The 56218-nt window shown below is 58.8% G+C and carries 60 protein-coding genes, 2 tRNA genes and 2 rRNA genes (1 of these 64 cut by a window edge); 12 read left to right on the top strand and 52 right to left on the bottom strand.

Translation table 11 applies throughout. The features are described from left to right. From VM554_00510 to VM554_00485, 6 genes are all read right to left on the bottom strand, one after another. Positions 1–2933: ribosomal RNA gene (locus VM554_00510) — 23S ribosomal RNA — on the bottom strand; it reaches 18 nt to the left of the window's first position. A gap of 381 nt (positions 2934–3314) precedes the next feature. Then, positions 3315–3390 (bottom strand) — tRNA-Ala (locus tag VM554_00505). 23 nt (positions 3391–3413) lie between these two features. Then, positions 3414–3490: transfer RNA gene (locus tag VM554_00500), tRNA-Ile, on the bottom strand. Positions 3491–3793: 303 nt separating this feature from the next. Beyond that, positions 3794–5293 (bottom strand): 16S ribosomal RNA (locus tag VM554_00495). Together the 16S and 23S rRNA genes with 2 tRNA genes alongside form the textbook arrangement of a ribosomal RNA operon. A 988-nt stretch (positions 5294–6281) precedes the next feature. Beyond that, positions 6282–7742 carry a M48 family metallopeptidase gene (locus tag VM554_00490; protein ID HVJ06843.1) on the bottom strand — a complete coding sequence of 487 codons (1461 nt, stop codon included), beginning with the start codon at positions 7740–7742 and terminating at the stop codon, positions 6282–6284. A gap of 56 nt (positions 7743–7798) precedes the next feature. Beyond that, complete coding sequence (locus tag VM554_00485; protein HVJ06842.1) at positions 7799–8467, bottom strand: MarC family protein; 669 nt, start codon at positions 8465–8467, stop codon at positions 7799–7801. A 271-nt stretch (positions 8468–8738) separates the two neighbouring features. Here VM554_00485 and VM554_00480 point away from each other — a divergent pair, with 271 nt between their 5' ends. After that, positions 8739–9680 (top strand): branched-chain amino acid transaminase, encoded by a 942-nt coding sequence (locus VM554_00480; GenBank protein ID HVJ06841.1) that lies wholly within the window; start codon positions 8739–8741, stop codon positions 9678–9680. A gap of 84 nt (positions 9681–9764) precedes the next feature. On the opposite strand, the gene VM554_00475 is transcribed toward VM554_00480, so the two are convergent. The 3 genes from VM554_00475 to VM554_00465 all read right to left on the bottom strand — a co-directional run bounded on the left by VM554_00475 (position 9765) and on the right by VM554_00465 (position 14717). Beyond that, complete coding sequence (locus VM554_00475) at positions 9765–11174, bottom strand: NAD(P)/FAD-dependent oxidoreductase (protein ID HVJ06840.1); 1410 nt, start codon at positions 11172–11174, stop codon at positions 9765–9767. A 135-nt stretch (positions 11175–11309) separates the two neighbouring features. Then, the gene (locus VM554_00470) at positions 11310–14282 is read right to left on the bottom strand and encodes an IPT/TIG domain-containing protein (GenBank protein HVJ06839.1); all 2973 of its coding nucleotides are present in this window, start codon (positions 14280–14282) and stop codon (positions 11310–11312) included. Positions 14283–14516: 234 nt separating this feature from the next. Next, the gene (locus VM554_00465; protein HVJ06838.1) at positions 14517–14717 is read right to left on the bottom strand and encodes a hypothetical protein; all 201 of its coding nucleotides are present in this window, start codon (positions 14715–14717) and stop codon (positions 14517–14519) included. Between the two features lie 194 nt (positions 14718–14911). Between VM554_00465 and trxB the strand changes: the two genes are divergently transcribed. Beyond that, positions 14912–15847: a thioredoxin-disulfide reductase gene (trxB, locus tag VM554_00460; GenBank protein HVJ06837.1), complete on the top strand. Its 936-nt coding sequence runs from the start codon at positions 14912–14914 to the stop codon at positions 15845–15847. A 265-nt stretch (positions 15848–16112) separates the two neighbouring features. Here trxB and VM554_00455 read toward each other — a convergent pair whose 3' ends face one another. Further along, positions 16113–16385 carry a hypothetical protein gene (locus VM554_00455; protein HVJ06836.1) on the bottom strand — a complete coding sequence of 91 codons (273 nt, stop codon included), beginning with the start codon at positions 16383–16385 and terminating at the stop codon, positions 16113–16115. Positions 16386–16795: 410 nt separating this feature from the next. Here VM554_00455 and VM554_00450 point away from each other — a divergent pair, with 410 nt between their 5' ends. The 8 genes from VM554_00450 to VM554_00415 all read left to right on the top strand — a co-directional run bounded on the left by VM554_00450 (position 16796) and on the right by VM554_00415 (position 24339). Beyond that, complete coding sequence (locus VM554_00450; protein HVJ06835.1) at positions 16796–17566, top strand: YggS family pyridoxal phosphate-dependent enzyme; 771 nt, start codon at positions 16796–16798, stop codon at positions 17564–17566. Positions 17567–17604: 38 nt separating this feature from the next. After that, a complete protein-coding gene (locus tag VM554_00445) occupies positions 17605–17868 on the top strand; it encodes a DUF167 domain-containing protein (GenBank protein HVJ06834.1) in 264 nt (87 codons plus the stop codon). Between the two features lie 128 nt (positions 17869–17996). Further along, positions 17997–19430, top strand: a complete 1434-nt coding sequence (locus tag VM554_00440) for a sodium:solute symporter family protein (protein HVJ06833.1) — start codon at positions 17997–17999, stop codon at positions 19428–19430. Between the two features lie 45 nt (positions 19431–19475). Then, complete coding sequence (locus VM554_00435) at positions 19476–19772, top strand: DUF503 domain-containing protein (protein HVJ06832.1); 297 nt, start codon at positions 19476–19478, stop codon at positions 19770–19772. 107 nt (positions 19773–19879) lie between these two features. Next, positions 19880–20293: a 30S ribosome-binding factor RbfA gene (rbfA, locus tag VM554_00430; GenBank protein ID HVJ06831.1), complete on the top strand. Its 414-nt coding sequence runs from the start codon at positions 19880–19882 to the stop codon at positions 20291–20293. Positions 20294–20314: 21 nt separating this feature from the next. Further along, the gene (locus VM554_00425; GenBank protein ID HVJ06830.1) at positions 20315–21292 is read left to right on the top strand and encodes a bifunctional oligoribonuclease/PAP phosphatase NrnA; all 978 of its coding nucleotides are present in this window, start codon (positions 20315–20317) and stop codon (positions 21290–21292) included. 111 nt (positions 21293–21403) lie between these two features. After that, positions 21404–23212, top strand: a complete 1809-nt coding sequence (locus VM554_00420; GenBank protein HVJ06829.1) for a glycosyltransferase family 39 protein — start codon at positions 21404–21406, stop codon at positions 23210–23212. A 137-nt stretch (positions 23213–23349) separates the two neighbouring features. Further along, positions 23350–24339, top strand: coding sequence for a GNAT family N-acetyltransferase (locus VM554_00415; protein HVJ06828.1), 990 nt, complete (start codon positions 23350–23352; stop codon positions 24337–24339). Positions 24340–24386: 47 nt separating this feature from the next. On the opposite strand, the gene VM554_00410 is transcribed toward VM554_00415, so the two are convergent. The 9 genes from VM554_00410 to VM554_00370 form a co-directional block, all read right to left on the bottom strand. Further along, complete coding sequence (locus VM554_00410; protein ID HVJ06827.1) at positions 24387–24569, bottom strand: hypothetical protein; 183 nt, start codon at positions 24567–24569, stop codon at positions 24387–24389. Then, positions 24566–25039, bottom strand: coding sequence for a DUF6677 family protein (locus tag VM554_00405; GenBank protein ID HVJ06826.1), 474 nt, complete (start codon positions 25037–25039; stop codon positions 24566–24568). The genes VM554_00410 and VM554_00405 overlap by 4 nt, the downstream gene beginning before the upstream one ends. A gap of 82 nt (positions 25040–25121) precedes the next feature. Next, a complete protein-coding gene (locus VM554_00400) occupies positions 25122–26306 on the bottom strand; it encodes a M24 family metallopeptidase (GenBank protein HVJ06825.1) in 1185 nt (394 codons plus the stop codon). Between the two features lie 109 nt (positions 26307–26415). Next, complete coding sequence (locus VM554_00395; protein ID HVJ06824.1) at positions 26416–26859, bottom strand: CBS domain-containing protein; 444 nt, start codon at positions 26857–26859, stop codon at positions 26416–26418. A 104-nt stretch (positions 26860–26963) separates the two neighbouring features. Beyond that, complete coding sequence (locus VM554_00390) at positions 26964–27953, bottom strand: substrate-binding domain-containing protein (GenBank protein HVJ06823.1); 990 nt, start codon at positions 27951–27953, stop codon at positions 26964–26966. Positions 27954–28238: 285 nt separating this feature from the next. Continuing rightward, the gene (infB, locus tag VM554_00385) at positions 28239–31418 is read right to left on the bottom strand and encodes a translation initiation factor IF-2 (protein ID HVJ06822.1); all 3180 of its coding nucleotides are present in this window, start codon (positions 31416–31418) and stop codon (positions 28239–28241) included. A 130-nt stretch (positions 31419–31548) separates the two neighbouring features. Next, entirely contained in the window at positions 31549–33231 is a 1683-nt protein-coding gene (gene nusA, locus VM554_00380; GenBank protein ID HVJ06821.1) for a transcription termination factor NusA, read from the bottom strand. Between the two features lie 167 nt (positions 33232–33398). Then, on the bottom strand, positions 33399–33980 hold the full coding sequence (rimP, locus tag VM554_00375) for a ribosome maturation factor RimP (GenBank protein HVJ06820.1): 582 nt from the start codon (positions 33978–33980) through the stop codon (positions 33399–33401). Positions 33981–34146: 166 nt separating this feature from the next. After that, positions 34147–34785, bottom strand: coding sequence for a hypothetical protein (locus VM554_00370; GenBank protein ID HVJ06819.1), 639 nt, complete (start codon positions 34783–34785; stop codon positions 34147–34149). 201 nt (positions 34786–34986) lie between these two features. Here VM554_00370 and guaB point away from each other — a divergent pair, with 201 nt between their 5' ends. Together guaB and VM554_00360 are read left to right on the top strand one after the other, a co-directional pair. Continuing rightward, positions 34987–36516, top strand: coding sequence for an IMP dehydrogenase (gene guaB, locus VM554_00365; GenBank protein ID HVJ06818.1), 1530 nt, complete (start codon positions 34987–34989; stop codon positions 36514–36516). Further along, on the top strand, positions 36506–37009 hold the full coding sequence (locus VM554_00360; GenBank protein HVJ06817.1) for a VanZ family protein: 504 nt from the start codon (positions 36506–36508) through the stop codon (positions 37007–37009). Before guaB ends, VM554_00360 begins: the two co-directional genes overlap by 11 nt. Positions 37010–37088: 79 nt before the next feature. Here VM554_00360 and VM554_00355 read toward each other — a convergent pair whose 3' ends face one another. The 33 genes from VM554_00355 to VM554_00195 form a co-directional block, all read right to left on the bottom strand. After that, positions 37089–37721, bottom strand: coding sequence for an NAD(P)-dependent oxidoreductase (locus VM554_00355; protein HVJ06816.1), 633 nt, complete (start codon positions 37719–37721; stop codon positions 37089–37091). Between the two features lie 180 nt (positions 37722–37901). Beyond that, positions 37902–38378, bottom strand: a complete 477-nt coding sequence (rplQ, locus tag VM554_00350; protein HVJ06815.1) for a 50S ribosomal protein L17 — start codon at positions 38376–38378, stop codon at positions 37902–37904. 112 nt (positions 38379–38490) lie between these two features. Further along, positions 38491–39588, bottom strand: coding sequence for a DNA-directed RNA polymerase subunit alpha (locus VM554_00345; GenBank protein ID HVJ06814.1), 1098 nt, complete (start codon positions 39586–39588; stop codon positions 38491–38493). A gap of 163 nt (positions 39589–39751) precedes the next feature. Continuing rightward, positions 39752–40381 (bottom strand): 30S ribosomal protein S4, encoded by a 630-nt coding sequence (rpsD, locus tag VM554_00340; protein HVJ06813.1) that lies wholly within the window; start codon positions 40379–40381, stop codon positions 39752–39754. Between the two features lie 139 nt (positions 40382–40520). Continuing rightward, entirely contained in the window at positions 40521–40940 is a 420-nt protein-coding gene (gene rpsK / locus VM554_00335) for a 30S ribosomal protein S11 (GenBank protein ID HVJ06812.1), read from the bottom strand. Continuing rightward, entirely contained in the window at positions 40940–41326 is a 387-nt protein-coding gene (rpsM, locus tag VM554_00330) for a 30S ribosomal protein S13 (GenBank protein HVJ06811.1), read from the bottom strand. Before rpsM ends, rpsK begins: the two co-directional genes overlap by 1 nt. A 178-nt stretch (positions 41327–41504) precedes the next feature. Further along, entirely contained in the window at positions 41505–41618 is a 114-nt protein-coding gene (gene rpmJ, locus VM554_00325) for a 50S ribosomal protein L36 (protein ID HVJ06810.1), read from the bottom strand. An 84-nt stretch (positions 41619–41702) separates the two neighbouring features. Next, positions 41703–41921, bottom strand: a complete 219-nt coding sequence (infA, locus tag VM554_00320; protein ID HVJ06809.1) for a translation initiation factor IF-1 — start codon at positions 41919–41921, stop codon at positions 41703–41705. A 55-nt stretch (positions 41922–41976) separates the two neighbouring features. Further along, positions 41977–42729 carry a type I methionyl aminopeptidase gene (gene map / locus VM554_00315; protein ID HVJ06808.1) on the bottom strand — a complete coding sequence of 251 codons (753 nt, stop codon included), beginning with the start codon at positions 42727–42729 and terminating at the stop codon, positions 41977–41979. A 7-nt stretch (positions 42730–42736) separates the two neighbouring features. Continuing rightward, positions 42737–43453, bottom strand: coding sequence for an adenylate kinase (locus tag VM554_00310; protein ID HVJ06807.1), 717 nt, complete (start codon positions 43451–43453; stop codon positions 42737–42739). After that, positions 43453–44850: a preprotein translocase subunit SecY gene (gene secY, locus VM554_00305; protein ID HVJ06806.1), complete on the bottom strand. Its 1398-nt coding sequence runs from the start codon at positions 44848–44850 to the stop codon at positions 43453–43455. Before secY ends, VM554_00310 begins: the two co-directional genes overlap by 1 nt. Before the next feature lie 61 nt (positions 44851–44911). After that, the gene (gene rplO / locus VM554_00300) at positions 44912–45358 is read right to left on the bottom strand and encodes a 50S ribosomal protein L15 (GenBank protein HVJ06805.1); all 447 of its coding nucleotides are present in this window, start codon (positions 45356–45358) and stop codon (positions 44912–44914) included. Between the two features lie 119 nt (positions 45359–45477). Next, positions 45478–45672 carry a 50S ribosomal protein L30 gene (rpmD, locus tag VM554_00295; GenBank protein ID HVJ06804.1) on the bottom strand — a complete coding sequence of 65 codons (195 nt, stop codon included), beginning with the start codon at positions 45670–45672 and terminating at the stop codon, positions 45478–45480. 2 nt (positions 45673–45674) lie between these two features. After that, a complete protein-coding gene (rpsE, locus tag VM554_00290; GenBank protein ID HVJ06803.1) occupies positions 45675–46178 on the bottom strand; it encodes a 30S ribosomal protein S5 in 504 nt (167 codons plus the stop codon). Between the two features lie 65 nt (positions 46179–46243). Then, entirely contained in the window at positions 46244–46600 is a 357-nt protein-coding gene (rplR, locus tag VM554_00285; protein ID HVJ06802.1) for a 50S ribosomal protein L18, read from the bottom strand. Positions 46601–46708: 108 nt separating this feature from the next. Then, positions 46709–47248 carry a 50S ribosomal protein L6 gene (gene rplF / locus VM554_00280; protein ID HVJ06801.1) on the bottom strand — a complete coding sequence of 180 codons (540 nt, stop codon included), beginning with the start codon at positions 47246–47248 and terminating at the stop codon, positions 46709–46711. A 150-nt stretch (positions 47249–47398) separates the two neighbouring features. Then, entirely contained in the window at positions 47399–47797 is a 399-nt protein-coding gene (rpsH, locus tag VM554_00275; protein ID HVJ06800.1) for a 30S ribosomal protein S8, read from the bottom strand. A gap of 146 nt (positions 47798–47943) precedes the next feature. After that, on the bottom strand, positions 47944–48129 hold the full coding sequence (locus VM554_00270; GenBank protein HVJ06799.1) for a type Z 30S ribosomal protein S14: 186 nt from the start codon (positions 48127–48129) through the stop codon (positions 47944–47946). A gap of 22 nt (positions 48130–48151) precedes the next feature. Next, positions 48152–48706 (bottom strand): 50S ribosomal protein L5, encoded by a 555-nt coding sequence (gene rplE / locus VM554_00265; protein ID HVJ06798.1) that lies wholly within the window; start codon positions 48704–48706, stop codon positions 48152–48154. A 78-nt stretch (positions 48707–48784) separates the two neighbouring features. Next, on the bottom strand, positions 48785–49114 hold the full coding sequence (rplX, locus tag VM554_00260) for a 50S ribosomal protein L24 (GenBank protein ID HVJ06797.1): 330 nt from the start codon (positions 49112–49114) through the stop codon (positions 48785–48787). Positions 49115–49142: 28 nt separating this feature from the next. Further along, positions 49143–49514, bottom strand: a complete 372-nt coding sequence (gene rplN, locus VM554_00255; GenBank protein ID HVJ06796.1) for a 50S ribosomal protein L14 — start codon at positions 49512–49514, stop codon at positions 49143–49145. 54 nt (positions 49515–49568) lie between these two features. Continuing rightward, on the bottom strand, positions 49569–49892 hold the full coding sequence (gene rpsQ / locus VM554_00250) for a 30S ribosomal protein S17 (GenBank protein ID HVJ06795.1): 324 nt from the start codon (positions 49890–49892) through the stop codon (positions 49569–49571). A 3-nt stretch (positions 49893–49895) separates the two neighbouring features. Then, on the bottom strand, positions 49896–50174 hold the full coding sequence (gene rpmC / locus VM554_00245) for a 50S ribosomal protein L29 (GenBank protein HVJ06794.1): 279 nt from the start codon (positions 50172–50174) through the stop codon (positions 49896–49898). A 63-nt stretch (positions 50175–50237) separates the two neighbouring features. Then, positions 50238–50672, bottom strand: a complete 435-nt coding sequence (rplP, locus tag VM554_00240) for a 50S ribosomal protein L16 (protein ID HVJ06793.1) — start codon at positions 50670–50672, stop codon at positions 50238–50240. Between the two features lie 103 nt (positions 50673–50775). Beyond that, positions 50776–51444 (bottom strand): 30S ribosomal protein S3, encoded by a 669-nt coding sequence (gene rpsC / locus VM554_00235; protein ID HVJ06792.1) that lies wholly within the window; start codon positions 51442–51444, stop codon positions 50776–50778. A 9-nt stretch (positions 51445–51453) separates the two neighbouring features. After that, complete coding sequence (gene rplV, locus VM554_00230) at positions 51454–51987, bottom strand: 50S ribosomal protein L22 (GenBank protein HVJ06791.1); 534 nt, start codon at positions 51985–51987, stop codon at positions 51454–51456. A 56-nt stretch (positions 51988–52043) separates the two neighbouring features. Further along, positions 52044–52331, bottom strand: coding sequence for a 30S ribosomal protein S19 (gene rpsS / locus VM554_00225; GenBank protein ID HVJ06790.1), 288 nt, complete (start codon positions 52329–52331; stop codon positions 52044–52046). Between the two features lie 76 nt (positions 52332–52407). Then, complete coding sequence (gene rplB, locus VM554_00220) at positions 52408–53232, bottom strand: 50S ribosomal protein L2 (protein ID HVJ06789.1); 825 nt, start codon at positions 53230–53232, stop codon at positions 52408–52410. Positions 53233–53353: 121 nt separating this feature from the next. Then, on the bottom strand, positions 53354–53647 hold the full coding sequence (locus VM554_00215; GenBank protein HVJ06788.1) for a 50S ribosomal protein L23: 294 nt from the start codon (positions 53645–53647) through the stop codon (positions 53354–53356). Then, positions 53648–54328 carry a 50S ribosomal protein L4 gene (gene rplD, locus VM554_00210; protein HVJ06787.1) on the bottom strand — a complete coding sequence of 227 codons (681 nt, stop codon included), beginning with the start codon at positions 54326–54328 and terminating at the stop codon, positions 53648–53650. A 78-nt stretch (positions 54329–54406) separates the two neighbouring features. Further along, the gene (gene rplC, locus VM554_00205; GenBank protein HVJ06786.1) at positions 54407–55150 is read right to left on the bottom strand and encodes a 50S ribosomal protein L3; all 744 of its coding nucleotides are present in this window, start codon (positions 55148–55150) and stop codon (positions 54407–54409) included. 129 nt (positions 55151–55279) lie between these two features. After that, positions 55280–55597 (bottom strand): 30S ribosomal protein S10, encoded by a 318-nt coding sequence (gene rpsJ / locus VM554_00200; protein HVJ06785.1) that lies wholly within the window; start codon positions 55595–55597, stop codon positions 55280–55282. A 65-nt stretch (positions 55598–55662) separates the two neighbouring features. After that, positions 55663–56218: EF-Tu/IF-2/RF-3 family GTPase (locus tag VM554_00195; protein HVJ06784.1), on the bottom strand; the 556-nt coding region annotated here is incomplete at its 5' end.

The raw sequence follows: 56218 nt of genomic DNA, 5'->3' as shown, positions 1-56218 counted from the left end.
CGATTAGTACTGGTAAGCTACATGCATTACTGCACTTCAACCTCCAGCCTATCAACCAGGTGGTCTTCCTGGACCCTTCTTGACCCTTTTGGGTTGGGAGATCTCATCTTGGGGCGTGCTTCCCGCTTATATGCATTCAGCGGTTATCACAACCGAACTTCGCTACCCAGCCGTGCCCTTGGCAGGACAACTGGAACACAAGAGGTTCGTCCATCCCGGTCCTCTCGTACTAAGGACAGCCCCCCGCAAATCTCCTACGCCCACAGCAGATAGGGACCGAACTGTCTCGCGACGTTCTGAACCCAGCTCACGTACCGCTTTAATAGGCGAACAGCCTAACCCTTGGAACCTTCTACAGCTCCAGGATGCGATGAGCCGACATCGAGGTGCCAAACCGAAGCGTCGATATGAACTCTTGGCTTCGATCAGCCTGTTATCCCCGGCGTACCTTTTATCCGTTGAGCGATGGCCCTTCCATACAGAACCACCGGATCACTAAGGCCTGCTTTCGCATCTGCTCGACTTGTAGGTCTCACAGTTAACCACACTTATGCCTTTGCACTCGACGGCTGATTTCCAAACAGCCTGAGTGTAGCTTCGCGCGCCTCCGTTACAATTTAGGAGGCGACCGCCCCAGTCAAACTACCCGTCTTACTATGTCCCTCTCCCGGATCACGGGAGGAGGTTAGAATCACAGCACTCGCAGGGTGGTATCTCACCGTTGGCTCCACCAAGTCCGAGAACCTGGTATCAAAGCCTCCCACCTATCCTGCGCAGCAAGAACCATAATTCATAGTAAAAGTGTAGTAAAGGTGCACGGGGTCTTTCCGTCTAGCTGCGGGTAACCGGCATCTTCACCGGTACTACAAGTTCGCCGAGCAACTCGTTAAGACAGTCGTACGATCGTTACGCCATTCGTGCAGGTCGGAACTTACCCGACAAGGAATTTCGCTACCTTAGGACCGTTATAGTTACGGCCGCCGTTCACCGGGGCTTCAATTCAAAGCTTCGCCTTGCGGCTAACCTCTCCTTTTAACCTTCCGGCACCGGGCAGGCGTCAGCCCCTATACGTCGTTTTCGACTTAGCAGAGACCTGTGTTTTTGTTAAACAGTCGCCGTACGCGTTTCACTGCGGCCCCCTCGAGCTTGCACTCTACCGGGGCGCTCCTTCTCCCGAAGTTACGGAGCTAATTTGCCGAGTTCCTTAACAAGCTTTCACTCGAGCGCCTTTGGATATTCTCCTCGTCTACCTGTGTCGGTTTGTGGTACGGTTCCCATCCCCTCTCCTTAGAGGATTTTCTCGGCAGCGTGAACTCAGCAGCTTTCAGGCATACGCCCTACTGTTTTACGCCTCACTGTTAAGCCTGTCCGGATTTGCCTAGACAGACCAGCTTACGCGTATCAACCCTCATAGCCATAGGAGGGCCTGCTTATCCTTCTGCGTCTCCCCATCGTCAAACGATGGAATGGGAGCTCCGGAATATTAACCGGATGTCCATCGGCTACGCCTTTCGGCCTCACCTTAGGGACCGCCTAACCCTGAGCGGATTAACCTTCCTCAGGAAACCTTAGACTTTCGGCGTGAATGGTTCTCACATTCATTATCGCTACTTATGCCGGCAGGGTCTCTTCGCAACGCTCCACCAGTCTTCTCAGTCTGGCTTCATCGCTGTTGAGAATGCTCTCCTACCACGCACACCCGAAGGTGTGCATCCGCTGCTTCGGTATACAGTTTTAGCCCCGTTGTATTGTCGGCACCGGACCGCTTGACCAGTGAGCTATTACGCTTTCTTTAAAGGATGGCTGCTTCTAAGCCAACCTCCTGGCTGTCTGGGCGTTCCGACTTCCTTTCCCACTTAACTGTAATTTCGGGACCTTAGCAGGCGGTCTGGGCTGTTTCCCTCTCGACTATGAAGCTTAGCCCCCACAGTCTGACTGCCGTACTGGTTGTCACTGGCATTCGAAGTTTGGTTGGATTCAGTAAGCCGGAAAGCCCCCTAGTCCATCCAGATCTCTACCACCAATGCAAATCATACGACGCTAGCCCTAAAGCTATTTCGGAGAGAACGAGCTATCACGGAATTTGATTAGCCTTTCACCCCTACCCTCAGCTCATCCGAGCTTTTTTCAACAAACACCGGTTCGGTCCTCCAGTGGGTGTTACCCCACCTTCAACCTGGCCAAGGGTAGATCATCCCGCTTCGCGTCTATTCCTGCCAACTCAATCGCCCTATTCAGACTCGCTTTCGCTACGGCTCGCTCACGCTTAACCTTGCTGACAAGAATAACTAGCCGGCTCATTATGCAATAGGCACGCGGTCAGGCATTCCCTTGCGGGCATAGCCCTCCCACTGCTTGTAGGCACACGGTTTCAGGTACTTTGTACTCCCCTCACAGGGGTGCTTTTCACCTTTCCCTCACGGTACTGGTTCACTATCGGTCAGAAACGAGTATTTAGCCTTACGGGATGGTCCCCGTGGATTCAAGCAGGGTTTCACGTGCCCCGCCTTACTCAGGTATCCGCTTCGAGTCTGGATCATTTTCGTCTACGCGTCTGTCACGCTCTATGGATCCCCTTTCCAGAGGATTCGACTAACGACCAGATTGGTAACTCTACTGTTGCGGACCCTACAACCCCCGATACACCGAAATGCAACGGGTTTGGGCTATTCCGAGTTCGCTCGCCACTACTATCGGAATCGAGGTTTCTTTCTTTTCCTTCAGGTACTGAGATGGTTCACTTCCCTGAGTTCGCTCGTACCCGCCTATGTATTCAGCGGGCCGTACTATGGGTTTACCATAGTGGGTTTCCCCATTCGGAAATCTCCGGATCAACGCCTGTGTGCGGCTCCCCGAAGCTTATCGCAGCTTGCCACGTCCTTCTTCGCCTGTTTCTGCCAAGGCATCCACCGTGCGCCCTTAGTAGCTTGACCATAGAATTAACTCTTCGCAGGGAAGACCTCTAACTTGCAGAAGGCCTCCTGATTTGAGTCAACCTAATTTAAATCGCCGCTTGTGGAATCGTACTGGTCGAAACCAGTAGTCATCGCACTATCCTAAAGACACTCAACTAAACAACCTCTCGAGTCCCGCGATACGATCGCAGCCTCGAGGCATTGCTCAGCCTTGTAATGTATTTACCCAATCGATTTCGTTGTCAAACATCCAAGCGTCAGCATCGCTGACGACCACCCTGAGGTGGATTGAACCAGCAGAACAACCGTCCGAAGACGAACTGTTCCGCCCTGCTCAAAGTTCGAAGCCCCATCTTGCGACAGGCTTCCAACTTCAAGCAGATTCGAGAAGACCAAGGTTGGTGGAGCTGACCGGGATCGAACCGGTGACCCCCTGCTTGCAAAGCAGGTGCTCTCCCAGCTGAGCTACAGCCCCGTTCCTGAAGTGAACAGAAGTTGTGGTGGGCCTGGGTAGATTCGAACTACCGACCTCACCCTTATCAGGGGTGCGCTCTAACCAACTGAGCTACAGGCCCGGCATCGCTCGCACTCCTGCCCAGTAGCCCGCATCCCGCTACAACTGAGATACGCTACGCTGAGCCCGACTGCTCTCGTCTTGCTTACTCGAAAGTTTTCGAGGACCAGGTTGAACATGCAGAGCAGCTACGCCGCTCTTGACTATCGGTTTTGAAATCGGAAAAGCAGAGATGGCCTGATTCAAGCTCTCTCGAGTTCGGCTTGCGCCTTGCCCGAGAGGTACATGGCAACGTCCCGCTTACGCCACCCGAAGGCAGTCTGCTATCGCAGAAGTAAGTGAGTGCCATGACGTTCTCTCTTAGAAAGGAGGTGATCCAGCCGCAGGTTCTCCTACGGCTACCTTGTTACGACTTCACCCCAATCATGAATTACACCTTGGACGGCTGCCTCCTTGCGGTTAGCTCACCGGCTTCTAGTGCAACCCACTTTCGTGATGTGACGGGCGGTGTGTACAAGGCCCGGGAACGTATTCACCGCGGCGTTCTGATCCGCGATTACTAGCGATTCCAGCTTCATGTAGTCGAGTTGCAGACTACAATCCGAACTGAGGTCGGCTTTTTCCGATTAGCTCCCCCTCACGGGTTTGCGACGGTTTGTACCGACCATTGTAGCACGTGTGTAGCCCTGGACATAAAGGCCATGAGGACTTGACGTCATCCCCGCCTTCCTCCCCGTTATCCGAGGCGGTCTCGCCAGAGTGCCCAACTGAATGATGGCAACTGGTGATAAGGGTTGCGCTCGTTGCGGGACTTAACCCAACATCTCACGACACGAGCTGACGACAGCCATGCAGCACCTATATAGCAGCCCCTTGCGGGGAAGGAATATTTCTACTCCGGTCCACTACATTTCGAGCCCAGGTAAGGTTCTTCGCGTTGCGTCGAATTAAACCACATGCTCCACCGCTTGTGCGGGCCCCCGTCAATTCCTTTGAGTTTCAGCCTTGCGACCGTACTCCCCAGGCGGATCGCTTAACGCGTTAGCTTCGGCACGGCGGGATTGGGTACCCGCCACACCAAGCGATCATCGTTTAGGGCTAGGACTACCAGGGTATCTAATCCTGTTTGCTCCCCTAGCTTTCGTGCCTCAGCGTCAGTTATGGTCCAGTGAGCCGCTTTCGCCACAGGTGTTCCTCCCGATATCTACGCATTTCACCGCTACACCGGGAATTCCACTCACCTCTCCCATACTCAAGCCCGGCAGTTTCTCGTGCAGACTTCGAGTTGAGCCCGAAGATTTCACACAAGACTTACCAAACCGCCTACGCACCCTTTACGCCCAATAATTCCGAACAACGCTCGCCCCCCTCGTATTACCGCGGCTGCTGGCACGAAGTTAGCCGGGGCTTCTTCTTCCGGTACCGTCATAATCGTCCCGATCGAAAGGAGTTTACGTCCCAAGGGACTTCATCCTCCACGCGGCGTTGCTGCGTCAGGGTTTCCCCCATTGCGCAAAATTCCCCACTGCTGCCTCCCGTAGGAGTCTGGACCGTGTTTCAGTTCCAGTGTGTCCGTGCGCCCTCTCAGGCCGGATACAGATCACTGCCTTGGTGGGCCATTACCCCGCCAACTAGCTAATCTGCCGCGACCCCCTCCTAAAGCGAATTGCTCCTTTGACCCGTAGGTATTATGCGGTATTAGCTAAGGTTTCCCTCAGTTATCCCCCACTCCAGGGTAGGTTAGTCACGTGTTACTCACCCGTGCGCCACTTTACTCATGGATTGCTCCACTTTCTCGTTCGACTTGCATGTGTTAGGCACGCCGCCAGCGTTGATTCTGAGCCAGGATCAAACTCTCGTTTGAAACTGTTCGTCTTCTCCCTCGACGGAGGTCGAGAAGAGAAGAACCGCCTCGCAGAGCTCGAAAGTCTGCGAGACTTTAATACTGTGAGAATGATCAAACCAAAACTTCTCGTATTCTCACGACTGGCATGTTCAACCTGATTGTCAAAGATCCACGCCGGTGACCGCCTGAGCGGGCCGCTTGGATCGGGAACGCAGCCGATTGGCTACGCGTCCTCGAACTTGTTGCGCTGCATTTGCTCGCCGCTTTACGCCGCGAAGCATTTTTACGCGAACTTTCCAAGAGTATCGAAGATGATCGCTCTTGTCAAGCTAATTTCTAAACTTTCTTGGCGTTCGCCACAGTCCGTGGCGCGCTCGGCTTAGACTCGCCAAGCAGTTGACGTCAGACATTGCTCAAGCACTTTCTGTAACAACTCGAAAGCCTGGCACAGCAGCAGAGCTGCTAGTCTCATCAACGACTCGGTTCGCTTGGCCTTCCTTCACGGAAGGCTGATGCAGCACTAAAATTTGAAAGATCACTCGCGGAGCATACGCTCTCGCGCGGGCAACTAAGCCCTTGAGGAGTCTTACTCCTCAGTCCTGCAATGGATTGTTCGCTCTGGAAGGAAAACCTTCTGGGGCTGAAAAGCCCGTCGAACATACCTGCGTCGCTCAATCTCTATTTCGGTGCGACCTTCAACGGCCAGCACGCGACGCACATGAATCCCACTGCTCTAACGCTTCACAACAGTAACATGCGGCTCTCAATCTTGCAAACCGCTTGTCATCACAACTGCTCCGTTCGACTCCTCACTACCGAGCCGCTCGTCATCGCCGCGACAAGATGAATACTATCAACCAGGAGATGCGTCCGCAAGTATGAATAGCTGTTGAAAAACAGTCAATCCTGTTGAAAAGCTGCGAAGCCTGCGCCAGGCTTAGCGTTCAGGCCTCGCCTATAGTTACAAATACCTTGTGTTTTCGATCTACGGGCCTTCACCAGGCGGTCATTTAGCCTTGAAACTACGAAGAATGTGCTCATAAGTTGGGCGAAGAACCTGTGCATCTTCTCCTGGAGCGATAAATACCAGGGCCGTCAATACTCCACTCGAGTGCTGAATAGCCACCAGCCAATCATGCTCCGGCAGAGCCTGCCCATTGCGCACCAGCGCTGACTGTCCGGTAAGCTCCACGCTCTTTGCCGGACGCTTGTTGACCAGCACATCCTCCACATTGCCGCTCTGCGTCAATCCGGAGTTCTGCTGGATCATCTGCTGCACGAGCTGCGTAAAGGCACTTGCGAAGCTAGTTCCCTGCTGGATGGCGTACGACTCCACCACAACGCCGTAAACGACGCTCTGGTCCGTTGCTCCTCCGGCTGGCGCGATGGTGGCATTGGTGCCCGTGCCGGTCGCCGCCTGCCAATTGTCGGGATAGTCCAGCGTGTAATCGCGCGTATCGAGCGGCTTCCATCTCCCACTCGGAGTAAACTTCACCGATTGATTGGTCGATTGATTGGTCGATGCACTTGATCCGTTCCCGCCTGCTGCAGCAGAACCGCCGGAGACCTGGCTCGGTGCCTGATTCGGTGTCTTCGTCTTCCACGCCCCGCTCTTGATCTCCTCCGGCGTGTAGGCATGCATCGCGCTCACCTGATCATGAATGCGTTTGAATTCAGGGCTCGTCTTCACGTAGTTCGCTTTGGCCGGCAGGGTATCGATCTCGTCCTGAACATAGCCCACGCGATTGCCGGGATTCGGGTGATCGCTCAGCATTTGCGCTCCTCCGGCGCCATACTTTGCCTCGATGACCTCAAAGAACTGTGGCATGGCGCGGGGGTCGTAATCTGTGTCGTAGAGAATATCGGTCCCCATAAGATCGGCTTGCTTCTCCGCCTCGCGCGACATTCGCAGATAGCCAAGCCCCGCGACGGCCCCGATGCCTGTCTGCGCCAGCGAACCCGCGCTGCCCGGAAGAAATATGCCGGCAGCGACCTGCCCCAGCCCGTACCACATTCCCTGCTGCTGCTGCTTGGTCGCGTTGCAGGTTGCATGGCGCTGCACTACGTGCGAGATCTCGTGCGCCATCACGCCCGCCAGTTGCGCCTCGGTGGTCGCCGCCTGGATCGTCGCCAGATTTACGAAGATGGGTCCGCCGGGCAGGGCAAACGCGTTGATGTCGCTCTCGTTCACTACATGAAATTCGAACGGCCACCGGTAACCCGGCGCGTGAGCCACCAGTTTCGCGCCCAGTTGCTGAACGTACTCCGTAACCGGGCTCGAATTAGGCAGCACCGGCATGGTCTTGTACACCTCAGCCTTCGCCTTCTGCCCTTCGGTTATCTCCTGCTGGGGCGAAAATGCATTCTTGCAAGGCTGCGGAGTAAAGCGCGCCATCGCTGGCTTTCCACCCAGTCCATTCGCCAGCCCAATCCCCAGAACCACCAGCAAAACAAGAACCTTCCGCATCTTCCCTTTCTCCATGACCCGCTCCCTCGTTCCTACCTCATCCCCGCAGCTCAAACTCAGCTTCCACCGGGATGCGCAATCACTCCCAGATCCATCAATCCATTCACAAAAAACTGCACGGCAAGCGCAACCAGCAGCAAGCCCATAATGCGCACCAGAATTCGAATGCCGGTTTCTCCAAGGAGCCTGCGCACCCGATCTGCCCCGGACAGCACCCCATAGCTCGCCGCCGCGGTCACCGCAATCGACAGCAGAATCGCGGCCATCTGCCAGTTCGGCCACTTGCTGGGAGCCTGCCCCACCAGCACCATCACGCTGGAAATGGATCCCGGCCCGGCCAGCATCGGAATGCCTAGCGGTACGATGCCGGCATCCTCCTTGGCAGTCGCCTCCTCCGCTTCGCTGGACGACTCCTGGGTGGGCGAGCGTTTCGCCTCCAGCATGTCCACGCCAATCAAGAGCAGAATCAGCCCGCCCGCAATCTCAAACGCCGGCAACGTGATGCCAAACAGCACAAAAATCAGTTTTCCTGCGAGGGCAAATGAGGTCAGAACGACAAAGCACGTCACCGCCGCGCGATAGGCCATGCGTCTCCGGCGGTGCGGATCGGCGCCAGCGGTAATCGCCAAAAAGGTAGGAATAGCGGCGAACGGATCAACCAGGAAAAAAACGGAACTGAGCGCCAGCAGGGAAAAACGCACATACGGCGAGCTCAATTGGTGCATACCAAGTTCCATCGGACCGAGCATACGTATTGACCTTACCCTAAGGGTGCCCCCGCAAGCCACCATTCCCATCTGCAGAAGGGATTCCTTTTCGACACACCGGATAACTACCGCGCGCCTCGCCTCAATTTCAAGCCGCATCCAGAGAAATGAGCCCCGAAAATGTACAACATGGCTGGCCGTCCCCCGGCCCCCAAGGATGGCGGATGACATTCCCTTATCCTGCGCTGTAAGCTGATTCTGTCCCCCTTTTGAAAGGAGTCTCGCGTCGATGCCCATTCAGACCACCGCCAGTATTTGGCATAATGGCAACCTCATCCCATGGGAGAAGGCCACACTGCACGTTATGAGTCACGTGGTCCACTATGGCTCTGCAGTCTTCGAGGGTATCCGCTGCTATGCCCAGCCGCAGGGAGCAGCCATCTTCCGCCTGCCGGAGCACATGCAGCGCCTGCTCGACTCGGCAAAGATCTACCGCATGCCCCTGCCCTATTCGCTCGATCAACTCTGCAGCGCCACCGTCGATCTTTTGGAGAGCAATAACGTCGCACCCTGCTATATCCGCCCGATCGCGCTGCGCGGGTATGGCGAAATGGGCGTCGACCCCAAGGGCTGCCCCGTTGACGTCTACATCGCGAACTTCCCCTGGGGGAAATACGTTGCCGGAGATCACGGCGCCGACGTCTGCGTTTCCTCATGGAACCGCATTGCGCCCAATACGATTCCGGCCCTGGCGAAGGCGGGCGGAAACTATCTCAACTCGCAGCTCATCCACATGGAAGCCGTTGCCAATGGCTACCAGGAAGGGATTGCACTCGACGTCAACGGGTATGTGTCCGAAGGCTCCGGCGAGAACCTCTTCATCGTTCGCAACGGCGTGCTCTTTACTTCGCCGCTCGCGAACTCGCTGCTCTCCGGCATCACGCGCGACTCAGTCCTGACGCTGGCACGGCACTTTGGCATCCCGGTTGTCGAGCAGTCCATCCCTCGCGAGATGCTCTACATCGCCGACGAAGTGTTCTTCAGCGGAACCGCAGCCGAGGTAACACCGATTCGCTCCGTGGACCGCATCGAAGTTGGCGACGGCAAGATGGGCCCGATCACACAGCAGCTCTCCGAAGAGTTCTTTGGAGTGGCCAACGGGTTGCGCCCCGACCGCTTCGGATGGCTCACGCCGGTCAAGGTCAGCACCGACCAGCAGGTCTCTGTTTAACTCCAGCAGCATTCCTCCGCACGCACAAAGGGGCAGCCACCGGCTGCCCCTTTGTGCATGGATTGCACTATTTCCAACCCTTCCCTACGCCTGCTCAGAATGACCCGTCGCACCCGGAGAGTTAAGGTCGAGAGGTCCCGCTTCCGCCCGGGCCAGGTCACGCTGCGACTTCCAGCCGGGCAGGTTCTGGCTTCCGGTAATCAAGCGCGCTCCATGCGCAAACGTGAAATACGTATAGGCCCATTCGAGCAGCACCATGATCCGGTTCCGGAATCCGATGAGGAAGTAAATGTGAACCGTCAGCCACGTAAGCCATGCGGAGAAGCCCGACAGATGGCCCTTGAAAGGCCACTTCACATTGGCGATAGCAGCCATCCTTCCAATCGTCGCCATATCGCCCTTGTCGAAATAGCGGAAGGACGTGCGCGCCTTGCCTTCAAGATCCTGCCCTATCATCTTCGCTACGTGGTCTCCCATCTGCATCGCAGGCTGTGCCACGCCCGGCACTTGTTTCCCCTCCTGCTCAAAATGCGCCAGGTCGCCACAGACGAAGATCTCCGGATGCCCCTGCGGGTTCAAATACGAATCGACAAGGACGCATCCGCGCCGGTCCGTCGGCACGCCCAGCAGCTTGCCCAGCGGAGAAGCCTGCACGCCAGCAGCCCACAGAATCACCACCGCATCGATGCGCTCGTCTCCGACCATCACATATCCCGGCTGCACATCCGATACCTGCGCGCTGGTGCGCACCTCCACACCCAGATCCTGTAATTGCTTCACTGCACTTTGCGAGAGATCCTCCGGGTAGTTCCCCAGCACCCGCGGCGAGCCCTCCAGAATAATTACCCGCGCCTTTGCCGGATCGATGTGCCGGAAGTCATATCGCATATAGAGGCGTGCAATGTCGGAGATCGCGCCCGCCAACTCCACTCCCGTGGGACCGCCGCCGACGACCACAAAGTTCAATGGCGGGTGCGATCCGGTTTCGAGCATCTGCCGTTCCGCCAACTCGAAGGCCAGCAGCACGCGGCGGCGAATCTCCGTGGCATCCTCGATGGTCTTCAATCCCGGAGCACTCGTCTCCCAATCATCCCGGCCAAAGTACGAGTGAGTGGCGCCCGTGGCCACCATCAGGTAGTCATACTCGAGTACAGCGCCGCTCTCCATCGATACCCTGCGACGCTCCAGATCGAAGCCGATTGCCTCGTCCATCAGCACTTCAACATTCTGCTTCCCTCGCATCATTCCGCGAATCGGCTGGGCTATATTCGCGGGAGACAACACCGCGAGCGCCACCTGGTAGAGCAGAGGTTGAAAGGTGTGATGATTCCGGCGATCGACCAGAGTGATGTCCACCGGAAGATGGGCAAGCCCATTGGCAGCATGAATGCCGGCGAACCCTCCTCCCACGATCAGCACGCGAGGACGTGCAGACTTCGGGCGGCGATCCGTCGTCGCCGGCCCGCTCCTATTCGTTGAAAGCGCCTGTACCATCGATCTCCTCCAGCCCCGCTTTCTGCAAGGTCAATGACTAAAAGATGCTGGAAACAGGGAGACCGACGCTATTCTGACGCTCGTTCTTCATTTTTTGAGGCTCGCCCTTATTTTTTTAAGGACACCTTTCTCCGCTTACGGGTGCCTCTCAATCTCAAAATTGATCTCCGCCAGCAGCCCCGTGACGGCCGTAACCCTGAGCCGCGTGGCCACTCCATCCTGCGAAAGCGGAGTAAAGGTCACCAGCCCATCGCCACCGGAAACCGCTGAGGTCATCTGCCTATTCAGCACTGGAGCCATCCGGCAGCGATCATGCGGACCGCATGCTGGAGACCAGCGCGAGAGCGTCTGATAGAGGCTCACCACCGCGCCCGCCATAGGATGCCCCGCCGCATCCACCGCACGCAGCACAATCGGCGCGGGCGTATCTTCCACTCGCATCGTCTGCCCCGCGCCGCTCACCGCCAACAGCCCCGCATATTCCGGGTACACGCTGGATACCGTAAACGAGCCGCAGGACGCGCCGCCGTTGATGCAGGCTTGAATCTGGACGTTGGTCGCCGTGCCCAGTGGCCCCGCGGTCACGTGCGCCGAGGTCATGCCGTTGCTGCCCGTCACGCTGGAAGAGGTCTGCGCAGTGGCTCCCGCGCCGCTGCTCCATGAAACCGCCTGACCCGCCATCGGCACTCCGGCGTTGAGCACCAGCGCACGAGGCTGCCAGACAAACGTTGCGCCCCGGGCCAGATAGAGCTGGCTGTCCAGCGCGGCAACGGAGGGTGGCACTCCCCCAGTAAACTCAATGCGCACACTCGCGCCATTGCTGAGCGATGCCGTCACGCTGGAGGCACTCGTCGAGGTTGCCGTAATGTCCAGCCGCACCAACCCATCGCCACCCGCAATCACCGTACAGACCGGCTGGCCGCAGCCCAGCGTCGCCTGTCCAAACGCCATCGCATAGGTCACTGTCAGCCCCGGCACGGGATTCATGTTGGTGTCCATCGCCCGCACGACAAATGGCAGCGGCACATCCAGCGGTACGGTATACATCGGAGCCGTGACCAGGTTCAATGCGTCGCTGCCGGAGGCGTCGTAACTCAGACCGTCGCCAATCCTGGCAAAGCCCGCCGTCGCCGGATCGTACACCTCCACCAACACAGTGCCGGACACTCCCGCCGCCGCAGGAGGAGCAATCGCCGTAAGCTCCGTCGGAGAGACGCTCGTGATCGTGGCCGGAACACCTGCGATCCGCACAATATTCCCTTCGCGGAAACCCAGTCCGCGAATCGTGATGCTCCCTCCGCTGCGGCTGATCCGGCCAGGCGTTACCGTATCCGCATAGAGCACGCGGCCGCGATACAGATAGTCGGGTCTGCCATCTCCTCGTTCGTCCGCGATACCCAGCCGCAGGTCTCCATCACCCATCGTCGTCACGCCCACATAGCTGACTCCCGAATAGCCTCCCAGCGCCTGCACGGAATTGACCACCGAAGGAGAACCGGGGCTGTCGATCGCATTCCACACCCCCAGCACCAGGCGCGCCTTTTGTTGCGAGGATTGTCCCCGCTCATTGAGCGCCTGCGCCTCGACAGTGAAGTAGCGATTCCCCTTCACCGCCAGGCCAAACCATCCGCTGTGACCATAGCCCGTAAGCCGTCCCACCCACTCCCCGCTGCCGGGCAAAACTGCCGGAGCAGTCTCGCTCCCGTCCTTTCCACTGTGGGATTCCTGCGGAGCATCGGGAATCAGGATGTCCTGCTGCCGAGTCGCTCCCGCTCCCAGACTGCGAATCAACACCGCCGGCATCGTCCCCGCAGGGAGAGGCGCTCCCAGAGTCTGCGCACCCACCGATGTCGCGCGTTCATACAACGCGTTGATCGGTTCGAAGGTGAGCAGGTAATCCGCCTGGCTCTGCCCGGGAGGCAGCGGCATGGCGCTCAGATCGAAGAAGCCCTCCAGCGCCGCATCATCGCTGCCAAATCGGTCGAAGCGGTTGCCCTGTAGATCGACCCAGCCGGTAACCGGATTTCCCTGGTTTCCCTGGAAATACTCGCCTGTCACCGCCGAAACCGGATAGCGCGTATCCGGCAGATGGGTATCGGGGTTCAGCGGATACGCAACGACATTCACCCCCTGCATACCCTGTCCCGTCGGGAAGCGTATAGTCCCCTGGATCGAGACGGTAGTCGCCGCTGTCAGTTGCTTGGCCGGATTGCTCGAAAGATAGTTCGAAAGATTGTCGGGCGTCACTGGATAGATCCGGCTGATCGCGGCAATATCATCCGGCCGCAGGGCCATCCCGCGGAAGACACAAGGCACCTGCATGGGATCGCAGGGCGGCTCAATGGGATGCATCAATGGCCATCCCGCCAGGGATGCGGAAAAGTTGGTGGGATTGCCATACGGCACATCGTCATTCGCCTGCGACCAATCCAGCCCCAGAACTCGCCCAAAGCCGCGCACTACCGCCTGCGGCATGGTCTCCATCTGTGCCGCAGTGTGAGCGCAGCGCCCGTTCAACAGCAGGAACGCATGTTGAAACGTGCCATCGGTCGCGATCGCATCCACCTGCACCGTGACGCTGTTCATGGTGCAGGCCAGTGGATCGCTTGCCCCCGGACCGAGCAGTGCATCCAGCACCGTCCCATCCACGTCAAGGATCACCGCTAGCGGCTTGTCAAGAGCGGTGGGCAGAATGTCTGCCGGAGCTTGCGTCCAGCCGGAAGGCACAGGCCCCGGCGTCGAGGAGACGTTGGCGCTGCTCACATCCTCATCGAGCGACCCTGCCTCCGTTATACTCACCGCAGCCGTGACGACACTGTTCCACTGCGCGGCTGCCTGATTGACCAGGGCCTCCGCCGCGGCATGATCGACATCCGAGCTCAGCGGCCCCTGATCGAGGTAATAAGGCAGGCTGCCATTCTTCCAATGCAGTGGACGGCCCTTTGCTGCCGGGTCAAAATAGCTCTTCCCCGCAACCCAGCGCGGCCCTCCCGCCAATGCCGTGGCGGAATACCCCAGCAAAATCGTCAGTAACATCCATCGAGTGGCCTGCCTGCAAAGCCTGACCCCAAAGCTGTTAAGCCTTGCCTCGAAAACCGAATTGCGCATGGATCCTCCGCGAGGGCTCCGGCCTCTTGCCAAAGCTCCCCATGCGCGCGGTGGCTGCGTTTTTTGCAGATCCCCCTGAAAAGGACAAAGGAGCAGGACCACCACGCGCGCTCCTCTCCATTCCGCCATGGAAAGAAAACGCGCGTGTGCCATTCTGCGACACAAAACAGCGGAGCAATTCGAAATGGGAGTCAGGGTTTCAAAATTGCCAAAAAGGAACTCACTACGTCCTGCTTAAATCTCGGGGTAAAAATCGAAGAAGGCTTCAATGCTTTGCCGCAGTTGGGCCTCGATCTGCTCGCGCGAGCCTTCGAGGATGTGCATCGTGACCCGCGCCTCATTCCCGTTCTTCAACTTCACCGGCGCGTCACCCACCTCGGTGATCTCCTCTGCCGGAAGAAGCCGCATGCCATAAACCAATGTCAGATTTGCCATGCCGCTCATCTTATCCGCGAGCCACCGCGAACGAAAGACCATGCCTGGGAATCAGCCATCGAGCAGAGCCGCGACCGGCGATTCGCAACGTTTCCCGCCCTCAAGCATCTTCCAATCAGCAATCTTTTCGCGGAGGGCCCTGCAAAGGCGCGTGCCGTTCTGCCTCGCAGGCCAGTACAATCAAAGGAACTTCTATGTCCGAAACGATTCGTAATACTGTCATTCTCGGCTCCGGTTGTGCGGGACTCACGGCAGCCATTTATACCGCCCGCGCAAACCTGAAACCTCTCGTTCTGGAAGGCCATGAGCCCGGCGGTCAGCTCTCCATCACCACGCTGGTGGAGAATTTTCCCGGATGGCCCGAGGGAATCCAGGGCCCTCAGCTCATCGAAAACATGAAGCAGCAGGCCGCCCGCTTTGGTGCCGAGTTCAAGATGGCCCATCTCGTCTCGGTCGATCTCTCACGCCGCCCCTTCCATCTCAATCTGGGCAGCGAAGTAGTGCGAGCGCACACTCTGATCATCGCCAGTGGAGCCTCTGCCCGCTGGCTCGGCCTCCCATCGGAGCAGGCCCTGATCGGCCACGGCGTCAGCTCCTGCGCTACCTGCGATGGCTTCTTTTTCAATGGGAAAGAGATTGCCGTCATCGGCGGTGGAGACTCGGCAATGGAGGAAGCGCTCTTCCTGACGCGGTTTGCCTCAAAGGTCACGCTCATCCATCGCCGCGACCAGTTCCGCGCCTCCAAGATCATGTTGGAGCGCGCGATGGCGCATCCTACGATTGACTTCCTCACCAACACTGCGGTGCTGGAGGTCCTGGGCGTGGAGGAGAAGGAAGTGAGCGGATTGCGCCTCAGTAACACCGTCACCAAAGAGGAGAGCATCCTCCCTCTGAGCGGCGTCTTTCTCGGCATCGGACACAATCCCAACGCCGCAATGTTTGAAGGCCAGATCGACCTCGACTCCGACGGCTACATCGTCACCCACGATAACGTCTTCACTCGCGTCCCCGGCGTATTCGCCTGTGGCGACGTGCAGGACCGGCGTTACCGGCAGGCCATCACCGCCGCTGGCTCCGGCTGCATGGCTGCGCTCGAGGTGGAAAAATACCTCGAAGAACACGATCGCTAAAGTCTTCTCCGCTCCTGCCAATGCGGCAAAAGCAGGGCAACTCCCTCCTGGAGCATAGGTAACTACCCAGCAACTCCAGAAGGGAAATTGCCCTGCAAAGCGACAGGAATCCGCCGACGCGCATGGACCGAGACGCACAGGCGCAATTCCGCAAATTCGCAAACAGCGGTTTGCTTCAAAAAATGAGAAGAAAGTTTTGGAAAAATCGCGAGCTGATCCGCTCGCACCTGCATCGAGGGGCAGAAACCCCGCAGGGCCGAAGAAACTACAGAAGATGCTGCCGCTTGCTCGTCGTACCAGTTAACTGCACATTTGTTGCAAAAAGGTTTGCAACCTCACCATCCCGCCATGCCCTGCGTTCCACCGTATTCAGCACTTCCTTTACGGCCGGCGCATTGGGGCTGTGGATCGCATCCCACACGCCGTAAGCATAGGCCTGGCGCTGGTTTCGCACCATCAGCGCGATCACCAGCCCCACCGCGGCTGCGATCCACAGCCATGCTGGGACTTGATCCATCGTCCAAAATAGGCTATCCATACTGCAATTCCTTTCACATCCTGCATCACATCTTGCGAATGAACGACCGTTGTAACCTCGCGTTCAACTTCTACACACCTATATCGACCGTTATTCCAACAGAATCACAAAAATGCATGGATTATCGGAAGCCCATGAAATTGCAATTTCCGGGCCACGTCCAGCGTCCTCCATTTATCCTGAGAGTCTGGATCCAGAGTACGTGAAATGCACGGGAATCACGCCAATTCAGCAAATGGGAATCGGTCATGCTACCCTTCCTCAAAAAATCCGCTCTACAAAGGCCCTGAAATAGCCGGAATGCCAACTCCCCTGGAAATCGTTACGCAAGAGATTACGCCGAACCTGCCTGCACGGATAGGGATACTCTGCAGGAGCGTTCCACCATCTGAACAAAAGGTTGGCCTGCCGTGAATCACGAAGAAACCCTGACCTTCTCCCAAAGGCTCACGCGCATCGAGGAGCAGATCGATGCCGCCTGCCGCCGTGCAGGCAGGAGCCGCAACGAGGTTCAGTTGATGGCGGTCTCCAAGACGCATCCCGCCGAAGCGGTGCAGGAGGCGATTGCCGCCGGTATCACGCACTTTGGCGAAAACCGCGTGCAGGAGTTTGCCCAGAAGTCGCTGGCACTCGCCCAACTGGGGCTGGCCAGAACTCCCGGCAAGCCCGCGCCAGGCTCCTCCGTCTTTCACCTGATCGGCCATCTGCAGTCAAACAAATCCACCCGCGCGGTCGAGCTCTTTGACGCAGTGGATTCACTCGATTCCCTGCGCCTGGCCGAGAGATTGAACGAAGCCGCGCAGGCACGCGGCCGCACGCTGCCCGTGCTGCTGGAAATCAAGCTGAGCCCCGAGGAGGCCAAGACCGGTCTCGACCCGCAATCCCGCGAGTTGATGGAGTTGCTCGAGCGCATTCCCTCTTTGCCCGCACTCGACCTGCGCGGCCTGATGACCGTGCCTCCCTACAGCGAAGATCCCGAGGATGCGCGGCCCTACTTCCGCCAGCTTCGGGAACTGCGCGAGCACCTGGCACAGGCGCACCCCGCCCTCAGCTTCGACCAGCTCTCCATGGGCATGTCGGGGGATTTTGCGGTCGCCATTGAGGAGGGCTCGACCATGGTGCGCATCGGCACGGCGCTCTTCGGGCATCGGGAATACCCAGACCGCGAGTACGTCAGATGACGCCCGTCCGGGATTCACCGCAGGGAGCAACCGTCGCCGTGAAAGTTCATCCTCGCGCCAGGAAGACCGCCATCACCGGCATCTTTGGCGAAGGCGCGAGCGCCGCGCTCAAAGTCGCGCTCTCCGCGCCTCCACTCGAAGGACGCGCGAATGAAGCCCTCATCGAGTTTTTCGCGGAGCTATGCCAGGTTCCTCGCTCCGCCGTCTCCATCGTCTCCGGCGCGCAGTCCCGGAACAAAGTCCTTCGCGTCGCAGGCCGCAGCGCGGAGCAGATCCGCCAGTACCTGCCTGCGAATCTCTAGCCCGATCCGCACTGCATTCGTGCCTTGCAATCGAGAGACTGCCTGACGGAAGACACATCCTGACGCGCCTTTCCGGTACACTTCCCCATAGTCCATCCAGCAGCATCCAGCCTAATGAAGGGAAGCGCATGAACCTGTATGCCGCCGTCCTCGGCGCAATCGTTCTCACCCTGCTCACTGTCTCGCTGGTGCAGTTGCGCCACGTCAAGACCAAAGCGGATTACCTCGTCGCCGGGCGATCCCTGCCGGCATTTGTGCTGGTCTTCACGCTGCTCTCTTCCTGGATCGGCTCCGGCTCCCTGCTTGGCGGTGCGGAGAACGCCTACCGCCACGGCTTTGCGGCGCTATGGCAGGCGGGCGGAGGATGGGCCGGTCTGCTGCTGATCTACTTCATCGCCCCCCGCGCCAGAAAGTTCGCGCAGTTCACCATCCCCGATTTGCTGGAGGCCCGTTATAACCAGGCCGCGCGCGTGCTCGGAGTCATCGCGGTCCTCTTCGCCTACACCGCCATCACCAGCTACCAGCTCACCGGCGGCGGAGACATCCTGCACCTCGTCTTCCCCACCATCATCTCCGCTGATCTCGGCAAATACATCATCGCCGTCTTTGTCATCGTCTTTACCGCAATCGCGGGGATGGCCTCCGTTGCCTACATGGACGTAGTGATCGGCATGCTCGCCACCATCACGATGTGCGTGGCGCTGCCGGTACTGCTCCGCTCCGCGGGTGGATGGAGCCACGTGACCCACGCGCTGCCTGCGACGCACTTCCAGGTGCTTGGCGACTTCAGCCTGCTGCAGGCGCTCGAGCTCTTCCTGCCGACATGCCTGCTCATGCTTGGCAACCAGTCCATGTACCAGAAGTTTTTTTCCGCGAAGTCGGAGAAGGATGCGCGCAACGCCGTCGCAGGCTGGATCCTCGGCACCATTGTTCTGGAGACAGTGATCGTTGCCCTCGCCGTCGTCGGCTCTGTGCGCTTCCCGGCGGGAGAAGTATCGAAGCACCCACGCGAAATCATCGCCTACACGGCGCTGAACGGACTCCCGCCATTCCTCGGAGCCTTGCTGATGGGAGCGGTCTTTGCCAAGATCATCTCCACTGCCAACAACTATCTCTTCTCCCCGGCAACCAACCTGGTCAACGATGTCTTCGTCCGTTACCTTGCGCCCGAGGCGTCAAACAAACGTGTTCTCATCGTCTCCCGCCTGATGGTCGCCCTGCTTGGCGTCTGGGCTCTCTATCAGGCGCTGCACACTGATTCGGTGCTCAAGAAAACCCTCTACGCCTACACCATCTACTCGGCGGCACTTACGCCGGTGATCCTGGCGGCCTTCTATTCGCGCCGTGCCAATGGCGCAGGAGCAGTCAGCGCAATTGGTGCCGGCACATTCGTGACTTTCTTTTGGGATGTGCCGTTGGTTCAGCACCACCTGCCTTCGGTTCTCGCGCAACGCGACGCCATCTTCCCCGCCCTGGTCGCTTCTCTGCTGTGCCTTGTGGTCGTCAGCCTCGCCACCAAACCACCGAAGCCGGAGCAAGTCGCCCTCTTCTTCCCGGAGTAGAGTTATTTTTGAAGTTAGTAGAGTTATTTTGTAGACCGTCCGCAGATGCCGATTGCCGCTCTCACCATCGAGCTTCACATTGAGCACGCACAGTCGCTGAAGGACCGGCGGCAGGTAGTGCGGTCGCTCAAAGATAAGCTGAAGGCGGGCTTTAACATCTCCGTCGCAGAGTTGGACGAGGCCATCACCTGGCAATCTGCCACCCTCGGAGTTTGTGCCATCTCCGGTTCCCGCGACTACCTGACCGGACTGATGCAGCAGGTGGAGAACGCCGCCGTCCGCATCGCAAACGATCTGGGCGCTGAAATCAGGGACTCCTACTGGCATTTTGTTGACGAGTAGCGGATTGGTCTTTCAGGAAAACTCTCTTCCATCTTGCAATGCGTTCGCGCATTGCCCTCCAGAGCGCGCCTCTGGTATTCTAAGGGGTTTTCCTAAGGAATTTCACAATGCCAGAACCACGCGCGCGCCAATATCATCGGGACCGCGTTGCGGAAGCACTCCGCGAAGAAATCAGCGCCGTCATCGAGGGCGAACTCTCCGACCCGAGAATCAGCTTCTGTTACGTCAGCGAAGTCCTGCTGAATCCGGGAGGCAAATCTGCACGCGTTTATGTGGCGGTCGATGGCGGTATGAAGGAAGAGACCGAAACCATCGAAGCGCTGATGAATGCGCGCGGACACATCCGTCACCGTCTGCTCGAGCTGATGGGGGTACGCCACATACCGGATCTCAGCTTTCACATTGACCGCTCGGAAAAAATGAAGAACCGGATCGACCAGCTCCTGGGCCGCGAGAAAAAGAAGAAGACAAAATCAGAGCCGGCACAGGACTCCACCACCCCACTCAGAACGGAGCTATAAACGGCACTCAATCCCAAAGCAATGGAGCACTACCAGCCAATACGCGCAATCCTGGAGATCATCGAGCAGGGTCATCGCTTTCTCGTCACCTCCCATGCCCGGCCGGACGGCGACGCCATGGGTTCCATGCTGGCCTGTGGAGCGATCCTGCGCCAGCTTGGCAAGCATGCGGATGTCGTCTCCAGCGACCGTCCGCCTCTGCTTTACAGCGGACTTCCAGGCGCTGACGAGATGCGTTGCGCCAGCCGCATCGAAGGAGACTACGATGCCGTGATCGTCCTCGAATGCGACGGGCTGGAGCGCACCGGCCTTCAGGGGCTGGAGGGCTTGCGCATCATCAATATGGATCACCATGCCAGCGGCCGCGCTTATGGCGATGTGAACTGGATAAACCGCGAAGCCTGCGCCGTAGCGGAGATGGTCTACGAGTTGGCGCTTGCCGCCGGAGCCGTTATCACTCCGGACATTGCGACGTGTATCTACACCGCGGTTCTGACAGATACGGGAAGCTTCTGCTACGGCAACACGGACGAGCACACCTTTGAGCTGGCTCGGGAACTGGTCCTGTGCGGAGCCGATCCCAAGCAGGCCGCGCAGCAGATCTACTTCAGCAATCCCACCTCAAAGATGCTCCTGCTGGGCGCCGCCCTCTCCAATATCAAGCGCGAAGGACGCATCGCCTGGATGTGGGTCACGCATAACGACATGGTCCGCGCATGCGCGGCCGAAGAAGACTGCGAAGGAATTGTGAACTACGCCATCAGTATCGCCGGAGTCGACGTTGCCGCCTTCCTGCGCGAGCTTCCGGACCGCGGAGTACGCGTCAGCATGCGCAGCAAGGGCGATATGGACGCGGCGGAGATTGCCCAGCATTTTGGCGGAGGCGGGCACAAGAACGCCAGCGGCTGCACGCTGCCCGGCCCACTCCCCGCAGCGGCAGAGAGCATTGTGAAGCTGATGCGGAGCAAAGCCAACGCGACCGTCCATGATGTAGCCTGAGGCTTGTGGTCCCGAGAGTTATGGCTTGAACGTGGTTTCCATTTCATTCCAATGTCGCTTCAATCTGATAGCCTTGTCCCGTCGGCTCTCTGAAGGACTAGAGGCCGGCAAATGCGTATTTTCGAGATAGCATCGAACGTGGGATTTCCTCTCAACCTCAAGGCGCTGCAGGACCGCGACACCGGAGTGCCCGCACGCCTCCCCGAGCTGTCAACCGTCCTCGAGGCGTTAACTCTCTTTGTATTCGCTGCATTTTTCCTGTTTTACGGCATGGTGCCGATCTTCGGTGGCGATGGGATCGGCCTAGTCGGCGCGGACGAACCCCGTTACGCGCAGATCGCCCATGAGATGCTCACCAAGCTTGACCACGGGCATGGAGTTGCGGGGAAGCTGGAAGCCTGCATCACCCCAATCCTCTACGGCAAACCCTGGCTGGAGAAGCCCGCACTGTATTACTGGCGCGCGATGTTTGCCTTCCGCGAGTTTGGAGTCCATGACTGGTCGGCCCGTATCCCCTCGGCGAGCTTCGCCTTTGTTCTCATCACGCTGACCTATCTGCACATCCGGCGCTTCCGCCCGGGAGGCCAACTCGACGCAGCCTTGATCACGGCGTGCTGCGCCGGCATCATCGGTTTCGCCCGTGGCGCCTCCACGGATATGCAGCTCGCGGCCCCCTTCTGCATCGGCATGCTTGGCTGGTATGCCTGGTATGAGACCGACAGCAAGTTCTGGCTCTTCGATATCTACTTCTTCGTAGGCGCCGCAACGCTGGCCAAAGGGCCAGTGGCTCCCTTCATGGCGCTGATGATTCTGCTGGCCTTCGCCGCCCTGCGCAGGGAGTGGTCCCTGCTCCGCCGAACCATCTGGATTCCCGGAATCATCCTTTACCTCGCCATGGTGCTGCCCTGGTTCATCGCTGTCCAGCACCGCAACCCCAACTTCCTGCGTATCTTCTTCCTGGAACATAATCTGGAGCGCTTTGCTACCGGCAGGTATCAGCACGATCAGCCATTCTGGTTCTACATCCCGATCACGCTGCTGGCGCTTACTCCCTGGGCTGTGATTTCCATGGCTGCGCTGGTGGATGCCATTCGCGAATCTGTAGCGGAGTGGAAGGCGCGCCATTGCAAAGATCGCTACGTCGGTCATCCACGGGCCGGGGATGCCTTTCCGGAGTTTCTCGTCCTCTGGGCACTCATCCCGATCGTCTTTTTCTCCATGTCCCGTGCCAAGCTTCCGGGCTACATCCTTCCCGCGCTGCCACCGATTACGATTCTTACCGGCGACTACCTGAATCGCATCCGAAACCGCGGATTGCGCCCGTCTCTCCTGACGGCACACGCCGTGGTCACCGGCATTATGACGGCGCTTGTTCTGCTGCTGCCCTGGCAAATCTCACATTCGGGAGTGATGCCACCGGCCCGCGCAATCCTCGCCGCCGTGGCAACCGGCGCGGGATCGGCTGTGCTGATCCTGGCAGTGGTCGCACGCTTTGGAATCCGGCGCCTGCGTATCGCCACCATGGTTCCGATGGTCGTTATGCTGCTCTTCCTGTTTGGCATTGGGCCAGTCTTCGGCATCGGCAACTTCCCCCTCACCAAGAGGAATATCCACGCCATCGATGACAGCTACTCCGCCCGCCATCTCTCGCGGCTCCTGGAGCAGGTTGCTCCTTCCACAGAAACCGTGGCCGTCTACAGGGTGCGCCGCGATGTGGAGTATGGCGTCGCCTTCTATCGCAATCACGAGGTTGCGAACTATGAGGGGCCGGCGGGCGTGCCTGCTGAAGAGCACATCCTGATCGTAAGAGAGGCCTATGCGGCGGAGATCCTTCCTTACCTGGGAGGCCGCAGCTATACCCCCCTCTTCACCTATCCAGCGCAGAATCTGGTTGTTTACAAGATCGCCGCGAAACCTTAGGCGATCCTCGCTCCGCAATCGGCAGGTACTCCGGAGAGTTCCCCGATATACTTCCCGGGCCAGAGATGCCTCTGCCATGAGAAGATTCGGAAGCATACGTATCTTCCACGAAGATTCCGTCGTGGCCACAGGCACAAATGACATCGGCAATCCAGCTTGAAATCCTCGACCTGAGACACTTCTCGGCGAACACCTTACGCCCGGTGCTCGAAGAAGAGACCGCCCTATGGGGCGAGCGCCTCGACTGGGATTACCGTGCTTCGGCCAGGCTGCTGCTGCAATATCTCGACTCCCACGTTCTCCCCGGATTTGTCGCGGTGGAAAATGGCCGCGTCACAGGCTACGTGTTCTGTGTCTATGAAGCGAACAAGGCAGTGATCGGTGATGTCTTCGCGATGTCATTGGAATCGGGATCTGCGACAAAGGTTGAGATTCGACTCCTGGAACATATCATCGAGCTATTGCAGAGTTCGCCTGGCGTGTGCCGCATCGAATCGCAACTGCTCCTTCATGAGCACGGACTCCACCGGCAGATCTTCGAACAGAATGGGTTCACCGTCTTCCCTCGTCTCTTCATGGAGCAGGACCTTCACAGCCGATCCGTCACCCAGCTTCCCAAAGGATTCACCCTCCACGGCGGGCTGCCTGACGATCTCGAGATTCGATCCTGGACAGACGCCGACTTTGCCAGTGCTGGACGGCTCATCGTGGAGGCGTATGAAGGCCACTTGGATAGCCGCATCAACGATCAGTACTGTACGGTCGCGGGAGCCCTGCGCTTTCTGCATAACATCGTGCGCTTTCCCGGTTGCGGCATCTTCGATCCCACGGCTTCAAGAGTCATTGCCAGCAGGACGCGCAACGAACTCGTTGCCTTACTGCTCTGCTCCCGCGTTCGCAGCGACGTAGGACACGTAACGCAGGTCTGCGTTGCGAAGGAATATCGGAATCGCGGTCTGGCCAGCTTTCTGCTGGCATCCTGCGCCGCAGATCTGCGCGGCCGCGGCTTCCAGGCACTTACGCTCACGGTGACGGAAGCCAACGCGAACGCCGTCGCACTCTACCGCCAGCGCGGCTATGTCAGCAAACACAGATTCAGCGCGATGGTCTGGCTAAACGGCCAATAACTGGCTGCGTGGATCGAAGCAGCGGCTCCTGGCGGAGGCTGAACGTGCTATCGCCGGATGAAGTACATCAGCCAGCTTGCGGCCACCACCGCAGCCACAAACATGGCGAAGCAGTATAGCCCGTAGCGGACCATTGCCCTGGTTGTGGAGCGCTGCGTGATGCCAAAAACCACGGACGCAAACGACGCGAAGAGCAGCACAGCCGTGAAATGCGAAGGAGCAAAGGTCATGCCTTCCTCCCCACGCGGATGTTGTGCGCATCCACAGCCGCAATCACGTTCAGCAGGCCGGCAACTACGGTGAATTTCGTCCCGTAGTCCGCGGTCGCCACCTGCACCGCGCCATGGCCCAGGTCAAAGACCCGGCCGAGGATATAGAGTAGCCCGCCGCCCAGATCGCCCGCAAAGCCCAGCATGTCCAGAACGTCGCCCGCATTGGGCGCATAGAGCTTGCCCTGCATCAGCAGCCCCAGCACAAACATGCTGGTAATGGAAATGAAGAGGAGTGCGCCGCGGCCCCAGCGCTTTTGCAGCGCGTGTCCAGCCCCCGGCACCAGCCAGCCGGCAATTAATGGAAGATAGGCGAAGCCGGATTCCGTTCCCGCTTCCCCACGTCCTGCAACTTGAGCCTTTGCAACCATCACATTTGAATATACAGCACCGCGCCGCGCTTCATTGCCTGCGAGCCCTGTAACGGACACAGCAGCCCAAGGTAACCAACTCCGGGCCAAGCGGCTCCGGCGGAACACTCTCAGCTATCTTCTGCTTCAGGCGCTGCTGGAGCTAAATTCTCACCAGCTCAGTTTGCACGCGCCCCGTAGTCTCGGCCCTGCCTGGCCAGGTCATCATGTTCAGCTCGCTGCGCACGCCAAACTCCGGCAGATAGACTCCCGGCTCAACAGAAAAGCAGGTATGCGGCAGAATCAGGCGCTCATCGTGGGTCTCCAGATTATCCAGATGCGCCCCGTTGCCATGCAATTCGGTGGCAATATTGTGTCCGGTGCGATGCGTGAAATAGCGGTCAAATCCGGCTTTTCTGATGACGTCCCGCGCGGCATCGTCGGCCTGCCAGCCCGCAAGGGGCCTGCCAGCCGCAAACGCCCGCTTTACCAGGTCCACCGTCGCATCCCGGGCCTCGCGCACCGTTTGGAAGACCTGTTGCTCCCGCTCGCTCGGTTCGCGGCCCACAACGCCAGTCCATGTGATGTCATACCAGCACGAGTCGGGAACGGTGCGACGCGCCCAGATATCCACCAGCAGAAAATCGCCTTCGCGAATCTGGCGCGATGTCTCCGCTGTCGGATCGTAGTGGGAATCGGAGGAGTTCTCATTCACCGAGACATTCGGCCCGTTCTCCCACTCCAGGCCTGCTCTGCCCATGGCCTCCCGCAGCCACACGGCCAAGTCATATTCGGTCATCGATTGGGGCGAGCCTCCGCTGGCCGGGCGAAGCCGCCGTCCTATCTCGCGAAAGCCCTCGGCGAGAATCTCATCGAGCGCTCGTTGCGCCTCGTAGTGGGTTGCGATCTGCGCCTCGCTCAAAACTGCCTCAAACTGGCTGACGAGGTCCGCCGAGCTCACAATAATCTTGCGAAACTCCCGCAGCAGCTCAATCGTGCCCGCATCCACCATCGAGATATACATGATCGCGTTGCGTGGGGAATATTGCATCGCAAGACGGTCGTAGCCAGCCAGCATGATCTGTAACCCATCCTCAAGCTCCCGCCACGACGAGTACAGGCCCTTTTCCCCCGGCAGCGTATCCAGGCGGCCCCGCTCCACGCGATGCACCAGTTTGCGCGGCTCGCCTTCCGCGGGCACAAGGTAGTACCAGCGCCGCGTGACATGCATGCTCTCGCTCAACCCCAGAATCCGGTAGGCGATCGGATCACGGTGATGATGATCGTAAAAGAGCCAGCCATCCAGATGCTGCTCACGGAGTGCGGATTGAATCGCTTCGAGGTTCATTCTTTTGTGATTGTAGAGGAGTCGCGTTTGGAACAGCGCCATGCGGGATCGAAGCGTACCGCCAGGGGGCACGCCGCCAGAACCCGCACTTTGCTGCTTCCGGGAAAAACTAGCTGCTCCTGCCGGTAATGTAGGCTTCAAGATGGCGGATGGTTTCCTGTTGTGCCTGTAGCATCCAGTTCACCAGGTCACCGATGGAGACGACGCCGATGACGCGCTCCCCTTCCAGCACCGGAAGGTGGCGGATCCGGTTCTCCGTGATGATGCGCATGCAGTCGACCACGGTATGTTTGGGGGTCACGAAGATAACTGGGCTGCTCATGATCTCGTGGACTTCCGTGTCCTTCGAGCTTCTGCCCCGGATGACTACTTTGCGGGCATAGTCCCTTTCCGACAGGATACCGACGAGTTTGTCGCCTTCCATAACCAGCAGGGCACCCACGCCCTTCTCGGCCATGGCTACCACGGCGTCGTATACAGAGCTGGAAGGCGGCACGGACCAGACCTGCCCCTTCTGCTTCATGATTGGACCGATTGCGTCAGAGAACTCCATAGGCCGTCACCTCGGAATTCGGATAATATCCGCACGATCAACAGATGGTCAACATGCCCCGACGGCTGCGAAATGAGCCGCCGGGGCAAATCCGATCCATCGGCTTAGTGCGCCTGAGCGTCTGCCCTGGATTTCAGGAAAACATCCACGTTGCCCTTATCGACAAGGCTCGTGCCGGTATCCACGAAGGTTGGAACCGGGGAGAACGAATCGACAGAGTAGACCGTGGTCAGGGACTTCAGGGGATAGTGGTGGAGGTCATCGAGTTGCTTCAGCCCATAGAACGCCATGGTGAATGGCTTCTGCGCAATCGTTGCATCGATTACGCCGCTATTTACCAGGTTCAGCGTCTCCTCATCCACATCCATTGCCACCAGCACCCGATCCTTCGCATTGGCACGCTTCAACGCTTCGGCTACATCCTTACCCGCGGAGGCCTCGAGACAAACCAGCGCGTCAATCTTTCCCGCTCCCGTACGCGCCAGATACTCGGTCGTCTTGTCGAGTGCCGTACCGGAGTCGCCCTTGATATTGAAGGTTTCAATCACGTTGATTCCCGGATGCGTAGCAAACACGTCCTGGTAGCCCTTCAGGCGTTCATCGAGGTTGGGCTGGCCTGGCATGGTGAAGAAAACGACGTTGCCCTTCCCGCTGAGCTTTTGCACGATCCGCGCTCCACCCAGGCGGCCTGCCTGCAGATTGTTCGTTCCGATAAAGAACAGCCGATGGCTATTCGCTGCATCGGAGTCGATGGTAATCACCGGGATGCCTGCCTGTAGCGCCGCATCAATCTCAGGCGCCATCAGTCCGGCATCCGCGACCGACACCATGATGCCCGCAGGCTTCCGGGCCACAACCGCGCGGAACTCCTTCACCTCTGCCTGTGGATCAAAGGTGTCTGGCCCGCGCATCTCCGCCGTCACCCCATACTGGGCCGCCGCCTTGTCCAGACCAGCCGCAGCCGTCTGCCAATAGGGCAATTTCGTATTCACCGCAACCAGGTAGTAGCTCTCCGACTTGCTATGGCGCTCACACCCGGCAAGCATGGTTGCCAAAGTGATTGCAAAGATCCCAATCAAAAAACGCGATGCCAAGTTCCGCATAGTACACCTCACATAAGAAAAATCCTGCGCGGAACTTATTGGATTACAAGGCGAAATGGACCGCGCTAGGAAAGATGGATTTTACGCCCCTGCCGGAGAAATTACATCCGAGGCTAAAAACACAGTAAAAAGACGGGTGGAAAAGCATCGCGTATCTCCTTCACGGCAGCGCGCGCTGCGGTGATATGGAGCAGAAAATTGTCTGAACTGCGCCAAGAAGTTTGGGCGTGCGGAATAGCTCCGCACGCCCATTCTGCCTTTATTTTGCCGCTTCTCTTAAGCGGTCAGAACCGCCGCGATTCGCTCCGTCACGAAGGCTTCAATCGTATCGCCAACCTTCAGATCATTGAAGTTGGCAATGCCGATACCACACTCCATGCCGTTCGTCACTTCCTTCGCATCATCCTTGAAGCGCTTGAGCGAGGAGAGCTTGCCCTTGTAGACCTGCTCGCCATCGCGCAGGATGCGAATCTCCGCATCGCGCTTGATGACGCCATCCGTCACGCGGCAACCGGCAATCGTGCCCACCTTGGGGATCTTGAAGATATTGAGCACTTCCGCACGGCCCGAGTAGTTTTCCTTGATCGTCGGTTCCAGCAGTCCGAGCATCGCCTTCTTCATCTCGTCCTGCAGTTCGTAGATGATCGAGTGCAGACGGATCTCCACACCTTCCTGCTCGGCAAGCTCGGAGGCTTCCCGGCCTGGACGGACTCCGAAGCCGATCACGATAGCATTCGAAGCCGAAGCCAGAAGAATATCGCTCTCCGTGATCGCACCGACTCCGGTGTGGATCACCTTGATGCGAACCTTCTCGGTGGACATCTTCTGCAGCGAGTCGGCAAGCACTTCTACCGAACCGGTGACATCGCCCTTCAGGATGAGAGGCAGTTCCTTGACTCCCGCCTGCTTGATCTGCTCGGCAAGCCCCTCCAACGAAACCCGCGACGACTTGGCAAGCTGCGACTCGCGCTCCTTCATCTTGCGATACTGCGCGATACCCTTTGCCTTGTCGCGATCGGCAACAACCAGGAAGGTGTCGCCGGCATCCGGCATGCCCTCCAAGCCCAGCACCTCGACCGGAGTCGATGGCCCGGCCTCTTCTACGGCGCGCCCGCGATCGTCAAACATCGCACGCACCTTGCCGAATGTGTTGCCCATGATAAAGCTGTCGCCGGACTTCAGCGTGCCATTTTGCACCAGCACCGAGGCGACAACGCCGCGCCCGCGGTCCAGCTTGGCTTCGATGACGGTTCCCACAGCCTTGCGACTTGGAGTGGCCTTGAGCGCCTTCATATCCGCGACGAGGCAGATCATCTCCAAAAGCAGGTCCAGATTGATCCGCTTCTTCGCCGACACGTCCACAAATACCGTGTCGCCGCCCCAGGCCTCGGGTACCAGTCCGCGGTCGCCCAACTGCTGCTTCACGCGATCCGGATTCGCCTCCGGCTTATCGATCTTGTTTACGGCCACGATAATCGGCACATTCGCCGCCTTCGCGTGATCCACGGCTTCCAGCGTCTGCGGCATCACGCCGTCATCCGCCGCTACCACGATCACCACCAGGTCCGTGACCTTGGCGCCGCGTGCACGCATCCGAGTAAAGGCTTCGTGACCCGGCGTATCCAGAAAGACGATCTCTCTTCCGTGTGCCGGAGATCCTTCCTTGCTGAAGCGAACCTTGTACGCACCAATGTGCTGCGTAATGCCGCCCGCCTCACCGGCCGCTACATCCGTCTCGCGGATCGCGTCCAGCAACGAGGTCTTGCCGTGATCGACGTGGCCCATCACCGTGACTACAGGAGGACGAGGCACTTCCTGCTCATCGGGGTTCTCTGTCTCCAGAATCTCCTCGATCGCCTCGTTCGCCATCTCTTCTTCAAAGCTGATGACCTGTGCTTCGGCGCCGAACTGCCGCGCAATGTCCTTCACCAGTTCCGCATCGAGAGACTGGTTGACCGTGACGAAGACGCCGCGCATCAGCAACGATGCGATCAGATCCTTGCCACGCACATCCAGCTTCTCCGCAAGCTCCTTCACGCTGACGCCTTCCGTCACCGTGATGGTGCGCGTAATCGGCACCGGCTCCTGCGAATATCCGCCCATACGCGGCGGCGGAACAAAGCCCTTCATCGGGCCTTCTTTGCTCTTTTCGTAGCGCTTGTTGCCGCCACCGGGACGACGATTGGGGCCTGTCGGCCTCTGCGGCCGCGGCGCCTCTCCCGGAGGAGGCATCATCCCACCGGCTCCCGCGCCGGGGCGGGGACCAAAGCCGGGACGAGCACCAAAGCCCGGGCGACCACCCATTCCGGGGCGTGCGCCTGGAGGCCCGCCTGTCGGCGAGCTACGCGTAGGATGCATCGGACGACGGCCGGGGGCTCCACCGGGACCGCCCTGGTAACCAGGGCCACCTGTTGGACGCTGCCCGAACCCAGGGGCTCCACCGGGACGACCGCGATCAAAGATCGGACGGCCGCGCTGAATGCCACCCGGACCTGCAGCCTGCGGCGGATGAGCCGAGGGCGGCGGAGGTGGTGGCGGAGGCGGAGCCGTATAGACCGGACGTGGCCCTGTCTGCGGCATAATCACGCGACGTACGGGCGCTGCCGGAGCTGCCGGCTTGACTGGAGCAGCCTCGACCGGAGCTGGAGTTTCTTTTGCTGCGACCGCAGAAGTCTCAACCGGCGCGGGAGTCTTCGCAGTCTCGGCAGGGTGAGAAACGGCCTCCGCCGCAGGGGTGGCGGCTACAACAGGCTCAGCCTTGGCGGGCGGCGCAACCGCGGCAGGAGCAGCAGCCTCAACCACTGGGGGCGCTGGCGCCGCTACCGGCGACGGAGCCGCAGGAGTCGCAGGTTTTACCGCTACAGGCGCCGCAGGCACGGAGGAAGCGATCGCTGGCTTCCCTTCCGCTGCTGCCACCTTTCCGGCGGGAGGCGCGGCGACAACCGGGCCCATTGGGGGCTTGGCGGCAATCGCGGGAGCTGGGACGATGATGCGAGGTTCCTGCCGCGGCTGAGGAACGATCCTGCGCGGAGCAGGCCTGGATGCCTCGGGAGCAGGGGCAACCGGGGCCGGAGGCGCTGGCGGTCTGGGCGGTGCAGGCGTGGCCGCAACTACTGGAGTGCTGGGTGGCGGCACGGGAACTGGTGGACGACGATGCTCACGCTCGGCGGCAGCTTCTTCGTTGCGGCTCTGGATCGCCTTGAGCACATCGCCTGGCTTGGAAACACGCGACCAGTCAATCTTTGGCTTCGGCTCAGCCTCGGCGCGATGCTGGCCGGTGGGCACACTGCGCCCTCCGCGCTGGAAGTGGACGCGTACGCGCTCCGCCTCGTCCGCCTCAAGTGAGCTGGAGTGGGTCTTCTTTTCCGTAACGCCTACTTCCGTCAAAACATCCAGAATCGACCTACTCTTCACTTCCAGTTCTCTGGCTAAATCATTGATTCGAACTTTACTCATCCGCCCCTTTTGGGCACCTTCCCCATAGCTCTAGATGGTCATAACACCCTCTCGATGGTGGGTCTCGGTGCAATTCCTATTATCCTCTGAAATCGCGCAATATGCGCTGATGAAGATCGCGAACGCCATTTCAGGCGCCACCCTCTTCATCCCTGTTTGCCTTTGGATCCAAGGCATGCTTCTCTGCCGGGAGCTCCCTGGATGCCGAAACCTTCCGCGCAGGCAGCTCGCCTGCTGCCACATCTTCTTCCTTCAGTTCCCCTGGTATCTCAGCCGCCTCTGCCAGATCCTCTGGATCGGCAGCTACAAAATTGCTGATGATTTCGCCACCCGGATCGGCTGGAACGACACCCTCATCCCCGGCTTCCGCGCCAGACTCGGTCATCTCTTCGACCATAGCCGCGGCTACACCGTCGTCAATCGGGCCGGTGCTTTCCGCGGACGGCGCAACATCGTCATCCTGGCTTAACCCGGCGATGGTCTCGGACTCAATTGCGGCTCCCGCAACTTCAGCCTGCGCAGGCCGCTCTTCGCCTTCCTCGTATTCGCCGAAGTAGTGGCGCACCGCAACGCTGATCTTCTCCAGCGTCTTTTCGCCTATTCCGGGAACCTCTTCGAGCTCCTCAGGAGTCATATCCGCCAGCGCTTCGACGGTAGTAATTCCGTGTGCCACCAGCTTCTGAATAATTGCATCGCCCAGCTCGCTGACCTGCTCGATCGGAGTAGAAGGCCCGCCAGACATGGCCTGCATCTGTTGCTCGACCTCCTGCCGCTTCTCCTCTTCGCTCTTGATATCGATCTTCCAGCCCAGCAGCTTGGCCGCGAGACGCACATTCTGGCCCTTCTTGCCGATGGCCAGGGACAACTGCGTGTCGTCGACGATCACTTCAATCTGCTTCTCGCCCAGATCCGCAATGCTGACGCGGCTTACCTTGGCTGGCTGCAGAGCCTTCTCCGCGAAGGTCGTAATCTCCTCGCTGTACTCAATGATATCGATCTTCTCTCCGCGCAATTCGCGGATGATCGACTGCACACGCATGCCTTTCATGCCGACGCATGCGCCCACCGGGTCCACATCCTTGTCGCGCGACATGACTGCGATCTTGGTGCGCTCGCCAGCCTCGCGCGCAATGGCACGAATGACCACCGTGCCGTCGTAGATCTCCGGCACTTCACTCTGAAAGAGATTCTTGACCAGCTCCGGCGCTGCGCGGGAGACGATCACCTGGGGTCCCTTCGCGGCACGATCCACGCGCAGCAGCACCACGCGCACGCGCTCGCCAACCGCGAACTGCTCCAGCCGGGATTGCTCGCGGCGGGGCATTCTCGCCTCGGTCTTGCCGAGATCGAAGATGATGTCCTGCGGCTCAACGCGCTTCACCGTCGCAGTAAAGACCTCATTCAGCCGGTCGTTATATTCCAGGAAGACGGTATCGCGCTCGGCTTCGCGCACCTTCTGGAAGATGACCTGCTTGGCCATCTGAGCAGCGATGCGGCCCAGCACGTCCGTCGGCTTGTAGTAGCGGATTTCGCCGCCGACCTCGACCTCGGGCGCCAGGCTGCGCGCCTCTTCCAGCGCGATCTGATTCACGGGATCTTCGATCTGTTCCGGGGCTTCCACCACTGTCTTGTAAACGTAAGCCCGAATCTCGCCCGAATCCTTGTCCAACTCGGCCCGCATATTCTCCTGCGTCTTGTAGTACTTGCGAGTGGCCAGCGCAATTGCGTCTTCCACCGCTGTCACTACGATCTGCGGGTCAATGCCCTTCTCGTGACTCAATGCTTCAATGCTTTGATACAGCGCACTTGCCATAGTCTTCTCTCTGTCGCCCTGAACTCATATCCGGGTCTTGCTGCCCGGCACCTTGCGCCCCGGCTTCGGGCTTCTCAATGGAGAGCCGATGCCGAAGTCTGAACATGTCCGCAATCCCTGACCGGTTGCGTCCCGCTTTGTCGCCGTCCTGCCTGTCTAGTGAATGCCTAAATCTCGGGAACCAGATTGGCCTTCTCAACATTAGCCAAGGGGATCTCGACCGGCTCGGTGGCCGCCGCCTTCTTTCGCTTCCCCTTCAAAGGGGCAGGGTCCAGCCGTATCGAATCTGCGCCCACATCTGTGAGCCTGCCTTGCCAATGCCGGTTGCCTGCCACGGGCTCGAATGTCTGCAGCTTGACTACGCTTCCACGAAACCGCTCATAATCCGCGCGCCCATAGAGCCTGCGGTCCAGCCCCGGAGAAGAGACTTCCAGCGTGTAGCCGCTGCCTGGCCCCAACTCCTCGACATCCAGAACCGTTCCGAAATCCTGGCTGTAGTTCTGGCAATCTTCGTGGGTGACCCAGGCAAGCTGGTCGACATTGACTTCGCCAGCCGCAAACTTTCCCGGCAAATCCGTTTCCGTAGCCGCCGCTACATGCTTGGCGCGCTCTTCCGCATTCTTCTCGATAAAGACGCGCAGCACCCGTTGCTTACTGCCGCCGAGATACTCGACCTCCACGACCTCAAGGCCGTGCGAGGCCGCCACGCGGTCCGCTAATGCGCGAATTGTCGCAAGATCCAGTGCCATAGGTTGCACGCAGACACTGCCAGAAATCGCTGGCTGCGGCGGCTTTTACCGCAAAAGAAAAGTGGGCTCTCGCCCACTCATTTCTCCCGGCCACTGGTACGCCGCCAGGGACAAACTTGTCTGCTTCTGTAGAATACGTTGTTTCTCCAAGGAATTCAATCTCCCCTCACAGGCCACCGTCTTCGCCGGTCAGCACCAGCTCCCCCGTGCCCACATGCAGCAGCAGTTGATATTGCCCCTTGCCCTCTGCGACCATCGTGCGGCCCAGCATACCGTTCTGCTTGCCATGGAAGATGCCGTCGCTCAACTCACCCAGGCGCACCTCAGCCCTCACATGCTGATACGCCGCAGGATCCGCCACCCGCAGCGTAAGGACACCCGATCCCACGCGTAAGTCCTTGTTGCCCTTCACTCCGCCGACGGTCAGTCTCCCGGCATGCATCTTCGCCACAAGGGATGTCGCGGCTGGCACATAGATCGTCACCAGGCCAGCAGAGCGTCCCATGGGGAGCTGCAGATCGATCGTCGCATGGCTCCCGTTGACCTCCATGCGCTTCACCCACCGCTTTTGCGCCTCCGCCGGCCCAAGCTGGCGGGTCGTCACGGCAACTTCAAGCCGGACTTGGGATGGTTGCAGATTCCGCACGATTCGCACATCTCCCGCATTGACCGTGAAATCCAACGCCCCACCCGGGGCAAAATCTTTTGCGACGACAAACCGGTGAGGCTCACTGGCGCGCTGTCCCTGCATCGCTACGGCGTAGAAGCCGACGACGCAGAAGCACACTGCCAAGGTCAATCCCATTAGGTTCAACCCACGATGCCTCATGCCCAGGGTCCGGAAAACATAGCTTTCTGCAAGGGTTCGTCCATTTTCTTTTGGTCCGGTGCAACGGTTTTGGTGCGCTGGCGTTTGCCCTTGGGGATTGGCCCCTCTACAATGACAAAATGCCGGTTCAGTTTTATTCTCTCGCCCCACTGGGCTGGGGTGTCGTTAAAAAATCAAATGATTGAATTCCCTGTACCAGAAGCTCTCACCTTCGACGATGTTCTCCTCGTCCCCGCTTATAGCGACGTTGTGCCTGCTCAGGTGGACACGCAGACACAACTGACACGCGAAATCTCCCTGAATACCCCCTTGCTGAGCGCGGCCATGGACACGGTGACGGAATCCCGCCTTGCCATCGCCATGGCGCAACAGGGAGGGCTGGGAGTCGTCCACCGCAACATGACCATAGAGCAGCAGGCCGGGGAGATCGACAAGGTCAAGCGCTCCGAGAGCGGGATGATCGTCGATCCGGTGACCATCGCCCCTGAGCAACCCATCTCCGATGCCCTGGAAGTCATGCGGCGATTCAAGATCTCCGGTGTGCCGGTCACCAAGAATAAAAAGCTGGTCGGCATCCTTACCAACCGCGATCTGCGCTTTGAAACCCGCACCGACATTCCCATCGACGAAGTGATGACCAAGGAAAACCTCATCACTGTCCCCATCGGCACAACACTGGAAGATGCCGGGCTGATCCTGCACAAGCATCGCGTCGAAAAGCTGCTGGTCGTCAACGACCAGTACGAGCTCAAGGGACTGATTACCGTTAAGGATATTCAGAAGAAACTGAAGTATCCCAATGCCGCAAAAGATGAGCAGGGACGCCTGCGCGTTGGCGGCGCCCTGGGCGCAACCGGCGACTATCTGGAGCGCGCCGCGGAGCTCATCCGGTATCGCGTTGATGTCCTGGCCATTGATTCCGCCCACGGACACTCCTCTCGCGTGCTGGAAGCGGTTCGCACGGTGAAGAGGCGCTTCCCTCATGTCGCGCTCATCGCAGGCAACGTTGCCACGTATGAAGGGGCTCTGGCCTTAATTGATGCGGGTGCCGATGCAATCAAGGTCGGGATCGGTCCCGGCTCGATCTGCACCACGCGCATGGTCACCGGCGCCGGTATGCCGCAGATCACCGCCATCAGCGAGTGTTATCGCGCCTGCAAGCCACTCGGTGTCCCGGTCATCGCCGACGGTGGAATCAAGTACTCCGGCGACGTCACCAAGGCCATCGCCGCTGGAGCCAGCGTCATCATGATTGGTTCGCTGTTTGCCGGTGTCGACGAGAGCCCGGGCGAAACCATCCTCTACCAGGGACGTTCGTTCAAGGCCTATCGCGGCATGGGATCGCTGACCGCGATGGCGCAGGGTTCCGGCGAACGCTACTTCCAGGGCAAGGAAGACTTCGAGGACGCCGCCTCCCAGCGCCTTAGCGAAGGCGTTGTTAATCGTGAACGCAACACCCAGAACCGCCTGGCAAAGTATGTGCCGGAAGGCATCGAGGGCCGCGTACCATATCGCGGACCGCTGGAAAACATGGTCTACCAGCTCGTTGGCGGCCTTCGTTCCGGCATGGGCTATCTGGGATGCGGCACCATCAAGGACCTGCACGAGAAAGCTCGCTTTGTGCGCATCTCCAACGCTGGTCTGCGTGAGAGCCACGTCCACGATGTCATCATCACGCGGGAAGCTCCGAATTATCATGTCGAGTAGCCAATCGCGCGCAAATCGTCTGTTATCCGCCTGGATACCGGCGATTTGCGCCATCGCGGTGATCTGCTGGGAGTCAACCAGCCAGTTCTCCGCGACGAATACCAGTACCCCGCTGCGCCACCTGTGGGAGTTTCTGCTGGGTCCGGTAAGCAACCTGGCATGGGGAACGATTCATCACCACATCCGCAAGACAGGCCACCTGTTGGGGTATGGACTGTTGAGCGGATTCCTCTTTCGTGCATGGTTCCTGACGATTGACTTTAAGACAGCGCGAAGAATGCTGGCCTGGAAGGTCAGCGCCGCTCTGGCACTGGCCTGCACCTTCCTCATCGCCAGCGGGGATGAGATTCACCAGAAATTCCTTCCCTCCCGCTCCAGCTCCCCCAGGGATGTGGCCATCGATATGGCCGGAGCCCTCGCTATGCAACTGCTCACGGCGACGATCCTGCTACTCCCATCGCAGGCGCGACGTATTTTCGACACCGAAACTTAAGCCTGTCTTCCTGAACTCTCGCCGTCAGCCTGCGCAGGCGCTGCACCTGCGCCAGGAAGGTGCTCCCCTCCTAGAAAAATTAATAGGCTACCGTGAAGCGCTGGCCAACGTGCTTCGGATTCTCCAGTTCATCCACCAGCGCGACCGCGTAATCTTCGGCAGAGATGCGGCTCTCGCCTTTGCTATCCGTCAATAATTGATCTTTACCGATGCGAAATTTCCCTGTGCGCGTGCCCGGCTGAATCAGCGCAGCGGGGCTGAGCGAAGTCCAGTCCAGGCCAGACTCGCCCAGAACCTTCAGGACGTCACGATGCGCCAGAGCAACTCCTTTCCAGCCTGCGGGAAAGTCGGGCGTATCGACGAGCTGGACTCCAGGGACGACTTCGAGACTGCCTGCCCCGCCCACCGCGATCAGCCGCTTCACCCCAGCCTTCTTCAAACCGGCAATCAGGGATCGGTAATCCTGGGAGAGAACGTCTTGCGATGCGTTCAGCCCCGGAGAAATAGCGCTGATCGCAGCATCGCTCTCTTCGGCGGTCATGGCAACGCTCTCCGGATCTCTGACATCGCCCTGCTCCGCCTCAACACCCGGCATGGTAGGCACCTTGCTGATATTTCTGGCCACGGCCGTGACTCTATGACCGCGCGAAACCAGTTCCCGCAAAATCCGGCTGCCAATCATTCCTGTCGCTCCATATAGAACAACGTTCATAGAAACCTCCGAACCTTGGTGTTACTGTTTGCGGCCGTTTTCTCACGGCCATGCTTGCCCATTTAGGGGTATCACAGCATGCGGAAAACGCTCCAGCCCTGAATGTACAAATAGCGCACAAAAAACGCCGCATCTCAATTGAGATGCGGCGTTCGTTAAAGGCTGAGAGCTTGGCGCGCCTTAGGCTTTACCTTCACTGCCTTCGGCGGGAGGCTCGTTCTCACGCATTGCCTCTTCCATCTCCGCGCGGCGCTTGGTGCGGAGCTCCGCACGCTTCTGCCGCTTCTCGTCCAGAAGCTGCTCGGCGCCGAGCAATTCGATGTAGGCCTTCTCCGCTCCGTCGCCACGCTGGAAGCCGGTACGCACAATGCGCAGATAGCCTCCGTTGCGATCGCCGTAACGAGGCGCCACCGTTTCGAACAGACGAGTAACCGCTTCGCCCGTCATCAGGTAGGAGAGTGCCTGGCGGCGGGAATGGAGGTCACCCTTCTTGCCGAGAGTGATCAGTTTTTCAACATGGGGACGGGCTGCCTTCGCCTTGGTAAGCGTCGTCTCCACCCGGTCCTCGAGGAGAATGGACGTCACCAGGTTGCGCAGCAGCGCGCGGCGATGGCTGGTATTGCGTCCGAGTTTGTATCCTGCATTGCGATGGCGCATGGTCGAATCTCTCTATCTTGAGTTCTCAGTCATCCGTACTCAGTTGCCGGAGCCCGCATCATCTTTCGCGAGCGAAGCACCGGCCCCCGATTGCCAGGAACTCACTGCATTCTTAGAAGTTCTCTGGCTCGGTCTGCAGCGGAACATCCGCATCCAGACCCTCTTCATCTTCTTCATCGTCGAAGCGGTTGTAGCTTGCCGCCAGCGTCGCTGCCGGCAGTACGCTCGTCGGTCCGGGGACCGCGTTACCGCTCTCGTCAATCTTCATGCCAAGCGACAAGCCCATCTGCGCAAGGATCTCCTTGATTTCATTCAAGGACTTGCGCCCGAAGTTCTTGGTCTTCAGCATCTCGGCTTCGGTCTTCTGAACCAGTTCGCCGATCGTCTGGATGTTGGCGTTCTTCAGGCAATTGTAGCTGCGAACCGAGAGCTCCAGCTCTTCCACAGAGCGATTCAGATTCTCGTTGCGCAACTGCAGGCGGCCTTCGTCCGTCGCACCCGCCTCTTCTATCTCTTCCTCGAAGTTGATGAAGATACTCATATGGTCCTTCAACAGCTTCGCGGCCAAACCGACTGCATCGGCGGGGAGTACCGATCCATTGGTCCAGACTTCCAGCGTCAGCTTGTCAAAGTCGGTGATCTGACCCAGACGGGCTGCATCCACTGCGTAATTCACCTTGCGAACAGGCGAGTGAACCGAGTCGACCGGGATGAAACCAATCCCCAGATCCGAATCGAAGTTCTTGTCGGCGGAGATATAGCCACGGCCGCGCTTCAAGCGCATCTCCATGTCCAGCTTGCCGCCCTCGCTTACTGTCGCGATGTAGATATCCTTGTCCAGAATCTCAACATCACCATCGGCTTCGATCATGCCCGAAGTAATGACACCCGGCTGATCCGCGCGAAGATAGAGCGCCTTGGGACCCTCGCCGTTCAACTTGAACGGAATCTGCTTCAGGTTGAGGATGATGTCCGTCGCGTCCTCGACTACGCCGGTGATCGATTGGAACTCGTGCAGCACGCCCTCGATCTTCACCGCGGTTACAGCCGCGCCTTCAATCGACGACAACAGCGTGCGCCGCAGTGCGTTCCCAATGGTGGTACCGAAGCCGCGCTCAAAAGGTTGAGCGCTGAACTTCCCATACTTCTCAGTCAGCGTCTCGGCTTCTACTGCAAGACGCTTCGGTTTTTGAAATCCTCTCCAAAGCATATCGGTGTCTCTCTCCTGCACGGCAAGCGTCGCGAAGCATTCTGCAACGGCCGCGCCTGTTCTCCCTCGTGAATTTTGAAGTGCTCCGCGAAGATCCGCGGTCCTGCTCCGGACAGCTTGCGCTGTCCGGCATTCCTGCGGGCGGCACAAACCGCCCTCGTGCTTACTTGCTGTAAAGTTCGACGATCAGCTGCTCATTGACCGGCAGGTTGATATCTTCCCGCTTCGGCAGCGCAATAATCTTGCCAACCAGGTTCGCCGCATCCATGGTGATCCACTGCGGTGGCACCTGATGGCTAGCAAACTCCCGGGAATTCTCGAGCAGCGTCAGCTTCTTGCTGTTCTCGCGCACGCGGATCTCATCCCCCACCTTGACCTGGAAAGAAGGAATGTTCACCTTGCGCCCATTCACTTCCACGTGGCCATGGCGAACGATCTGGCGAGCCTGGCGGCGCGAAGTGGCAAGCCCCATGCGGAACGCGACGTTGTCCAGACGGCGCTCCAATTGCTGCAGGAGCAATTCGCCAGTTACGCCGGGCGAGGTGGAAGCCTTCTCGTAATACGCGCGGAACTGGCCTTCCAGCGCAAAGTAGATACGCTTTGCCTTCTGCTTCTCGCGCAGCTGCAAGCCGTAACCGACAATCTTCGCCTTACGGTCCTTGCCGTGCTGGCCGGGAGCGAAATTCCGCTTCTCGATCGCGCATTTATCCGAGAAACACCTGGTGCCCTTCAAAAAGAGCTTTGTGCCTTCGCGACGGCAAAGGCGGCATACTGGTCCGGTATAACGTGCCAATTTCTTTCTCCTGTTTCAGAGGACGATCGGTTTACGGAGTGGCACTCCTTCAATCCCGATCCTCGCTGTTGATCTTTGAGCCTTGCGCCCTCAGCACTGCTGAAGGCGCAGACTCCTGAATTACTCCCGCCCCGCCTGCTTAGACGCGGCGACGCTTTGGCGGACGGCAGCCGTTGTGCGGAATCGGCGTAACGTCGCGGATGGAGCGAACGTCAAGACCCGCCGCTGCCAATGCGCGGATGGCCGACTCACGACCCGATCCCGGACCGCTGACGCGAACATCTACCGAGCGAAGACCATGATCCCGCGCCTGGTTCGCCGCGTTCACCGCTGCCTGCTGCGCCGCGAACGGAGTGCCCTTACGCGACCCGCGGAAACCGAGCGAACCCGAACTCTTCCACGACAGCGTGTTGCCCTGGCCATCCGTGATAGTGACGATCGTATTGTTGAACGTGGCCTGAACATAGACCAATCCATAGGGCACGTTCTTGCGCTCGCGCTTCTTGAACTTCTTGTTCTTGCCGGGCTTGCCGGCTGCACTCTTCTCTGGCTTCGCCATTAGGTTTTCGCCGTCGCTTTCTTACGGTTCGTGACCGTACCCTTGCGCGGACCCTTGCGGGTGCGGGCATTGGTGTGTGTACGCTGACCGCGCGTCGGCAAGTTGCGACGATGGCGGAGCCCACGATAGGACTGAATATCGATGAGGCGCTTGATGTGCATGGAGATATCCTTGCGGAGATCGCCCTCTACGCCGCCCTCTTCTTCAATCGCCGTACGGATGCGGTTGACCTCGTCTTCGCCGAGATCCTGGATCTTCTTGACCGGGTCCACATTGGCCGCTGCCAGAATGCGCAGCGCACGCGGGTTGCCGATCCCGAAGATGTAGGTAAGCGCGATCCGAGCCTGCTTGTTGCGGGGCAGATCGACGCCAGCAATACGTGCCATGCTGATTCCTTCTGTTTACCGCAATCCATTGCCTGGTTGCGGCGGTTGGTGGCGCGCCGGACTTCCGGTTTGCCTGTGGAAACGAGCCTCGGGGTTCATCGCAAGCCTTCTTTCGGCTAACTAGCCCCTGCCTTTTGGGCGATCGGCGCGTCTTTCAATACACGCGAGCGTCCTGGCTTTAGCCCTGACGCTGCTTGTGCTTCGCGTTCTCGCAGATCACCCGCACCACACCCCGGCGATGGATGACCTTGCACTTGTCACAAATCTTCTTAACCGATGCCCGAACCTTCATTTACAACTCCTGACTCATTAACCGGCGATCAGACCGCTGGAATCGGATGCTGGCATCGATCCCAAAGCCCGATAACCGGACTCCTCATTTGTATCGATAGACGATTCGCCCACGCGTCAAATCGTATGGGCTCAGCTCCACCGCAACCCGGTCGCCCGGAAGAATACGAATAAAATTCTTCCGCATACGGCCCGACACATGCGCCAGAACCTGGTGCTTGTTCTCCAGCTCAACCTTGAACATGGCATTGGGCAGCGTCTCAACGACCACTGCCATTACCTCAATCGCGTCTTCCTTCGACAATCCGTGTCCTGATTCTGCCTGTGACCTTCGGTCCCAGACTCGGTTCCGTAATCTTTTACGACGTCAGCACTACCGCGCCCTTGGCCGTCACCGCGACCGTGTGCTCGAAATGAGCGCTCATACTTCCATCCTGCGTAACCGCTGTCCACCCGTCCTCCAGAACCTGGACGCCAGGCTTCCCTGCATTCACCATCGGCTCGATCGCAATCACCATGCCCTCGCGGAGCTTCAATCCCATCCCGCGGCGGCCATAGTTGGGAACCTGCGGATCTTCATGCATCCGCGTGCCAATGCCGTGCCCTACAAAATCGCGTACCACGCTGAACCCATCCGACTCGACGACTTCCTGCACCGCCGCGCCGACATCCCCCAAGGTTCCCCCGACCTTAACCGCCCGAATTCCGCTTTCCAGGGAAGCTTTCGTCACTTCCAGAAGCCGAAGCGTCTCAGGAGCGACCTTTTCCCCTACCGGGACCGTAATCGCCGAGTCGCCATAAAATCCGTCAATCACCAGGCCAAAATCCAGGGAGACGATGTCCCCCTCTTTCAGAACCTTCTTCGCCGAGGGAATCCCGTGGACTACCTCGTCATTCACCGATGCGCAAACAGAGCCCGGATACCCGTGATATCCCTTGAATGCGGGGACAGCACCTAACTCCAACGTCTTCCGTTCCGCCTCGACATCCAGATCCAGTGTCGTTACGCCAGGCTTCACCAGAGTTGCGAGATGCTGCAGAACCTGCCTGGTCGCCGCTCCCGCACGCCGCATCTTTTCAATCTCCTGCAGCGTCTTAATCATGATAGCCATCTGCGCATCAACTCCTTAACCGCTCTACGGCGGCCAATATCCCGGCGGCTACGTTCTCCACCGACTGTTCGCCCTCTACCTCTGCAAAACGTCCAAGAGCGCGGTAATGTTCAATCACTGGAGCGGTCTGCGCCTCGTACGTCCGCATCCGCTCTTCAAAGACCTTTTCGGTATCATCCGCGCGCTGCACAAGCGGCGCACCATCCAAATCGCACACCATATCCGACTTCGGCGGCTGGAAATAGATGTTATAGATACGGTGGCAGGTGGGACAGCTGCGCCGGCCAGTGATACGACGCAATAATTGAGTATAACCTACCCGAATGCTCACAGCAACGACCGGAAGTGGGCTGCTTGTCTCAGCCAGATGCTGGTCTAACCACTTGGCCTGCCCCAAAGTCCGGGGAAAACCATCAAGAACATACCCTTCACTGGTGTCCGGCTCGGCCAGTCGTGCCGCCACCATCCGATTGACCATGTCGTCGGAGACCAGGTCCCCACGCTCCATGATCTCCTTAGCAAGCTTGCCTATCTCGGTGCCACGCGCCACGTTCGAGCGAAGGATGTCGCCGGTAGAGATCTGAGGAATTCTCCAGACCTTCTTTAACTCCTGCGCCTGCGTCCCCTTGCCTACCCCCGGAGCCCCGAGCAAGAGGATCGGACCCGGTGTGACTCTCTGCGCAGCAGCCCTTGCCGCATCTTCTTCCGATATAGGCGAGCTCACTACCAGTTCCGCCTTCCCCTTATGCGGCCGCTCTTCGGAGAAAATCCTTCATAGTGGCGCATGATGAGCTGGGATTCTACCTGGTTGATCGTGTCCATGGCCACGCCGACTACAATCAGCAGCGAAGTTCCGCCGAAGTAGAAGTTAACGCCCAGCCCGTGGGTCACCCAGATGGGCAGTCTCTCAAAAAATGGGCCGACCAGCCATAAGTTGTTCAAGTGAATTCCGCTGATCAGGATTTGCGGAACCAGTGAAATCACGATCAGGTACAACGCGCCTACCAGGGTAATGCGCGTAAGGATGTCGTTGATATAGTCGGAGGTCCGCTTTCCAGGGCGAATACCCGGGATGAAGCCACCATACTTCCGCATGTTGTCGGCGATGTCATCCGGACGGAAGACAATCGAGATGTAGAAGTACGCGAAGAAGATAATCGCGACCATGTACAGCAGTTCGTACCACGGCTCTCCCGGACGCATGCCCTCAAAGACCCGCGAAAGAAAATTACTGTTGTGGACCCAGCTTACGTTGGCAAACAACAAGGGAGCGGAAAGAATGGAGCTGGCGAAAATCACCGGCATAACGCCGCCGGAGTTCACCTTCAGCGGAAGGTGGGTCGACTGACCGCCCATCATTCTGCGTCCAACGATGCGCTTGGCGTATTGAACCGGGATACGCCGCTCACTGCGCTCGACAAAGACGATAAACGCGACGATGGCGATCATGGCCGCCACCAGCAAAATCAGCGCCGGGACCGTCAACGCTCCCCATGCCTGGGTGCGCGCCTTATTAATCAGGTCAGCAATCCCCTGCGGGATCCCCACTACAATGCCGGCAAAGATCAGCAGGCTCATACCGTTGCCGATGCCGCGATCGGTGATCTGCTCGCCCAGCCACATGATGAATGCCGTACCCGTCGTAAGCGTAAGCACAGTCATGAGAATGAAGCCGATTCCGGGGTTCAGCACATAGGAGACTCCGCCCGCTCCGCTGTTCAGCGTGAGGGCGATGGCACCGGACTGAATCGCAGCCAGGATGACCGTTACGTACCGCGTCCACTGGGTGATCTTGCGACGCCCCAGCTCCCCTTCCTTTTGCAGCCGCGCCAGTGGTTCATAGACCACCGTGAGCAGTTGGAAAATGATGGAAGCAGTAATGTACGGCATGATGCCGAGGGCAAAGACTGTCAGTTTCCGAAGGTTACCGCCACTGAACAGATCGACCAGACCAAGGGCGCTGCCGCTCTGTTGATCGAAAAACTGGGCGAGCAGCTTGGTGTTGACACCCGGGGTGGGGATGTGGGCGCCCAGCCGATAGACGGCAAGCAGGCCAAGCGTAAACAGAACGCGTTTGCGCAGGTCGGGAATGCGGAAGATATTGGCGAGCTTCTCAAACATTTCTAAAACTTCCGATCAGGCGCCTATACCGGCGCCCTTCCATCTTACAGATTCGCCGCGTTTACGCGATCAGAATTGCCTTGCCGCCAGCCTTCTCGATCTTCTCCTGGGCAGCCTTGGAAAACTTGTGAGCATATACGGTAACCGCTGTCGTGAGCTCGCCGTTGGCCAGCACCTTGAGCAGTCCGTCGCGCTTCTTCAGGAAACCCAGCGCGACCAGCTTCTCCACCGTCAATTCCGGCTCGCCAATCTCTGCAATACGATCAAGGTTCAGCACGGTATATTCCGTGCGGAAGATGTTGGTGAATCCGCGTTTTGGCAGACGGCGGTGCAGCGGCATCTGGCCGCCCTCAAAACCGCGCATCAGGCTAGATCCCGAACGGGAGCCCTGCCCCTTATGACCCCGGGTAGAGGTCTTGCCCATGCCGGAGCCCATACCGCGGCCCACACGCTTGCGCCCGATATTTGCCTTCTTCGGCGCTCTTAAATTCGATAGATTCTTTGCCATCTTCCCCTCGCTCAACGCCAGCGGTTCCCCGACTGACTCGCGTTCTGCTACGCACCTTGTTCCGGCGCGGTTTCTATGGTTACGGCTTCGGACCGCTCGTGGCTGGCCCGCTCCAATCTCTACTGAACGATACGCACAAGGTGAGGGATTGCCTTCACCATGCCGCGGATCGATGGCGTATCTTCACGCTCTACGATCTGGTTCAGGCGGGTAAAGCCCAGGCCCTTTACGACCTTACGGTGCTTCTCCGGCGTCGAGTTCTGAGACCGGAAATACTCGATACGAATCATCGCTTTTGTCTGGTTCTCTGCCATTGTTATAGCTCCTGCACGCTCTTGCCGCGCATTGCTGCCACTTCCTGGCGGTCGCGGAGTTGCACCAGCGCATCAAAAGTTGCCTTGATGACGTTGTGCGGGTTGGCCGTTCCCAGGCTCTTGGTAAGGACGTTCTGGATACCCGCCGAGGTCATGACTGCGCGGACAGCTCCGCCGGCAATCACGCCCGTACCTTCCGGCGCCGGCTTCAGCAGAACATGGCCAGATCCATAGCGGCCCAGTACCTGGTGAGGAATTGTGGTCTCTGTCAGGTTGATGCGGACCAGATTCTTTTTGGCCGACTCGATTCCCTTGCGGATTGCCTGGGGAACTTCCTTAGCCTTGCCCGAACCATAGCCCACCACTCCGGCAGATGCGTCGCCCACTACCACCAGCGCCGCGAAAGACATGTTCTTGCCGCCCTTCACTACCTTGGTGACGCGGTTGATCGCCACAACCTGATCCTTCAGGTTGTACTGACCAGCATCGAGTTTCTTCTTCAGCATTCCCATTCGCTTCCTGATCCTTCTGCACGGCACCAGCTAGCCGCGCCTCTCCCGGAACTCAAATCTTAGAACTCAAGCCCTGCTTCACGCGCGGCATCTGCGAGCGCCTTGATACGGCCGTGATACAGATATCCGCCGCGATCAAAAACCACCTTCTTGATGCCCTTCTCCTGCGCCCGCTCGGCGATCAGCTTGCCAATTTCCTTCGCGGCCGCTACATTGCCACCCGTCTTCAGCTTGGCAGCCAGCGTTGAGGCTGAAGCCAGCGTTGCCCCCTGCGAGTCATCAATGATCTGGGCATAGATGTGGTTCAGCGAACGATAGACGTTCAGACGCGGGCGCTCAGTCGTGCCTTCCATCCTCTCGCGAATGCGAGCATGAACACGCTGGCGGATTACATTTCTCTGTCTCTGCGGAATCATATTCTTTCCTATCAGCGGAGCCGCACTGCGGTCTCCGTTCGGTTTCTTAAATCGTTCTCAGCGGTGACCGGTTCCTGCGAGCCACTCACCGCTGATTCCTATTTCCTGTTACTTGGCGCCCGTCTTGCCGACCTTCTTCTTCAGCTTCTCGTTGGTGTAACGCACGCCCTTGTTCTTGTAAGGATCCGGCTTGCGCAACGAGCGCATATCCGCCGCAACCTGTCCCACCTTCTGGCGGTCGATCCCGCTCACCGTGAGGTGAGTCTGCTTGGGGTCGATGGTTACTTCAATGCCGGTCGGCAGGGGAAATTCAATGGGGTGCGAGTAGCCCAGGGTAAATACCACGGTTCCCTTACCCTTCAGCTCGGCACGATAGCCGATACCGACGATATCAAGTTCCTTGGTCCAGCCCTTGGTGACACCTTCTACCGCATTGAACACCAGCGCGCGAGTCAGACCATGCAACGCCGCCTGCGAATCGTTCTCGCGAACCGCGTGCAGAGCACCATCGATCGTTTCCAGCGTGATACCCTTCGGCACCAGGGCTTCCAGCTTGCCCTTCGGACCCTCGACGAGAACAGTATTTCCCTGGAGCGTATACTTCACTCCCTTAGGTAACACAATCGGCTTCTTGCCAATACGCGACATATTCCAACCCTTTTGTGCTTGCGAGTCCCGCCTCCCCTGTCTCTCAGGAGCGACGTTCCACTGCAGCCTGCGCAATTTCTGCGCCAACTCGTAAACTTTTGCCCGCGCTCCAGAGCTAGCCTCGAAGGCTATGCCCATCGCGCGGAGCGATTACCAGACTTCGCAGAGAATCTCGCCGCCCACACCTTCGCGACGTGCCTGGCGTCCCGTCATTACGCCACGGGGAGTCGTCAGGATCGCGATGCCCAGGCCACCCTGCACGCGCTTGATTTCATCGCGTCCAACGTAAACCCGGCAACCAGGCCGGGAGATACGCGCCAGATCCCGGATCGCCGCTTCGTTATTGGCACCGTACTTCAGATAGACGCGCAGTACGGTGCGGCCATCTTCCTCGGCGGCCTTGTAGTTGGCGATGTAACCCTCTTCCTTCAGAATGCGGGCAATCTCCGTCTTCAGCTTGGAGGCTGGGACGTCCAGCTTCTGGTGACGCGCACGGATCGCATTGCGAAGACGCGCCAGGAAATCTGCTACAGGATCGGTAAGACTCATTCTATCTCCTTCATCCCCCGTTCGCTCTGCATCTCAGAGAACCTGCGGGAATGTTTGTGTGCTCAACTTGCGTTCAGCACGGATCCTAAATTTCGATACGCACTGCTCGATCCACTCTATCGGCAGGCGACAGCACCATGCGAGTGCTACCAGCTGGACTTGACCACGCCAGGAATCTCGCCCCGCAATGCAAGCGACCGGAAGCACAGGCGGCATACGCCGAACTTGCGCAGGTAAGCGCGCGGACGTCCGCACAGCTTGCAGCGATTGTGCTTGCGGCACTTGAACTTCGGCTTACGCGCGTCTTTCACTCTCTTTGCAGTAGTTGCCATTTCCCCTCTATTCCTCGATCCCTTACGCCGTCTGGCGGAAAGGCATGCCAAACGCCTTCAGCAGCGCGCGCGCTTCGTTGTCATCTTTGGCCGTCGTCACGATGGTGACGTTCATGCCCTTCAACTTCTCCACCTTCGAGTAGTCGATCTCGGCAAAAATAAGCTGATCGCGCATGCCAAGCGTGTAGTTGCCGCGCCCATCGAAACTCTTGGTCGAGACACCACGGAAGTCGCGAACACGCGGAAGCGCAACGGAGATCAACCTGTCCAGGAACTCGTACATCGTATCCTGACGCAGGGTAACCATCGCGCCGATCGGCATCCCCTCGCGAACCTTGAAGGCAGCGATAGATTTCTTGGCGCGCGTCGTCACCGGCTTCTGTCCAGCAATCGTCGCCAGATCCGCAACCAGAGGATCCATCAGCTTCACATTCTGCGTGGCCTCGCCGAGGCCCATGTTCAGGACAATCTTTTCGATCCGCGGCACTGCCATCGGATTCGAGAGCCCCAACTCTTTCTGCAGAGCTGGCTTGATTTCCTGGTGAAACTTCTCTCGTAACCTTGCTTTTCCTGCCATCGTATTCTCTCTTCTCTCACGGTCCCGGATTGGGCTGCTTCCCCGTCTACCGTTGCGTGATGCTTTGCGTCTTCACTGCTACTTTTTCTTGCCCGCCAGCGTCTGCCCGCACTTCTTGCAGACTCGCACCTTGGTATCGCCTTCAAACTTGTGGCCTACCCGTGTGGGGCCGCAGTTGGAGCAGACGAGCATCACATTGGAGATGTGCAGCGGAGCTTCCTGCTCCGCGATCCCACCCTTGATGTTCTTCTGCGGATTTGGCCGGACATTCTTCTTGACCATGCGCACGTGCTCGACCAGCACGCGGTTTGCCTCCGGCAGCACGCGCAGAACGCGGCCCCGCTTGCCCTTGTCGCTTCCAGTGACGACCTCGACGGTGTCATTGCGCTGTATGTTCAAACTCGCCATATGATTCCCTTAACTCCTGCTTCCGGGCCTACAGAACTTCCGGCGCAAGTGAAACGATCTTCAGAAATTTCTTTTCGCGCAGCTCGCGGGCCACTGGACCGAAGACGCGCGTCCCGACCGGCTCGCCGGCATCATTGATGAGAACCGCCGCATTGCTATCGAAGCGGATGTAAGTCCCATCCCGCCGGCGATACTCTTTGCGCGTCCGCACCACAACTGCCTTGACAACCTTGCCCTTCTTCACCTGGCCATCCGGCGAAGCTTCCTTGACCGCGGCGGTGATCACATCGCCCAGGCCCGCCTTTTTACCGCTCGATCCGCCCAGAGGCAGAATCATCTGCAGCTTGCGGGCGCCGCTGTTATCGGCCACTTCGAGCATGGATCTCATTTGCACTGCCATAGCTGATTCTCCTTAGCTGTCCGGCCTCGTATGCCGGACCCCACATGCCACCGATTAGACCGTTGGAACTGTCTCTTCCAGCTGCGCCAGAGAAGAACGGCGGACAATCTCTTCCAACTGCCAGCGCTTCAGCTTGCTCAGCGGACGGGTCTCGCGAATGCGAACCACATCGCCAACCCGCGCGGAGTTCTGCTCATCATGCGCGTAGAACTTCTTGTTCGTCTTCATCACGCGCTTGTACTTGGGATGAGCCTTGCGCATCTCGACCTCGACCACGATGGTCTTCTGCATCTTGGTCGAAACCACATTGCCGACCTTCTCATTGCGGCGTGACTGCGAATCGCCTGTCTGGGCGCTTGTTACCGTGGCTTCGCTCATTGTTTAGCGAGCCTCCTTCTTGGTCTTCTTCGTGGTCTTCTTCTGCGCCTTTGCGGGCAGGGAGGCCGTCGTTTTCGGGCTCGCGCCATGCAAGCCCAGTTCGCGCTCGCGCGCAATCGTCTTCAGGCGAGCGATGTCCGTCCTCAACTCGCGCAGCTTCTTGACGCCCTCGGTCTGTCCCAGTTTTGCCTGGAAGCGGAGGCGGAAAATCTGCTCAGCGGCCTGACGCTCCTGCTGCTGGATCTCCCCGTCACTCAGATTTTTGATCTTCTCGATTTCCATTCCCTTATCTCTCCAGCAGTCAGGACGTTCGTAGCCTGGGCCCGGCCTGGTGCTTCTATCCGCTTACTTGGCTGCGACCGTTACCTTGGCATCATGCCGCTGCACAAAACGCGTCTTCAAAGGCAGCTTGTGCGAGGCCAGGCGCATGGCTTCCTGCGCCATCTCCACGGAAACCCCTTCCATCTCAAACAGCACCTTGCCCGGACGGACGACCGCAACCCAGTGATCCGGAGCGCCCTTGCCCTTACCCATACGGGTTTCGGCGGGCTTCTTGGTGACCGGCTTATCCGGGAACAGGCGCAGCCAGATCTTGCCGCCGCGCTTGATGAAGCGCGTCATGGCAACACGGCTGGCCTCGATCTGCCGGTCTGTGATGTATCCGCACTCCATGACCTTCAGGCCGAAGTCACCGAACGACAACTCAGCCCCGCGCCACGCTTTCCCCTTCATGCGTCCGCGCTGCTGCTTGCGAAACTTGACCTTCTTTGGCATCAACATAGCGAAATCCTCGTTCGCTGGCGGCTTTTAGGCCGCCAGCATAATTCTCATTCCTGCCCAGTTCCCCACCCTGTCTTCTTCAAGTTCCAGGCCGGGCGAGCAGCTAAAACGCGGTAGTACCTACCTGCTGTGGCTGGCGACGCTTTTGCTCATAGATATCGCCCTTGTAGATCCAGCACTTCACGCCGATGATGCCGTAGGTGGTATGCGCTTCGGAAAATCCGTAATCGATGTCCGCACGCAGCGTGTGCAGCGGCAGGCGACCCTGGAGATACCATTCCGAGCGGGCGATTTCATTGCCGTTCAGACGTCCGGACACGCGAACCTTGATCCCCTTGCAGCCAAAGCGCAGCGCAGAGTCTACCGACTTGCGCATAGCGCGGCGGAAGCCAACGCGCTTCTCCAGTTGCAGGGCAATGTTCTCGCTTACCAGCTGCGCATCCAGCTCCGGCTTGTTCACTTCCAGAATGTCAATGAACACATCGCGGTTTGTACGCTTCTGCAGCTCGCCCTTCAGCTTCTCGATCTCGGCACCCTTTCTGCCGATCACGATACCGGGACGCGCTGTGCGAATGATCAGACGCAGCTTGTTTCCGGGGCGCTCCACTTCCACCGAACTGACGCCGGCAGCCTTGAGCTTTTCTTTCAGCTCGCGCTTCAGGTGCACGTCCTCGACGAGCAGCTTGTCGTAGTCGCGCTCCACAAACCAGCGCGACCTCCACGGCTTGTTGACGCCGAGCCGAAATCCGTAAGGATGGACTTTCTGTCCCATAAGCTTCCTCTACTTCGCAGCTTTCTTAGTTTTGGCTGCGCTCTTCGATGCTGTCTTCTTGGCTGCGGCCTTCTTCGCCGGAGCCTTCTTTGCCGCGGCTTTCTTCGTCGCTGCCTTAGTCTTGCCAGTCTTGTTGGTGGTCTCCGCAGCAGGCTCGGCGGTTTCCACCAGCCCACCCTGCTTGCGCTCTGCCACCGAAATCTCAATGTGCGAAAGACGCCGCTGATAACGGAACGCGCGGCCCATCGGAGCAGGGCGGATCCGCTTCATGCGAGGTCCGTCGTTGGCCACGGCCGTTTTCACATAGAGGTTGTCGACATCCACATCCAGGCCTTGTTCCTGGCTGAGGTAGTTGGCGTTCTGCAGCGCCGAGCGCAGAACCTTCTCCACCAGCGGAGCGACGCCCTTCTTGGTGAATGCCACCGTCTGCAGTGCCTCTTCCACCCTGCGGCCCTTGATCAGCTCCAGCACCAGGCGTGCCTTCTGCGGCGATACCCGCTGGAAGCGCGCTATAGCCCGGAATTCTCTAGTGTCCAATTGCATTGGCTTGCCTTCCCAAATCCTTCTCTAAAACTCTTCGCTCAAATTCGGCCGGAAAATTAGCGCGGCTTCGCCGTTGTTTCAGCCGCCTTCGCCGAGTGACCCTTGAAGGTGCGCGTCGGAGCGAACTCGCCCAGCTTGTGCCCAACCATGTTCTCCGTCACGTACACCGGAACAAACTTCCTGCCGTTGTGCACCGCAATCGTGTGACCCACCATGTCCGGGTGGATGGTCGAGCGCCGCGACCAGGTACGAAACACCTTTTTCTCGTTAGCCTGGTTCATCACTTCGATCTTGACCATCAAGTGCCCGTCGATGAAGGGACCCTTTTTTGTAGAACGTGCCATAACTCGATAGCTCCTGGCTTCCAGCTTCTAGCTTTCAGCTCTTCCTCTGGCGCAACCCGCGCCGTATCCCTGAACCTTACTTCTTAGCGCGGCTGACGATGAAGGTATCCGTGCGCTTGTTGTTGCGCGTCTTGTAACCCCTCGTCGGCTGTCCCCATGGGGTAACCGGATGACGACCACCTGAGGTCTTGCCCTCGCCACCACCGTGCGGGTGATCGACCGGATTCATCGTGACGCCGCGGTTGGTGGGACGGATTCCCTTCCACCGATTGCGGCCGGCCTTGCCGATCGACACATTCTCATGGTCGGTATTCCCTACCTGACCCACCGTCGCCATGCACTCCACCAGCACCTTGCGGGTCTCACCGGAAGGCAGCTTCAGCAGCGCATAATCGCCTTCCTTGGCGACCAACTGCGCCGATCCGCCTGCAGAGCGCACCATCTGCGCGCCCTTGCCGGGACGCAACTCCACGTTGTGTACCGTGGTGCCGGCGGGGATGTTCTTCAGCGGCAGCGCGTTGCCGACCAGGATGTCGGACTCCGGCCCGCTCACCACCGTCATGCCAACCTTGAGGCCGACCGGCTGGATGATGTAGCGCTTTTCGCCATCGGCATAGCTGATAAGCGCAATGCGCGAGGAGCGGTTGGGGTCGTACTCAATCGTCGCTACCCGGCCCGGAATTCCGAACTTGTCGCGCTTGAAATCGATCAGGCGGAGCTTCTGCTTGTGCCCGCCGCCGTGATGGCGAATCGTAAGGTCGCCGGAATTGCGCCGTCCACCGGTGCGCTGCTTGACCACGAGCAGCGGCTTGTGCGGCCGGTCCGTCGTCAGGTCATCATTGACCAGCGAGGTCTTGAAGCGCAGCGTTGGTGTGATCGGTCGGTATGTCTTGATCGGCATCGTCTTCTTCTCAGCTTTCAGCTTCTAGCTTCTAGCTCTTAGCTTTTCCTGTTTCGCGCCGCGCTCGAAATCTGCGGTACGGAACTTGATTTTCGTTCTGCAACCGGAAACGGAAACCCGCTTACAGGTTGTTGACGTAATCCGGCATCTTCTCGCCGGACTTCAGGCGCACATACGCCTTCTTCCAGTCCGGGCGATAGCCGGAGAACTTGCCACGCCGGCGTTCTTTTCCCGCGAAGTTCGCGGTGCGCACACCGGAAACCTTCACCTTGAAGAGCGCTTCTACCGCCTGCTTCACTTCCGTCTTGGTCGCGTTGGCAGCCACTTCGAAGACCAGAGTTCCTTCGGTCTCCTTGACGCCCAATCCCTTTTCAGTGATGAGCGGCTTGCGAATTACCGTATACAGGGTTGGCATTTAGGCCACCTCCGCCTGAGCTGCCGCGAGCTTCCGCTTCGAAACAGTCTTCTTCAGAACTTCCTGCAGCTGCTCGATTGCGGTCCGCGAGAAGATCGCGCGCTCGTTACGCAGCAGGTCGTAGGGATGGACTTCGTTGCCCAGCATCAGCTCGACTCCGGCCAGATTCCGCGCCCCGAGGATCACCGAGCGGCCAAGTGTCTGGCCGTTCTCTACCAGCAGAACGGTACGCTTCGCGTCCAGCTTGTTCAGAGCCTCGCGGTACAGCTTTGCTTTGGGCTCCTTCAGCTCGAGGCTCTCCACAATCGTGAGCTTGCCGTCGGCCAGCTTTGCCGCCAATGCCGAGCGCAGCGCACCCAACAGCTTCTTGCGCGGAAAGGCATATTCGTACGAACGCGGCTGAGGTCCATGAACCGTTCCACCATGCCTCCACAGCGGAGAACGAACCGAACCGATACGCGCGCGGCCTGTTCCCTTCTGCTTCCAGAGCTTCTTGCCGGAGCCGGCAACCAGCTTTCGATTCTTGGTCGCCGCCGTACCCTGGCGCAATGCGGCGCGATAGTGCTTGACCGCTTCCCAGAGCAGAGCCTCGTTTACCTGGCTCGGCGCAAAGACTTCATCGGCCAGCTCTATCGAGCCAACCTTCTGTCCGCCGAGATCGAGTACGTCAATGTTTGCCATCGTCTTCTCTTTCAAGCCGGGCCGCGCTTACCACCCGCGTTTGCCCAGGCTCAATTCCATGCCGTCAAGCGGCAGATGCTACTTCTTCTTGCTGGAAGCCTTCTTCGAAGCCTTCAGAGGATCAACCGTTCCCGAACCGCCGAAGCCGCGACGCTCACGCGGCGGAGCCTTTGACTTCGAGATCAGTACGTATCCGTCGCGCGGACCCGGGACCGCACCTTCCACCATCAACAGATTCTCTTCGAGATCGATCCCGCGAATCCGGAGATTGCGAACCGTGACCCTATCCACCCCGTAGTGGCCCGGCATACGCTGCCCCGGAAAGACTCGCGACGGAAAGGACGAGGCGCCAATGGAGCCCTGCACCTGGAACATATGACCGTGAGCCTTGGGACCGCCGCCGAATCCGTGACGACGAACGACGCCCGAAAAACCGCGCCCCTTGCTTGTCCCGATTACGTCCACATACTTCTCATCCGAGAAGATGTCGACCAAAACCTTATCGCCCGCCTGAATTGCCTTTGCAGCCGCCTCACCATCCTGCGCGGGAGCGGAGGCCTCAAATGCGACTTCGCGTACCAGCTTGACCGGAGGCACATTGCTCTTTGCAAAGTGGCCAGCCATCGGCTTGTTCACCTTCGAGCTCTTCACGAACTCGACCAGGCCGATCTGCGCCGCATCATAGCCATCCCTGGCTAAGGTCTTCAGTTGCGTGATCACGCACGGACCCGCCTGCAGTACGGTGATCGGGTGAACCTCACCCTTCTCATCGAATACCTGGGTCATGCCGATCTTCTTACCTAGAATTCCTGTAACTGCCATCGTCTCTCCTCCTCATCATGCGCCGGATGACTTTTAAGAATCGCTTCGATCCTTCCACATCCGCTGCGCACTGCCGGGGTACTCAGGTTAGGGCAGCAGCCTTTCAGCTATCTGCCGGGAACAACAAAGCTATTTCTCGAAAGCCTTGATCTCAACATCCACGCCGGCCGGAAGATCCAGCTTCATCAGCGCATCCACCGTCTGCTGCGTCGGCTCGAGAATATCGATGAGGCGCTTATGCGTGCGGATCTCAAACGCTTCCCGCGACTTCTTATCCACGTGCGGGGAACGCAGCACGCAATACTTATTCTTCACTGTCGGCAACGGAATAGGTCCTGCGACCTGAGCACCCGTGCGCTTCGCCGTGTCGACGATTTCGCCGGTAGAGGTATCGAGCACTCGATAGTCGTAAGCCTTGAGCCGGATTCGAATTCTTTGTCCTACCATCGTTGTGTTCTTTCATTCCAGGGGAGCCCTTTCAGGCTCTCCTGGATGGATATTTGTATTTCCGTTTACTTAATAATCTCGGCGATGGTACCGGCGCCGACCGTGCGCCCGCCTTCGCGGATAGCAAAGCGCAGACCCTTCTCCATGGCCACCGGGGTATGCAGCTCAATCTCCAACTGCACATTGTCGCCCGGCATCACCATCTCCGTGCCTTCCGGAAGCTTCGCCGTGCCCGTCACATCCGTCGTGCGGAAGTAGAACTGAGGACGATAGCCATTAAAGAATGGAGTATGACGTCCACCCTCTTCCTTCGACAGCACGTACACTTCGCCCTTGAACTTGGTGTGTGGCGTAATCGAACCCGGCTTGGCCAGAACCATGCCGCGCTCCACGTCTTCCTTCGCAATACCGCGCAGCAGAAGTCCCGCGTTGTCGCCCGCCATGCCCTCGTCCAGCTGCTTCTTGAACATCTCCACGCCGGTCACTACCGTCTTGCGCGTCTCGCGGAAGCCCACAATCTCCGCTTCCTCGCCCACCTTCACCTTGCCACGCTCGATGCGGCCCGTCACCACCGTGCCACGACCCGAGATCGAGAAAATATCCTCAATCGGCATCAGGAAC

Source organism: Acidisarcina sp., assembly GCA_035539175.1.
Classification (GTDB): domain Bacteria; phylum Acidobacteriota; class Terriglobia; order Terriglobales; family Acidobacteriaceae; genus JANXZS01.
The sequence above is the reverse complement of the archived record's forward strand: the minus strand, read 5'-3'. Positions and strand labels throughout refer to the sequence as shown.

Coding starts and splice junctions, on each gene's coding strand:
- rimP (HVJ06820.1), bottom strand. CDS start 33,980: ATGGCACTGGATCTTGCGACAATTCGCGCATTAGCGGACCGCGTGGCG.
- nusA (HVJ06821.1), bottom strand. CDS start 33,231: ATGGCAAGTGCGCTGTATCAAAGCATTGAAGCATTGAGTCACGAGAAG.
- VM554_00410 (HVJ06827.1), bottom strand. CDS start 24,569: ATGACCTTTGCTCCTTCGCATTTCACGGCTGTGCTGCTCTTCGCGTCG.
- VM554_00425 (HVJ06830.1), top strand. CDS start 20,315: ATGGAGCACTACCAGCCAATACGCGCAATCCTGGAGATCATCGAGCAG.
- rplN (HVJ06796.1), bottom strand. CDS start 49,514: ATGGCAGTGCAAATGAGATCCATGCTCGAAGTGGCCGATAACAGCGGC.
- rpsK (HVJ06812.1), bottom strand. CDS start 40,940: ATGGCGAAGCCAGAGAAGAGTGCAGCCGGCAAGCCCGGCAAGAACAAG.
- VM554_00475 (HVJ06840.1), bottom strand. CDS start 11,174: ATGGTACAGGCGCTTTCAACGAATAGGAGCGGGCCGGCGACGACGGAT.
- rpsE (HVJ06803.1), bottom strand. CDS start 46,178: ATGCTGAAGAAGAAACTCGATGCTGGTCAGTACAACCTGAAGGATCAG.
- VM554_00420 (HVJ06829.1), top strand. CDS start 21,404: ATGCGTATTTTCGAGATAGCATCGAACGTGGGATTTCCTCTCAACCTC.
- rplR (HVJ06802.1), bottom strand. CDS start 46,600: ATGATTCCGCAGAGACAGAGAAATGTAATCCGCCAGCGTGTTCATGCT.
- rplV (HVJ06791.1), bottom strand. CDS start 51,987: ATGCAATTGGACACTAGAGAATTCCGGGCTATAGCGCGCTTCCAGCGG.
- VM554_00480 (HVJ06841.1), top strand. CDS start 8,739: ATGCCCATTCAGACCACCGCCAGTATTTGGCATAATGGCAACCTCATC.
- rpsC (HVJ06792.1), bottom strand. CDS start 51,444: ATGGGACAGAAAGTCCATCCTTACGGATTTCGGCTCGGCGTCAACAAG.
- rpsQ (HVJ06795.1), bottom strand. CDS start 49,892: ATGAGCGAAGCCACGGTAACAAGCGCCCAGACAGGCGATTCGCAGTCA.
- VM554_00415 (HVJ06828.1), top strand. CDS start 23,350: ATGACATCGGCAATCCAGCTTGAAATCCTCGACCTGAGACACTTCTCG.
- rbfA (HVJ06831.1), top strand. CDS start 19,880: ATGCCAGAACCACGCGCGCGCCAATATCATCGGGACCGCGTTGCGGAA.
- VM554_00370 (HVJ06819.1), bottom strand. CDS start 34,785: ATGGGATTGACCTTGGCAGTGTGCTTCTGCGTCGTCGGCTTCTACGCC.
- map (HVJ06808.1), bottom strand. CDS start 42,729: ATGGCTATCATGATTAAGACGCTGCAGGAGATTGAAAAGATGCGGCGT.
- VM554_00470 (HVJ06839.1), bottom strand. CDS start 14,282: ATGCGCAATTCGGTTTTCGAGGCAAGGCTTAACAGCTTTGGGGTCAGG.
- rplQ (HVJ06815.1), bottom strand. CDS start 38,378: ATGCGCCATCGCAATGCAGGATACAAACTCGGACGCAATACCAGCCAT.
- infB (HVJ06822.1), bottom strand. CDS start 31,418: ATGAGTAAAGTTCGAATCAATGATTTAGCCAGAGAACTGGAAGTGAAG.
- rpsM (HVJ06811.1), bottom strand. CDS start 41,326: ATGGCACGTATTGCTGGCGTCGATCTGCCCCGCAACAAGCAGGCTCGG.
- VM554_00455 (HVJ06836.1), bottom strand. CDS start 16,385: ATGGATAGCCTATTTTGGACGATGGATCAAGTCCCAGCATGGCTGTGG.
- VM554_00215 (HVJ06788.1), bottom strand. CDS start 53,647: ATGCCAACCCTGTATACGGTAATTCGCAAGCCGCTCATCACTGAAAAG.
- rplF (HVJ06801.1), bottom strand. CDS start 47,248: ATGTCGCGTATTGGCAAGAAGCCGATTGTGTTACCTAAGGGAGTGAAG.
- rplX (HVJ06797.1), bottom strand. CDS start 49,114: ATGGCGAGTTTGAACATACAGCGCAATGACACCGTCGAGGTCGTCACT.
- rplB (HVJ06789.1), bottom strand. CDS start 53,232: ATGCCGATCAAGACATACCGACCGATCACACCAACGCTGCGCTTCAAG.
- VM554_00435 (HVJ06832.1), top strand. CDS start 19,476: ATGCCGATTGCCGCTCTCACCATCGAGCTTCACATTGAGCACGCACAG.
- VM554_00360 (HVJ06817.1), top strand. CDS start 36,506: ATGTCGAGTAGCCAATCGCGCGCAAATCGTCTGTTATCCGCCTGGATA.
- rplD (HVJ06787.1), bottom strand. CDS start 54,328: ATGGCAAACATTGACGTACTCGATCTCGGCGGACAGAAGGTTGGCTCG.
- VM554_00465 (HVJ06838.1), bottom strand. CDS start 14,717: ATGGCAAATCTGACATTGGTTTATGGCATGCGGCTTCTTCCGGCAGAG.
- rplE (HVJ06798.1), bottom strand. CDS start 48,706: ATGGCAGGAAAAGCAAGGTTACGAGAGAAGTTTCACCAGGAAATCAAG.
- trxB (HVJ06837.1), top strand. CDS start 14,912: ATGTCCGAAACGATTCGTAATACTGTCATTCTCGGCTCCGGTTGTGCG.
- VM554_00345 (HVJ06814.1), bottom strand. CDS start 39,588: ATGCTTTGGAGAGGATTTCAAAAACCGAAGCGTCTTGCAGTAGAAGCC.
- VM554_00270 (HVJ06799.1), bottom strand. CDS start 48,129: ATGGCAACTACTGCAAAGAGAGTGAAAGACGCGCGTAAGCCGAAGTTC.
- rpmC (HVJ06794.1), bottom strand. CDS start 50,174: ATGGAAATCGAGAAGATCAAAAATCTGAGTGACGGGGAGATCCAGCAG.
- rpsJ (HVJ06785.1), bottom strand. CDS start 55,597: ATGGTAGGACAAAGAATTCGAATCCGGCTCAAGGCTTACGACTATCGA.
- VM554_00400 (HVJ06825.1), bottom strand. CDS start 26,306: ATGAACCTCGAAGCGATTCAATCCGCACTCCGTGAGCAGCATCTGGAT.
- VM554_00395 (HVJ06824.1), bottom strand. CDS start 26,859: ATGGAGTTCTCTGACGCAATCGGTCCAATCATGAAGCAGAAGGGGCAG.
- rplC (HVJ06786.1), bottom strand. CDS start 55,150: ATGGCAGTTACAGGAATTCTAGGTAAGAAGATCGGCATGACCCAGGTA.
- rpmJ (HVJ06810.1), bottom strand. CDS start 41,618: ATGAAGGTTCGGGCATCGGTTAAGAAGATTTGTGACAAGTGCAAGGTC.
- guaB (HVJ06818.1), top strand. CDS start 34,987: ATGATTGAATTCCCTGTACCAGAAGCTCTCACCTTCGACGATGTTCTC.
- rplP (HVJ06793.1), bottom strand. CDS start 50,672: ATGTTGATGCCAAAGAAGGTCAAGTTTCGCAAGCAGCAGCGCGGACGC.
- rpsS (HVJ06790.1), bottom strand. CDS start 52,331: ATGGCACGTTCTACAAAAAAGGGTCCCTTCATCGACGGGCACTTGATG.
- secY (HVJ06806.1), bottom strand. CDS start 44,850: ATGTTTGAGAAGCTCGCCAATATCTTCCGCATTCCCGACCTGCGCAAA.
- rplO (HVJ06805.1), bottom strand. CDS start 45,358: ATGGCAAAGAATCTATCGAATTTAAGAGCGCCGAAGAAGGCAAATATC.
- VM554_00490 (HVJ06843.1), bottom strand. CDS start 7,742: ATGCGGAAGGTTCTTGTTTTGCTGGTGGTTCTGGGGATTGGGCTGGCG.
- VM554_00485 (HVJ06842.1), bottom strand. CDS start 8,467: ATGCACCAATTGAGCTCGCCGTATGTGCGTTTTTCCCTGCTGGCGCTC.
- VM554_00355 (HVJ06816.1), bottom strand. CDS start 37,721: ATGAACGTTGTTCTATATGGAGCGACAGGAATGATTGGCAGCCGGATT.
- rpsH (HVJ06800.1), bottom strand. CDS start 47,797: ATGAGTCTTACCGATCCTGTAGCAGATTTCCTGGCGCGTCTTCGCAAT.
- VM554_00440 (HVJ06833.1), top strand. CDS start 17,997: ATGAACCTGTATGCCGCCGTCCTCGGCGCAATCGTTCTCACCCTGCTC.
- rpmD (HVJ06804.1), bottom strand. CDS start 45,672: ATGGCAGAGAACCAGACAAAAGCGATGATTCGTATCGAGTATTTCCGG.